Genomic DNA, 55423 nt, shown 5'->3' on the forward strand with positions numbered 1-55423 from the left:
GTGGCGTGGGCATCACCATCTCGCAGGAGCAGGCCGACTTCGCCCGCAAGCTGTGCGCTGGCCTGCCGATCGAGATCCGGCTGCAGGACTATCGCGAACTTGACGAACCTTTCGATGCGATCTTCTCGATCGGCATGTTCGAACACGTGGGCGACAAGAACTACCGCAGCTTTTTCGACGTGGCCCGGCGCTGCCTCTCGCCGCGGGGACTGCTGCTGTTGCATACCATCGGCAGCAACATTTCGCGTCACCGCACCGATCCGTGGATCGCCCGCTACATCTTTCCCAATTCGATGCTGCCGTCGGCGGTGCAGATCAGCCGGGCGTTCGAAGGGCGCTTCGTGCTGGAGGACTGGCACAACTTCGGTACCGACTACGACCTGACGCTGCAAGCCTGGCGGCGCAACGTGGAAGCGGCGTGGCCGCGGCTGGACGCGCGCTATGACGAACATTTCCGGCGCATGTGGCGTTTCTATCTGGCCGGATCGATGGCCAGCTTCCGCTGCCGGCATGCGCAGCTGTGGCAGCTGGTGCTGTCGCCGGAGGGCGTGCCCGGGGGATATGTAGCGCCGCGGTGATCGCCGGCGGAGGCGCGCAACCGCAGCAGCCCGCCGTCTTGCCGGGCTGCTGCGGCATCACCCTTGCGTCAGTTGGCGACGGTGTAGACGTATCCCAACGACGTGTTGGCCGTGTCGGTTCGGGCTCTGACCTTGAAGTGCATCGGCGGCAGATTGCGTCCGCTCATGCGGCATTCCTCGAGCTCATCGACCTTGCAGGTGAACTGCGTTTCGGTGGGTTCAAAGCCCATGCCAATGTAGATGTCCAGGTCGGGATTGGCGCGCAGCTTGGTCGTCGTGTACCGGTTTGCCTTGGGCTTGACGACGCCGGAAATGCTCTCGCCCTCCATCAGCGTCACATTGATGCCGGCCGTGCGGGATCCGCCCGGAGCGGTCTGCAGGTTCCACGACAGACAGACCGCATCTGCCGGATCGTTGCAGGCAACCTCCTGCGTGTCGTAGGCACGTCCTGCAGCCATGGCCTGGGATGCAGAAAAGGTTGCGATGCCAGCCAGCACGCTGGCACACAGCAAGGGAGCTTTGAAGCGCATTTTCATGTTTTTTCACAACGGGAAGTCAGGACGATTGACTGGCGTTCGCACCTCCTGTGCTCGCCTCCCTCCGTGGTCGGTCGGGGCCGAGTGGGCCACAAGCGGCACCGCGCGTTCTGGGGCCACTGTCAAATTTCGTCGTGGAATGATCTTCTCCTGACAACTTCATTTGATTTGCGACAAGCGGTGTCGCGAACTGCTGTATCGGGCTGAATGACGGGTATATGACGCGGCCATCTTCTTGCACCTACGTCATGGCAAGAGGCGAATGCGACAGCGGGTAAAAGGCCAGCATCGGCAATGCGCCAGGTCCGCCCCGGCGAAAAAAAAACCGCCCGGTCTCCCGGGCGGTTTTCGTTTCACGCTATGCGGTGCCGGCGATCAGTTGCCGGTGCCGGTCAGGCCACGCTTTTCCAGCAGCGGTTCGATCTGCGGCTCGTGGCCGGCAAAATCGCGGAACAGCTGCATCGCATCCACGCTGCCACCCTTGGACAGCAGGGTCGCGCGGAAGTGGTCGCCGTTCTTGCGGCTCAGGCCGCCGTTGTCGCGGAACCACTTCTGGGTGTTGGCGTCGAGCACTTCCGACCAGATGTAGGCGTAGTAGCCGGCCGAGTAGCCGCCCATGATGTGGCTGAAATACGGGGTCCTGTAGCGCGGCGGAACCGGCGCATAGTAGATGCCGTCCTTCTCCAGCGCGGCGCGCTCGAAGGCCATCACGTCCTTGGCGGCCGGGACCTGGTCCGGGCCGATCTGGTGCCAGCGCTGGTCGAGCATGGCGGCGCCCAGGTACTCGGTGGTGGCAAAGCCCTGGTTGAACTTGGCCGCGGCCAGCACCTTGTCCAGCAGTGCCTGCGGCATTGCCGAGCCGTTCTGGTAGTGCTTGGCGTAGTTCTTCAGGATGGCCGGATTGTCGGCCCACATCTCGTTGACCTGCGAGGGGAACTCGACGAAGTCGCGCGGCACCGCTGTGCCCGAGAAGTACGGATACTTCACATTCGAGAACATGCCGTGCAGGGCGTGGCCGAACTCGTGGAAGGTGGTGCTCACTTCATCCCAGGTCAGCAGGGTCGGCTGGCCGGCCGGCGGCTTGGGAATGTTCAGGTGGTTGGCCACCACCGGCTTGAAGCCGGTCAGCTTGGACTGCGAGACGTACGAGTTCATCCATGCACCGCCGCGCTTGGAGGCACGTGCGTACGGGTCGAAGATGAAGATCGCCAGCTGGCTGCCGTCGGCATCGAACACGTCATAGACGGTGACGTCATCGTGGTAGACCGGCAGGTCGGTGCGCTGCTTGAAGGTCAGGCCGAATTCCTGGTTGGCGGCGAAGAACACGCCGTTCTCCAGCACGTTCTTCATCTCGAAGTACGGCTTCAGCTGCGATTCGTCGAAGTTGTACTTGGCCTGGCGCACCTTCTCGCTGTAGAAGGCCCAGTCCCACGGCTCCAGCTTGAAGGTCGGCTTGCCGGCGGCCTTCTGTTCCTGGTCGATCATTGCCTGCAGGTCGGCGGCTTCGCGCTTGGCGTTGGCCACCGCTGCCGGGGCCAGCTTGCCGAGCATCGCATTGACCGCTTCAGGGGTCTTGGCGGTCTGGTTGGTCAGGTTGTAGGCGGCGAAGTTGGCAAAGCCCATCAGCTTGGCCTTGTCGGCGCGCAGCTGCATGATGCGCGCGACCAGCGCGGTGTTGTCGAACTCACCGCCGCGGCTGCCGCGGGTGGTGGACGCTTCGTAGATCTTCTGGCGCAGGGCACGGTTGGCCAGGTTGGTCAGCGGCGGCTGGCCGGTGGTGTTGAGCAGGGTGATCACGTACTTGCCGTCCAGGCCACGGGCCTTGGCGGCTTCGGCGGCAGCGGCGATCTGCTCCTTGGACAGGCCGTCCAGTTCCTTGACGTCGTTGACGGTGATCGCCGAAGCGTTCACTTCCGACTGCACGTTCTGGCTGAACTTGGTGCCGAGGTTGGCCAGCTCGGCGTTCATTTCCTTCAGCTTGGTCTTGTCGGCCTCGGACAGCTTGGCGCCGGCGCGCACGTAATTGTCGTAGTACTTCTCGACCAGGCGCACGCCTTCAGCGTCCAGGCCCAGGGTGGTGCGGCTGTCATACAGCGCCTGGATGCGTGCGAACAGCTTGCCGTTCAGCGCGATCGCATCGCTGTGCGCGGCGAACTTCGCCGAATAGTCGGCCTGCAGCTTCTTGCGGGTGTCGTTGGTGTCGGCGCCGACCAGGCTGAAGAACACGGTGGTCGCGCGGTCCAGGGTGTCACCGCTCTTTTCCAGGGCGATGATGGTGTTGTCGAAGGTCGGCTTGGCCTTGGTGTTGGCGATCGCCTCCACTTCCTTCAGCTGCTGCGCCATGCCGGCGTCGAAGGCCGGGGCGAAGTCGCTGTCCTTGATCTTGTCGAACTGCGGGAAATGCAGCGGCAGCGGGCTGTCGGCGAAGAACGGATTGGCCTGCTGGGCATTGGCAGCGGCGGCCGGGGCGGCGGCGCTGGCCGAATAGGCGGGCAGGGCAAGGCCGAGGGTCATGGCCACGGCAAGGGCAAGGCGGGTGGTCAAGGTCGATACTCCGGTAAGGCAAACAAGGGCCCGAGGGTAACCCGGCCCGGCGCGCCCGCACTTGTGTCAAAAGGCATGTTGGCAAAGCCGCCCCGCAGCAGGGCCACCCCCTGGGTGGCTGCCCGGGTACCATGCAATCACCGCCCACGGCCATCCGCCATGACCACTGCCTACGATTTCAGCTTCCGCGACCTTGAAGGCCAGCCGCAGGCGTTGGCACAGTACCAGGGCCGTCCGCTGCTGCTGGTCAACGTGGCCAGCCGCTGTGGCTTTACCCCGCAGTACACCGGGTTGGAACAGCTGTGGCAGGACTATCGTGATCGCGGCCTGGTGGTGATCGGATTTCCCTGCAACCAGTTCGGCGCGCAGGAGCCGGGCGATGCCGCGCAGATCCGCCAGTTCTGTTCGATCGATTACCCGGTCAGCTTCCCGCTGTCGCAGAAGATCGAGGTCAATGGCGAGGGTGCCGACCCGCTGTGGGCATGGCTGTCTCATGAGAAGCGCGGGTTGCTGGGTATCGCCCGCATCAAGTGGAACTTCAGCAAGTTCCTGGTCGATCGCCAGGGCCAGGTGGTGGATCGCTATGCGCCGACCACCAAGCCGGAGCAGTTGCGCGGCGGCATCGAGGCGGTGTTGTGACCGGTAGCGCCGGGCCATGCCCGGCGACCGATATCCGCCGGGCATGGCCCGACGCTACCGAGGCAGCTTATTTCTCGACGAACGCGCGCTCGAACACGTAGTGCCCGGGCGTACCGATGCGCGGCGAAGTCTGGAAGCCACGGCTGTCCAGCACGGTGCGCAGGTCGGCCAGCATCTGCGGGCTGCCGCAGATCATCGCGCGGTCGTTTTCCGGGCTCAGCTCGGGCAGGCCGAGCGTGCGCTGCATCTCGCCGCTTTCCATCAGCGAGGTCAGGCGGCCCTGGTTCGGGAACGGCTCGCGGGTCACCGCCGGGTAGTACAGCAGCTTGTCGCCGACCATTTCGCCCAGGAACTCATGCTCACGCAGTTCCTTCTCGAAATAATCGCGGTAGGCCAGGTCCTTTTCGTAGCGCACACCGTGGCACAGGATCACCTTGTCGAAGCGCTCGTAGGTCTCCGGGTCCTTGATCACCGACAGCCACGGCGCCAGGCCGGTGCCGGTGCCCAGCAGGTACAGGTGCTTGCCCGGGTGCAGGTCGCTGATCAGCAGGGTGCCGGTGGGCTTCTTGCCGACCAGTACCTTGTCGCCTGGCTTGATGTGCTGCAGGCGCGAGGTCAGCGGACCGTCCTGCACCTTGATGCTGAAAAATTCCAGCTGTTCTTCCCAGTTGGCGCTGGCGATGGAGTACGCGCGCAGCAGCGGCCGCGCATCGGTCTCCAGGCCGATCATCACGAACTGGCCGTTCTCGAAGCGGAAACCGCTGTCACGGGTGAGGGTGAAGCTGAAGTAGGCGTCGGTCCAGTGGCGGACCTCAAGCACCGTTTCGGCGCCGAAAGCGGAGGACATGGGCGTATCTATCGGAAGTCGTCGGGTCAATTCTATCTCAAATGAGACAGGTTCTCATTAGGCGGAACGAGAGGCGTTCTCAGCGATAACCGGCCGCCTGCAGTTCGAACAGTTCGGCATAGCGGCCGCCCTGGGCCATCAGCTGCTCGTGCGTGCCGCTGGCTTCGATCCGGCCATCGGCCAGCACCAGGATGCGGTCGGCCATGCGTACTGAAGAGAAGCGGTGGGAAATCAGCACTGCCGTACGATTATCCGCCAATTCCCTGAACCGCTGGAACACCTCGAACTCGGCGCGGGCGTCCAGTGCCGCGGTGGGCTCGTCCAGGATCATCACCTGTGCATCGCGCATCCACGCACGGGCAATGGCGATCTTCTGCCACTGCCCACCGGACAGGTCCACGCCCTGCTGGAAGCGGCGGCCGATCTGCTGGTCGTAGCCGCCGGGCAGGGCAGCGATCACTTCCTCGGCCATGCCGCGGCGGGCGGCATCGGAGATCCGCGCGCGGTCGTCCATCGCTTCGACCTGGCCGACACCGATGTTCTCGCCGGCACTGAGGTTGTAGCGCACGAAATCCTGGAAGATCACGCCCAGATTGGCGCGCAGGTCGTCCAGGTCGTAGTCGCGCAGGTCGCGCCCATCCAGCAGGATGCGGCCTTCGTCCGGTTCGTACAGGCGTGCCAGCAGCTTGACCAGGGTGGTCTTGCCCGCGCCGTTCTCGCCGACCAGCGCCAGTACTTCGCCCGCGTGCAGGTGGAAATCCAGGTGGCGCACGGCCCATTGCTCGGCATCGGGGTAGCGGAAGCCCACGTCCTCGAACATGAAGCCCTCGCGGATCGGCTGCGGCACGCGCACCGCGTCCTGGCGCGAGTGGATTTCCGGTTCAATCTGGAAGAACGAATACAGGTCGTCCAGGTACAGCGCCTGGCTGGCCACCTGCGAGAACCCGATCAGCAGGCCTTCCAGCAACTGGCGCAGGCGCAGGAAGCTGCCGGCGAGAAAGGTCAGGTCACCGATCGAGAAATCGCCACGCACCGTGCGCCAGGCGATATAGGCATACGCGGTGTAGTAGCCCAGCGTGCCCAGCGCGGCCAGCAGCGTGCCCCAGAACGCCCGCCGCCGGGCAAGCGCGCGGTTGGCCAGGAACAGTGCCGCCGACAGGCTGCGGTAGCGGTCGACCAGGAACCGGTGCAGGTTGAAGATCTTTACTTCCTTGGCCGTCTCCACGCTGGCACCGAGCTGGCGCAGGTAGTCCAGCTGGCGGCGCTCCGGCGTCCACAGGAAGTTGAGGCTGTAGCCGGCCGCATTGAAGTGCGACTCGCCGATGAAGGCCGGCACCAGCGCCAGCGCCAGCAGCAGGATCAGCCACGGTGCGTAGACCAGCAGGCCGACGGCCAGGCTGGCAACGGTGATCGCATCCTGCACCTGGCCGAACAGCTGGCTCATCAGGTTCATCCGGCCCATGGTCTGGCGCCGTGCGCGGTCCAGCTTGTCCTGCAGGTCCGGGTCCTCGAAATCCTCCAGGTCCAGGGTCGCCGCATGTTCCATCAGGCGCACGCTGGTGGCGTTGGCGAACAGCTCCGACAACAGCGCATCTGCGTAGCTGACCAGCCGACCGAGCAGGTCCGAGGCGATCGCCAGGCCGAATTCCAGTGCCAGCAGGCCGAGCAGTGGATTGAGCAGGCCGCTGGACAGCGCCTCGCCCATCGGCGGAAAACCGGCTCCGTGCTGGCTCAGGTGCAGGGCGGTATCGATGATCAGCTTGCCGACGTACAACATCGCCACCGGCAGCAGCGCACGGATCAGGCGCAGGCCGAGGCTGGCCAGGGTCAGTGCGCGGCTGGTCTGCCACACCTGGCGCAGGAACGGCGGCAGGTTGCGCATCGCCTTGAAGCGTTGGCGCAGGCTGGGTTTCTTGGCGCCGGCAGCGCCGGCAATGGGAGAGGCGGGCATGCCGCCATTGTGCGCGCCTGATACGTGCAGGTGGGGTCAGGGCAGCCGTGTGGCCGCACGGGGTCGGATCCCTTTGCTGTGCAAAGGGCTCTGACCCCATCGGCCCGAATCGGGTCAGAGCCCTTCGCAATGCGAAGGGCTGGACCCACCCGCATCCACGCATGGCGTGGATCTACCGAGGCCAGCGCGAGACTGGCCCCGCCGAGAATCACGGCAGCGGTGGCAGCAGCCCAGCCCCCAGCCGGTTCCAGGCATTGATCACTGCAATGCCCATGCTCAGGTCACTGATGCCTTTTTCATCAAAGTGAGGTGCCAGCGCATCGAACGCCGCCTGCGACGGTGCGCCATCGGTCAACCGGGTCAGCGCCTCGGCCCAGCCCAGCGCCGCGCGCTCGCGGTCGTCGAAGAAGCGGCTTTCGTGCCAAGCGGGCAGCGTATCCAGCTTGCGCGGTTCGATGCCGCCCTTGCGCAGCGCCGTGCCGTGCATGTCCATGCAGTAGCCACAGCCATTGAGCTGCGACACGCGCAGGAACACCAGTTCCATCAACGTCGGATCGATCGAACTGTCATGCACCGCCTTGCTGGTGGCCAGCAGGCCCTTGAAGGCATCGGCGGCCAGGCGGGTGTAGGGAACGCGGGGCGAGGCGTGGTCGGACATTTTCGGCTCCACGGCGGCCACGGTGGCCGCCTTTCATTACAAGGACGCCGCAGCATCGCCGCGCGTGACAACCGACGGCAATTTGTTCGGATTGAGCACGCTGTAGAGATTGGCGATGCGGCCATCGACCACCTCGATGGTGGTGATCGAGTGCAGGTGGTCGCCTTCGAAACGCAGGATCGCCGGTTCGCCATTGACGTAGCCGAGCTGTGCCGGATGCGCCGCGCCGCGACGGGCGATGGCCCAGTACAGGCGGCCGATACGCTCGGCACCCCGCAGTGGTCGCACCGCTGCGGTGACCACGCCACCGCCATCGGAAACCAGCAGCGCGTTGGCATGCAGCAGCGCCTGGATGGCCTCGCTGTCGCCACGCTGGGAAGCGTCCATGAAGCGCGCCAGCAGTTGCCGGTGCTGGCTGGCATCGGCATTGAAGCGCGGCCGCCCAGACTGCAGGCGCTGCCGGGCCCGGTGCACCAGCTGGCGGCAATTGGCCTCGCTGTGGCCGATCAGCTCGGCAATCTCGCGGTAGTCGTGGTCGAAGGCTTCCTTCAGCAGGAAGGCAGCGCGCTCCTCCGGTCCGAGCTGTTCGAGCAGGGTCAGGAAGGCCACGGAGACGTCGTCGGCCAGCGCGTGCAGCTGCGCGGGGCCGGGCGCCGGGTCGGGTTCGAGGGTGATCGCCAGCGGTTCGGCCAGCCACGGGCCGACATAGTGGATGCGTTCACGCTTGGCTGCCCGCAGCCGGTCCAGCCCCAGCCGGGTGGTGGTGGTCACCAGCCAGGCCTCGGGGTCGACGATGGCGGCCGCATCGCTGCCGGCCCAGCGCAGCCAGGCGTCCTGGACCACGTCCTCGGCGTCGCTGCGGCTGCCAAGAAGGCGGTAGGCCAGCGCCATCAGGCGTGGGCGGTGGGTCTGGAAGGCGGTTTCGGCGTTCATGTGGGCAAGGACGCGCCAGCGGGGCGCAGCGTGACAGAGGGCAGGGTCGGATCTTGCCGGCCAGCGGCCGGCACCACCACCCCACGGTCGAGGGAGGGGGTAAAATGGGCGGATTACCCCCGCCAGCCTTCAGCAAGCGAGCAATCCGTGACATCGATCAAGCAGGAAGACCTCATCCAGTCCGTCGCCGACGCGCTGCAGTACATCTCGTACTACCACCCGGTCGACTACATCAAGAACCTTGCCGCCGCCTATGAGCGCGAGGAGTCGCCGGCAGCGAAGGAGGCGATCGCGCAGATCCTGATCAACTCGCGGATGTGCGCCGAAGGCCATCGGCCGATCTGCCAGGACACCGGCATCGTCACCGTGTTCCTGGAAATCGGCATGGACGTGCGCTGGGATGACGCCACCATGGGCGTGGAGGACATGGCCAACGAAGGCATCCGCCGCGCCTACCTGTACCCGGACAACAAGCTGCGCGCTTCGGTGCTGGCCGATCCGGCCGGCAAGCGCATCAATACCAAGGACAACACCCCTGGCGTGGTCAACGTCAAGGTGGTGCCGGGCAACACCGTGGAGGTGATCGTTGCCGCCAAGGGCGGTGGCTCGGAAGCCAAGACCAAGTTCGCCATGCTCAACCCGTCCGACTCGATCGTCGACTGGGTGCTGAAGACCGTGCCGACCATGGGCGCGGGCTGGTGCCCGCCGGGCATGCTCGGCATCGGCATCGGCGGCACTGCCGAGAAGGCGATGCTGCTGGCCAAGGAAGCGCTGATGGAGCCGATCGACATCACCGAGCTGCAGGCCCGTGGTGCGTCCAACCGCATCGAGGAACTGCGTCTGGAGCTGTACGAGAAGGTCAACGCACTGGGTATCGGTGCGCAGGGCCTGGGTGGCCTGACCACCGTGCTCGACATCAAGATCAACGACTACCCGACCCACGCGGCCAACCTGCCGGTGGCGATGATCCCGAACTGCGCCGCCACCCGCCATGCGCACTTCACCCTGGATGGCAGCGGCCCGGTGATGCTGGATCCGCCGTCGCTGGAAGACTGGCCGAAGCTGACCTACGACGCGTCCAAGGGCACCCGCGTGGACCTGGACACGATCACCCCGGAAGACGTGGCCAGCTGGAAGCCGGGCCAGACCCTGCTGCTCAACGGCAAGCTGCTGACCGGCCGCGACGCCGCGCACAAGCGCATGGTCGACATGCTCAACAAGGGCGAGGAACTGCCGGTCGATCTGAAGGGGCGCTTCATCTACTACGTCGGCCCGGTCGATCCGGTGCGCGACGAAGTGGTAGGCCCGGCCGGTCCGACCACCGCCACCCGCATGGACAAGTTCACCGAGCAGGTGCTGGCACAGACCGGCCTGCTGGGCATGGTCGGCAAGGCCGAGCGCGGTCCGGCCGCGATCGAGGCCATCAAGAAGCACAAGTCGGCCTACCTGATGGCCGTCGGTGGTTCGGCCTATCTGGTGTCCAAGGCGATCAAGGCGGCCAAGGTCGTCGGCTTTGCGGACCTGGGCATGGAAGCGATCTACGAGTTCACCGTGGAAGACATGCCGGTGACCGTGGCCGTCGATTCCACCGGCGAGTCGGTGCACAAGACCGGCCCGCGCGAGTGGCAGGCCCGCATCGGCAAGATTCCTGTCGTGGTGGAGTGATCGGCGCGGCGTCGACCACGCCCGTCCGATTGCAGAACGGCGCCCGGGTGGCGCCGTTCTTCGTTTAACGACTGCAACCGTGCGGCTTTGCTAGGGTGTGCGCGTTGCCAGGCAAGGGAAGCTGTTTGTGCGTCAAGGAATACGCAATGTTTTCGCCGCAGTCGCCCTTGCCTTGATGGTGGGCTGCGCGCCGCAGTATTACGTCGAGCAACCCACCAGCGAGGCCGGCCGTGTGTGTGCGGCGGGGTGTGCGCAGCGGCACATGCAGTGCGCGGATCAGGCACGGTCGATGGCCGAGATGGCGCAGCAGAGCTGTCAGTCGGACAAGGAGCGCGTCATCGACAGATGCAGTGACATCGCTGACGAGAAGATGCGGCATCGTTGCGAGGGTGCACGTGGCGCCGGCGCGTACTGCGCCACCGCAGCCAATACGCGCGCCTGCGATGCGACCCGGGCGCAGTGCGTACTCGACTGCGGTGGATCGGTGAGCGAAATCCGTTCTTCCGGCAGTCTTCCGGTCTATTGAACAAGGAGCGTCCTGTGAACCTGTTGCGTAGCCTCTCCCTTGTCACCCTGCTGGTCATGGCCGGCTGCAGTACGTCATCTTCGTCGTATGGCGGTGGGGGCGGCTTCAGCGCCGGTGCCCAGTGCCAGATGCAGTGCCAGGCCAGCTATCGCAGCTGCATGGCCGAAGGCCAGGGGATCGGCAGCCGCCAGTCCAGCTGCGAACAGCAGGTGGCACCGACGCCGGACCAGCGCTGCAAGGACATCGAGCATCCGGAACTGCGCCGTTCCTGCGAGTTGAAGGCGCACGACTGCACGCTGCGCGCACCGATGATGGGCTGCGGCGAGCGTCGTGATACCTGCATGAGCACCTGCGGCTGACCACGCCGGGGACAGCGCGCATAATCAGCCGTTCCCCGCCCAGGACAGGTCCTATGCGCACCACCTTGTATGGTTCCACCAGCACCGCCTCGCTGGTGGTGCATTGGCTGCTGATCGAGCTCGGCATCGAGCACGAACTGGTGCTGCTCGATTTCGAAACGCGCGAGCACAAATCAGCTGGCTACCTGGCGCTCAATCCGGCGGGCAGGGTGCCGACCCTGTTGATCGACGACCAGGTACTGACCGAGGCGGCCGCGATCGCGCTGTATCTGGCAGACCGTCATCCGCAGGCAGGGTTGTTGCCTGCCGTCGGCACACCGGAACGCGGCGAGGCCTATCGCTGGATGTTCTGGTGCGCCAACACCGTGCAGCCGGCATACCGCGCCTGGTTCTATCCGCATGAAGCAGCGGGTGGCGAGTGCATCGAGGCGGTGCGTACGATGGCACGGCAGCAGCTGGAGGCAGCGTGGCAGCACGTTGCCACACACCTGCAGGACGGCGATCCCTACCTGCTCGGCGATGCGCCGGGCGTGGTCGATTTCATGCTGGTGATGTTGATGCGCTGGTCACGCAACATGCCCACGCCCAGCGACCACTGGCCGGTATTGAAGGCGTATGCGGATCGCTTGAAGGCGCGCCCGGCGTTCGCCGAGGTCTATCGCCGCGAAGGCATCACCGACTGGCGGTAACCCGTTCTGTAGAGCCGGGCCATGCCCGGCTGCATTCACGGGTGGCACGCGAACCGCAGCCGAGCATGGCTCGGCTCTACCAAAGCGGGGCGGGTTACAGGATCTCCAGCACCGTTTCCGGGGGGCGGCACAGGCGGGTACCCTTCGCGGTGCGTACCACCGGGCGGTTGATCAGCCGTGGGTGGGTGGCCATCGCGGCCAGCAGGGCGTCGTCATCGCTTCCCTGCAGACCCAGTGCGGCAAACTCGGGTTCCTTGCTGCGCACCAGCCCGGTCGCGGCCAGGCCGGATTCGGCCAGTACCTGGCGCAGCGTGGCCACGTCGGGCGGGCTGCCGAGATAGTCGATCACCACCGGTTCGAAGCCGGCGTCGCGGATCAGCTGGAGCGCCCCGCGCGAGTTGCTGCACGCGGGGTTGTGCCAGATCGTCACATCCATCAGAACCACTCCAGCAGGGACACGCCCACGCCGACGTAGGTCGCCTTGTGGTTGTAATCGATCAGGCTCTCGCCATAGCCGTCGAAGATCTGCACATGGCCGCGCAGCAGGTTGCTGATCGGGAAGCCGTAGTCCAGCTGCAGCGCGCCGTGCGAGCGGTCACCGGTGCGCAGCGAATGACGTGCCATCAACGAGACCTCGTGACCTTTGTGGTTCCAGGTCAGGGTCGCGTCGCCGCGGCCCATGTAGTCCTCGATGTCCGGGTTGTTGTCGTCGCTGCGGGTCTCGGGAATGCGGTACCAGGGGCGCAGCACCAGTGCCCAGTTCTCGCGGTCGAGGCCGACGTTGAGGATCACCCGGTTCCAGCTGCGCGACAGCGGATCGGCACGGCCGTTGGACTGGTGGTTGAGGCTGATGCCGGTCATCCGCCCACGCCAGCCACCGATCGAGTAGCCGTTGCGGAACACCATCATCACTTCCGGCTCGTAGTTGGTCTCGCGGAACGGGCGCGAGTCCTCGCCGTTGTAGGCCTGCCAGCGCGAACTCTGGGTATAGCCCGCCCAGATATCGCCGTTGTCGCCGAACAGGTTCTCGGCGATCTTGGTCTTGAAGCTGATCTGGAACTTCAGCTCAGCGCTGTCCAGCACCTGCGGGGTGGTCACGCTGTTGGCCGGGTTCGGCGAGTGCGGCATGGTGTTGCGGTCGCTGGTCCAGAATGCCGGCAGCAGGTACACAGGCTTGTACGCGCGCAGCTGGAACGGGCCCAGCTTGGAGTCCTCGGCCAGTTCCCAGCGGCTGTCCAGCAGCGAACCGCGGCCGGCATTGGCAAGTGCGCTGTCCGGCGCTTCGGACCGGAACAGATCGCTGACACGCTCGCGCAGCTTCTCCTCGCCCTGGCTCACCCGCGTGGTGTCGCGCTGCTCGCGACGTGCCTGTGCGGCGGCTTCGGCGGCCGCATCAGCTTCGGCGGTGGCCTGAGGCGTGCGCCCGAACTGGCGGTCGTAGCAGGCCAGACGGGCAGCATCGGTCGTGATGGCTGCGCAGGCGGCCGGCGAGGCCTCGGCGCTGGGCGCGAATTCCTGCGCTGCCAGTGGCGCGCTGGCCAGGGCCAACGCCAGCGGTGCAAGACGGGGAAACAACGGAGAGAGGGTCATTGCAGCAGGCCCTTCGGAATGAATGCGGAAAGAGGGACAGTGTGGCGGCTGCATCCGGTAACGGCCAGCCCCACGGGTTTATGCCCGGCGTGTGCGTGCGCGCTGCGTGAAGGCCGCATGCCTCACAGGAACCAGGCGAAGGCGAACAGGCCCAGCATCGCGATCACCAGCGCCAGCTTCAGCGCCAGGCCCAGCAGGATGCCCAGCCACGTGGCCAGCCCGACCTTGGTCGAGCGGCCGAGTTCGCGGGTATGCCAGTACTCGCCCAGCAGCGCGCCCAGCAACGGCCCTGCGAACAATCCGATCGGCATGAAGAACAGGCCGACGATGCTGCCGATGAAGGTGCCCCAGAGCGCTTTGCGGCTGGCGCCCACGCGCTTGGCGCCAACTACGGTCGCCAGCACGTCGACCAGCAGCGACAGCGCGGTCAGCACGCCGAGGATCAGCAGGGTGGGCCAGCCGACATGGACGAAGCCGTCTGCCCAGGCCGCCAGCACCAGCCCGATGAAGACCAGCGGGATGCCCGGCAGGGCCGGCAGGACGATGCCGGCGATGCCGATGAGGACAAAAATGACCGCTAGCAGATACAAGATGAATGAGAGGTCCATGCTGTCCAGTATGGTTGTCTTTTTGGGGTTGACAGTGAAAGGTTTTTGCCAGTTGCTTTTTCGTTTTGGTCGGGTTAAGTTGCAGTCGCTGAGCTTGGCAAGGTCACCGTGGATCGTGGCCTGATGAAGCAAGATCGTTCCGATCCGCTGCATCGATGCACCTCGCTTCCCCCTTGCTTGTCAGCCGCCCAACAGGCGTATCCAACAACAAGTAGAGAGTCAAAGGGAGTTAGTGAGATGGCTGATCGCGAGAACGGTACCGTGAAGTGGTTCAATGATGCCAAGGGCTTCGGCTTCATCAGCCGGCAGAATGGCGAGGACGTGTTCGTGCACTTCCGTGCCATCGAGACCCAGGGCTTCAAGAGCCTCAAGGAAGGCCAGGCTGTGAGCTTTGAAGTGGTGCAGGGCCAGAAGGGCCTGCAGGCTGACAAGGTACAGCCGGCGTAATACCTGCCGCTTGCCGGCATGAAAAAGGCCCGCGCAAGCGGGCCTTTTTTTGTTGCTCCGGTTCTGATCGGCCGGAGCCCGCTGCGGTTCAGCGCAGGATGACCTTGCCGTTGACCACGCGGACATAGGTGTTTTCGCGGATGCCGCCGAGGTCGCGCTGGTTGACCACGATGGTGCGGCCGTCATCCATGCGCACGCTGATGTCATACGTATCGCTGGTGACGTTCTTCTGGATCTGGTTGCCGGCCAATGCGCCACCCACGGCGCCAGCGGCGGCGGCGATGTTCTTGTTGCCCCGGCTGCCGCCGGTGTGGTCGGAGATCTCATGGCCGGCAACCGCGCCGACGATGCCGCCGAGGATCGCGCCGGTGGCGGAGGGCGCGGTACGGCCGGACTGCACGGCATTGATGCGGGTGACGATGCCGCAGTCGGCGCAGCGGCCCTGGTTGTAACCGGAGTTGTTGCCGTAGCCGCCGTTGTTGTAGCCGCTGTTGTTGTAACCACCACCGCCATAGCCCGGCGAGGTGGCACAGCCGGCCAGGCCGACGGTTGCGATGACACTGGCGGCGATGAGCTGGATCTTCATGGGGCATCTCCTGGCCGTGAAGGCGGGTGCGTTGGGTGGTACTGCGTCATGCAGCAGGGTGAGCGAATCCTCCTCTTTCCAACGTGAACAAGGCGCCAACCACCTCGGCCTTCGCCCACTCGAAGATGAATCAGCGGAAGTCCTGATGACAGGCCCGGCAACCGTCCTGCAGTGCCTGGACCTGCTGCGCCAACGCGTTGCAGTCGATCGGCGGGCTGGCCAATGCCGCATTGAGATCGGCCCGGTACTGGCTGGCGTGCTGCTGGAACTGCCGGCTGTCCTTCAATCCGGGGAAGGCCTGGTCCAGATCGTTGGACAGCAGGCGCAGCACCTGCAGGCGCGGGACGCTGTCGGCCAGGCTGCAGCGGTTCTGCTGCTGAGCCTGCTGCAGCAGATCCGCCTGCCGCTGCATTACCTGCATCAGGCTGTCCGGGAACGGATCGCGGCGTGCCTGCAGTGCGCGGCCGACCATCACCGTGGCAATCAGGCCGATCAGCAGGCCCAGGCCGAGCACGAACAGATAGCGGTAGGCGGTGGACGGGCTGCGGGGTGGGCTGGCACTCATGGCGGGCGCTCCGGGCGTGCAACGGTGGGTTCGGCGTCGTCGTGCTGTAGTCAGGGGACCTGCACGTTAAAATAGCTGGATGAACGAACAGGTCAAACAACGCTTCGCCGGTATTGAACGGCTGTATGGCGTCGGCGCGCTCGAGCGCCTGCAGGGCAGCCGTGTTGCCGTGGTCGGCATGGGCGGCGTCGGCTCGTGGGTGGTGGAGGCGCTGGCGCGCTCGGCGGTGGGCCATCTGGCCCTGATCGATGCCGATGACATCTGCGTATCCAATACCAACCGCCAGCTGCCGGCGCTGGAAGGCAACTACGGCCGCAACAAGGCCGAGGCCATGGCCGAGCGCTGCCGGGCGATCAATCCGCAGATCGAGGTCGACGCCGTGCAGGCGTTCCTGACCCCGGCCAACATGGCCGAACTGCTGGACCGCGGTTTCGACCTGGTGATCGATGCCTGCGACAGCTTCCGGGTGAAGGTGGAAACCATCGCCTGGTGCCGCCGCCGCAAGCTGCCGTTGCTGACCGTCGGCGCGGCCGGCGGCCGTACCGATCCCACCCTGGTTCGCATCCGCGATGTCTCGCGCACCGAGCATGACGCGATGCTGGCGCTGATCCGCAAGAAGCTGCGCAGCGAATTCAACTTCCCGAAGAATGCCAAGCGCTATTTCGGCGTGCCGGCGGTGTATTCGCTGGAAAACGTGAAATATCCGCAGGCCGACGGCAGCGTCTGTGGCCTGCGGCCGAACCTGGGCGCGGATGCGGCCCTGAAGCTCGATTGCGGCGCCGGCCTGGGCGCGGCCACCCACATCACCGGCGCGTTTGCGTTCGCGGCCGTGGGCAAGGCGCTGGAGATGCTGCTGGAGCCGAAGAAGGTGAAGGCCGAAGTGGCCGAGGATCACGCCGACGCGTGATCGGTAGAGCCGGGCCAGGCCCAGCGAGCGCACAGCGCGACCAACATAATGCCGCCGGGCAGGGCCCGGCGCTACCGGTCAGGTGGGCAGGTTGAACAGCCGCCGGGCGTTGTCCGTGGTGGCCTGCGCCACTGCATCCAGTTCCATCCCGCGCAGTGCGGCGATGTGCCGGGCGATGACCGCCAGCCGCGCCGGCTCGTTGCGCTGGCCACGGATACCCGCGTCGGGCTGGTCCGGCGCATCGGTCTCCAGCAGCAACTGTTCCAGCGGTATCTCGCGGACAAGCCGCTGCAGGCGCTGCGCACGCTCGTAGGTCAACGGTCCGCCCAGGCCAAGCAGGAATCCCAGCTTGTGCAATTGTGCGGCCTGTTCCGGGCTGCCGGAAAAACTGTGCACCACCCCGCGCAGGCCACCGATGCGGCGGATCGCGGTGATCACCGCATCCACTGCGCGGCGGGCATGCACGATCACCGGCAGGTCAAACTCGCGCGCCAGCGTCAGCTGGCCGAGGAAATACTCATGCTGGACCTCGGCATCCAGGCCCTCGACGAAGAAGTCCAGCCCGCATTCGCCGATCGCGCAGGGCCGCTCCTGTTCGATCCATTCACGCAGCTGTGGCAGGTGTTCGGGCCGGTGCTGGTCCAGGAACATCGGGTGCAGGCCATAGGCGGGGTAGAGCCCCGTCGCCTGCTGGCAGACCTCGCGCAGCTTTGGCCAGCTGGCCGCAGTGACCGCCGGAACCACCTGCCACTGCACGCCGGCAGCGCGCGCGCGGTCGATGACCGCCGCGCGGTCGCCATCGAATTCGCTGGCATCCAGATGGCAGTGGCTGTCGACCAGCAGGTTCAACGCTGCTCCAGGGGCGGTGGCGTGGTCGCGCTGCGGTTCTTCCAGTTGGCCAGCAGCAGGGTGCCCAAGCCCAGCATCAGTTCGTCGACGAACGGAATCGGGTCGGGGATGAACAGGGTCAGCGCGAACAGGCCGGCGGTCAGCTTGAACAGGGTGGGGTAGCGCAGCCGGCGCGCCCATTGCAGGACCGGCAGCAGCATCGGGTTGGCCATGGCGGAGGTCCTCCTGGGGAATGTGCAAACGCTACCACGGGCCCAGCATTTCCAGATGCTGAATGGGTTACGGCGGTGAGCAGGAAATGTGGAGATTCCGTTCAGGCACCGCATGCTGCAATCTGGCCTGAGAACGTTGCGGACGGTCCGCAAGGAGCAGGTCATGAAAAGCACAACTACAACTGTCCTGGTCGCAGCGGGCGCGCTGCTGGTCGGTGGTATCGCCACCGCCGCCTTCATGAAGAGCGGCGACAGGTCGCCGGAGCAGCTGAGCGCCGGAAACCCGAGTGAATCGCGCCTGGTCGATGGCAATGCCACCGACGATGGCGCACGTGGCGACGCAGTGGACGCCAGTGCGCCGCGTGGCCTGGAATACGCCGATGTGCTGAAGGTCGATCCGATCACCGAGAAGCAGAAGGCCTATGCCACCGTGATCGGCACCGATCCGGTACGCGAGACGTCCACCACCCAGACCCCGCATGAGGTCTGCCAGGACGTGGTGGTGCAGGAACGCCTGCCCGAGCGTGATGGCAACGTCGGTGGCACCGTGGTCGGTGCCGTGGTCGGTGGCCTGCTGGGCAACCAGGTGGGTGGCGGCAATGGCAAGAAGGCCGCGACCGCTGCCGGTGCCGTGGCCGGTGGCTTCATCGGCAACCAGGTCGACAAGCGCCATGTGGGTGGCCGTGTGGTCAACCGCACCGAGCGCCAGTGCCACACCGAAACGGCGACCTCCGAGTCGAGCCGCGTCACCGGCTACAACGTGACCTACCGCAATGAAGACGGCACCACCGGCACGATGCGCATGGGCAGCAAGCCGGGCAACCGCATTGCCATGGGCACCAGCGACGTGGTCAAGGGCTACAACGTGACCTACCGCTACGACGGCGCAGAGAAGACCGTGCGTATGGACAACAAGCCGGCCAGCGATCGCCTGCCGGTGGTGGATGGGCAGCTGGTCACCCAGACGGCTGCAGCCGGCGACGCGACCGCGAACCGTCAGTAATTCTCCGGCAACATCGGTAACGAACAGGCCAGCCGCTGCTGGCCTGTTTTTTTATGGGTGGGGTTCATCCACGCGTGGTGTGGCTCTACCATGACGCCATGAGCATCTTCGACCTGCGCATTGAAACCGAACGCCTGATCCTGCGTCCGCCGCAGCGGCAGGACTACGCCCCCTATCTGGCGTTCTGCGCTGATGAGGAGGTGATGCGCACGCTGGGCGGTGTGCAGGCACCCTCGGTGGCATGGCGCAGCTTCTGCAGCCTGGCCGGCGCATGGCAGCTGTTCGGCTTCTCGATGTTCAGCGTGATCGAGAAATCCAGCGGTGAATGGATCGGTCGCATGGGGCCGTGGCAGCCGCAGGACTGGCCCGGTACCGAGGTCGGCTGGAGCATCCGCCGTGCCAGCTGGGGCAAGGGTTACGCACCGGAGGCGGCGATCGCGGCCATCGACTGGGCGTTCGATACGCTGGGCTGGGACGAGGTGATCCACACCATCGCCGAAGACAACGAGAACTCGAAGGTGGTTGCACGCAAGCTCGGCAGTACGCTGCTGCGCATGGGGCAGTTGCCACCGCCCTATGAAGGCAAGCCGCTGGAAATCTGGGGGCAATCGCGCGGGCAGTGGCAGCAGCGCCCACGCTGAGCGCTGCCCGGCAGTGTCGGCCGCTGGCCGGCAATCGCACGAATCCAGCTGCATCAAGGTTGCCGGCCAGCGGCCGGCACGACCGAATCGCCATGCTGCACCCGCGCTTGGCAATCGCCAAGCTGCTTGCCAGACTGCGGACAGCCGGCTGCAGGCCGGGACCTCCCTGGAGCAGGCAATGGTGGAAGAACGCATTGCGTTGACGGTGCATGGCATGTCGGTCTCGGGCAATTGCCACAAGGTGCGCCTGCTGCTGGAACAGCTTGGCAGCCGCTACCGCTGGGTGGAGGTGGACAGTGCCCACGGCCAGACCCATACCGCGGAATTTCTCGCTCTCAACCCCAATGCCAAGGTGCCGTTGATCGTGCGCGACGATGGCCGCGTGCTGACCGAGTCCAATGCGATCCTGTTCTGGCTGGCCGAGGGGACGCCGTATCTTCCCGCCGACGGTTGGCAGCGTGCGCAGGCATTGAGCTGGATGTTCTTCGAGCAGTACACGCATGAACCCTGCGTGGCGGTGGCACGCTTCATCCGCGGTTGGACACCCGCCGACTCGCCACGCCGTGCTGAACTGCCGCGCCTGCATGAGCGCGCTGCCAGCGCGCTGGCGGTGATGGAGCAACATCTGCGCCAGGCGCAGTGGTTCACCGGCGATGACTACGGTATCGCCGATATCGCCTTGTTTGCCTATTCCGATGTCGCCGCCGACGGTGGCATCGCACTGGATCCATTCCCGCAGGTGCGGGCCTGGTTGCAGCGGGTGCGAGCGCAGCCTCGCTTCGTGCCCATGCCTGCGGTGACCGCCGAGGTGCGCGCGCGGTTCAACGCACCGGATTGATTCCCCTGCAGCGTCGGGCGTGCTCGACCAGCGGAAGGGTCGGGCAGCCTTGGCGTTACGGTCTGCAACAACGACACGGAGGGTGTTCGATGTTCGCTGTGGTTCCTGATCCCATTCCCGCACGCATGCGCGGTCTCAATCGCGCCGAGGTCTGTGACGTCAATTTCCTCGAGGCCGTACGCGCCTGGAGCGGCATCCCGCGGCCGCGCCCGGCGCCGGATGCGCCGATCCTGCCGGGCAGTACCCTCACCGCCGCCGCCTTCGGCGAACTGTTCGAATCGCAGCTGCTCAGTCGCCAGCTGGACCTGATGGCGCGCGTGCTGCGCGTGCAGAACAAGGTCTTCTACACCATCGGCTCGTCCGGTCATGAAGGCAACGCGCTGCTTGCGCGCGCCTGCCGCCATACCGACCCCGCCTTCCTGCACTACCGTTCCGGCGCGTTCATGGCCGAGCGTGCGCGGCTGGTGCCCGGCATGGATCCGGTGCGCGACGCCGCGCTGTCCTTCGCCGCCAGTGCCGATGATCCGGCCAGCGGCGGCCGTCACAAAGTGTGGGGCAGCAAGCCGCTGTGGGTGCTGCCGCAGACCTCGACCATCGCCTCGCACCTGCCCAAGGCGGTGGGTACCGCGCTGGCGATTGAGAGTGGCAGGCGCCTGAGCCAGCCGCTGCCGATTCCCGCCGACAGCATCGTGATGTGCTCCTTCGGCGACGCTTCGGCCAACCATGCCACCGCGCAGACTGCGTTCAATACCGCGATGTGGTCGGCCTACCAGAAGCTGCCGGTGCCGATCCTGTTCGTCTGCGAGGACAATGGCCTGGGTATTTCGGTGAAGACCCCTGAAGGATGGATCGCAGAGCGCTTCAGCCGGCAACCGGGCCTGGACTATTTCTTTGCCGATGGCCTGGACCTGGCGGCCGGACACGCGCAGGTGCATGCGGCGGTCGAGCATTGCCGGCGCATGCGTCGGCCCACCTTCCTGCACCTGCGCACCACGCGGTTGATGGGCCACGCCGGTACCGACTTCGAAGTGGAATGGCGCGCATTGGCCGAGCTGTGTGCGGCCGAGGCGCAGGACCCGCTGCTGCGCTCGGCGCAGATCGCGCTGGAATCGGGCTGGATGGATGCGGCGGGCGTCGAGGCCGCCTATGAAACCCTGCGCGCGCGCTGCATGGCCGCCGCCATCGATGCCGATTCGCGGCCGAAGCTGCAGACATTGCAGGAAGTGATCACGCCGTTGGCACCCTATACGCCCGCAGCGGTGCAGGCCGAGGCCGAGCGCGTGGCGCCCATCGAGGCCCGGCAGGCACTGTACGGCGGCGCCGATGCGCTGCCCGAACGGCAACCGCCGCGGCATCTGGCGATACAGATCAACCATGCGCTGCAGGAGCTGCTGGGCAAGTACCCGCAGGCGCTGTTGTTTGGCGAGGACGTGGCGCAGAAAGGCGGCGTCTACACGGTGACGCGCGACCTGCTGCGCCGTTTCGGCCCGCGCCGGGTGTTCAACACGCTGCTGGACGAGACCATGATCCTGGGCATGGCCCAGGGGCTGGCCAACATGGGCATGCTGCCGATCCCGGAAATCCAGTACCTGGCCTACCTGCACAACGCCATCGACCAGGTACGTGGCGAGGCCTGCTCGCTGCAGTTCTTCTCCAACGACCAGTTCCGCAACCCGATGCTGGTACGGGTGGCCGGGCTGGGCTACCAGAAGGGGTTCGGCGGCCATTTCCACAACGACAATTCGATCACGGCGCTGCGTGACATCCCGGGGCTGGTGGTGGGCTGTCCGTCGCGTGGCGATGATGCGGTGATGATGCTGCGCACATTGGCGGCATTGGCCCGCGTGGATGGTCGGGTAGCGGTGTTCCTTGAACCGATCGCCCTCTACATGACCAAGGATCTGCACGCGGCCGGCGACGGCCAGTGGTTGTTCGACTACCCCGCACCCGGGCAGGCGCTGGTGCTGGGCGAGGGCAGGGTGTATGCGCCGGATGCCGGCGATCTGGTGATCTTCACCTACGGCAACGGTGTGCCGATGGCGCTGCGCGCAGCAGTCGCCATCGAGCAGCAGCTGGGCTGGCAGGTGCGTGTGGTCGACCTGCGCTGGCTGGTGCCGTTGAATGCGGCCTTCATCGGCGCCCAGGCTGCCACCGCGCAACGGGTGCTGGTGCTGGATGAAGGGCGCCGGAGCGGGGGCGTAGGCGAGGGCGTGATCACCGCGCTGGTCGAGGCCGGCCATGGTCACCTGCCCGTGCGCCGGGTCTGCGGTGCCGATACCTATACGCCGCTGGCGGGGGCAGCAATGTTCGGGCTTCCAAGCGACAATGCGGTGATTGGCGCCGCCCTCGACCTGGCGCAGGAACCCTGATGCATGTGTGGATTGGCAGGTATGTTGTTGCCGGCGGTACAGACGCCGGCCGAGGTCCTGCAGGCGCAGGCGCGTGCCATGGGCCAAGCACTGCACCATCGCGGGCCGGATGACGGCGGTACCTGGGTCGATGCGGCCGCTGGCATTGCCCTGGCCCACCGGCGCCTGAGCATCCTCGATCTTTCACCGCTGGGCCACCAGCCGATGGCCTCGGCCGACGGCCGCTATGTGATGGCCTACAACGGCGAGGTCTACAACTTCGCCACGCTGCGCGCCGAACTGGAGCCGCTGGGGCATGCGTTCCGTGGCCATTCCGATACCGAGGTGCTGTTGGCCGCGATCCTGCAGTGGGGCGTCGAGGACACCCTGCAGCGCGCCAACGGCATGTTCGCCATCGCCCTGTGGGACCGCCAGGAGCAGTGCCTGTGGCTGGCCCGCGACCGGGTCGGCAAGAAGCCGCTGTACTACGGATGGGCCGGTGATGCCCTGGTGTTCGGCTCGGAGCTGAAGGCGCTGTGGCAGCACCCGGATTTCGACAACGATATCGACCGCGATGCACTGACGCTGCTGCTGCGGCTGGATTACATCCCGGCACCGCACAGCATCCACCAACGCTGCTACAAGCTGATGCCCGGGCGCGTGCTGCGGCTGGATGCGGCGGCGGTTGCGGCTGGAGCCAGCGCCCATCGGCCCGAGCAGGCGCAGCGTCCGTACTGGGACGCGCGCGCGCGCATGCAGGCGGCACTGGCCGCACCGTTCCAGGGCCGCATCGAGGAGGCCGAGGAACAGCTGGATGGCCTGCTGCGCGATGCCGTGGCGCTGCGCATGGTCGCCGATGTGCCGGTAGGCGTGTTCCTGTCCGGCGGCACCGATTCGTCGCTGGTGGCGGCGCTGATGCAGGCGCAGAGCGGGCAGCCGGTGCACAGCTTCAGCATCGGCTTCAGCGGCTCGCACCACGACGAGGCACCGTTGGCCAGGGAACTGGCTACCCACCTTGGCTGTGATCACACCGAGCTGTATGTCAGTGGCGCCGATGCGCTGGCGGTGGTGCCGCAGCTGCCGGCGATGTTCGACGAACCCTTTGCCGATGCCTCGCAGGTGCCGACCGCGCTGGTCGCCCGCCTCGCCCGCCAGGGCGTGACCGTCGCACTGTCCGGCGATGGCGGCGATGAGCTGTTCTTCGGCTATACCCGCTATGTGCGTGCGCTGCGCAACTGGCAGATGCTGGGACGGGTGCCCGCGCCGCTGCGGCGCTGGATGGGCGCGCGTGCGCACCAGCAGGGCGAGGCGTCGCGCACCGGCGGGCTGGCCGCGTTGCTGGCTGAAACCGGCGCACGTGGCATCGGCGATGTGTATCGCAACCGCATCTCGCGCTGGCGCGATCCGGCGGCCGCGGTGATCGGTGCACGCGAGGCGGGCAGCTTCTACGATCTGGCCGATCCGCTGCATGGTGCCGGTACGCCGGCCGACGCGATGATGCTGGCCGACTTCGTCAGCTATCTGCCCGACGATCTGCTGTGCAAGGTCGACCGCACCTCGATGGCGGTCAGCCTGGAGGCACGTGCGCCCTTGCTGGACTGGCGCGTGGCCGAGTTCGCCTGGTCGCTGCCGCTGGGCTTCAAGCGCAGTGAGTCGACCAGCAAGGTGCTGCTCAAGCGCGTGCTGGGGCGGTACGTGCCGCAGTCGATGGTGCACCGGCCCAAGCGTGGATTCGGCGCACCGGTCAGTGATTGGCTGAAGGGCGATCTGAAGCCCTGGGCGGACGAACTGTTGCAGCCGGCGCGACTGGAACGCGAAGGCGTGCTGTCGGCCGCCGCCGTGCAGCCACTGTGGCAGCAGTTCCTGGGCGGCCAGCGCAAGTGGCACACGCACCTGTGGAACGTGCTGATGTTCCAGGCCTGGCAGGACCATTGGCGGCAGGTGCGTGCAGGCGTGAAGCGCGATTGATCTTCACCGGTGGGGAAGGGGGCGGGGGCTAGGCTGGCTCTCCCGCACCGTGAGGAGTATGTCCTGATGTCCGTCCCCACCATTGCTGTATTCGTCGGCAGCCTGCGCAAGGACTCATGCAACCGCAAGCTGGCCCGCGCGCTGGAGAAACTTGCGGGCGACAAGGCGCGCTTCCAGTATGTGCAGATCGGCGACCTGCCGCTGTACGACCAGGATTTCGACGCCAGCTACCCGGCGCAGGGCACGCGCCTGAAGGACCAGGTACGTGCCGCCGACGCCGTGCTGTTCGTGACCCCCGAGTACAACCGTTCCGTGCCGGGCGTGTTGAAGAATGCCATCGACATCGGCTCGCGCCCCTACGGCGACAGCGCTTTTGCGGGCAAGCCAGCGGCGGTGATCGGCGCTTCCATCGGCCAGATCGGCACGGCGGTGGCCCAGCAGCACCTGCGCAACAGCCTGGCCTTCCTGGACATGCACGTGCTTGGCCAGCCCGAGGCGTTCATCCACTTCAAGGATGGCCTGATCGATGCCGACGGCACGATCCACAACGAGGGCACGCAGACGTTCCTGCAGGGCTATGTGGACCGGTTCCTGGCCCTGATCGCGGTACATGCCAAGGGCGATTGACGCCAGCAGCGGCGGTTCCCATCTGCGATAATGGTCCGCTTCGGGCGTCGCAACGACGCCCGTCGCAGGCAATGCGACGCCCTCGCGCCAGTCTGGACAGGCTCAGGCGGATATCCCCCGTTCTTCCACGGCTTATCCACAGGTTTGTCCATGGCCGCCGGGCTCGGCGCATGCCTACACTCGTCTGGCCCCTTTTGCAGGAAACACCGCAGCATGTCCGCCCGTTCCGGCTTCCGTTCCAACCGCAGAGAGCGCGGCGATGGCTTCGATCGCGATCGCGATGAATCGCGTATCGACCAGTTGCGCGTGCCGCCGCACTCGGTGGAGGCTGAACAGGCGGTGCTGGGTGGCCTGATGCTGGCACCGGAGGCCTACGATCGGGTCAACGACCAGTTGACCGAGGGCGACTTCTACCGCCGCGACCACCAGATGATCTACCGGGCGATCCGCGAGCTGTCCGAGCGCGAGCGCCCCTTCGATGCGGTGACCCTGGGCGAGTGGTTCGAATCACAGGGCAAGATGGAGCTGGTGGGCGATGGCGCCTATCTGATCGAACTGGCCAGCACCACGCCGTCGGCGGCCAACATCGTGGCCTATGCCGAGATCGTGCGCGACAAGGCGGTGCTGCGGCAGCTGATCCAGGTCGGCACCGACATCGTCAACGATGGTTTCCAGCCCGAGGGTCGCGACAGCAGCGAGCTTCTGTCCGCTGCGGAAAAGAGCGTGTTTGCCATTGCCGAACAGGGCGCGCGCGGCCGTACCGACTTCGTGGCCATGCCCGGTGCGTTGAAGGACGCGTTCGAAGAGCTGCGCAACCGCTTCGAGAATGGCGGCAACATCACCGGCCTGCCGACCGGCTATACCGATTTCGATGCGATGACCGCCGGCCTGCAGCCGACCGATCTGATCATCCTTGCTGCGCGTCCTGCGATGGGCAAGACCACCTTCGCCCTGAACATCGCCGAGTACGCGGCGATCAAGTCGAAGAAGGGCGTGGCGGTGTTCTCGATGGAAATGTCCGCATCGCAGCTGGCGATGCGCCTGATCTCGTCCAATGGCCGCATCAACGCGCAGCGCCTGCGTACCGGCCAGCTGGAGGACGAGGACTGGAGCCGGGTGACCGGTGCGATCAAGATGTTGAAGGAAACCAAGATCTTCATCGACGATACGCCGGGCGTGTCGCCGGAGATCCTGCGTTCCAAGTGCCGCCGCCTCAAGCGCGAGCACGACCTGGGCCTGATCGTGATCGACTACCTGCAGCTGATGAGCGTGCCGGGCAACAGCGAGAACCGCGCGACCGAAATTTCCGAGATCTCGCGTTCGCTGAAGGGCCTGGCCAAGGAACTGCACGTGCCGGTCATTGCACTGTCCCAGCTCAACCGCTCGCTGGAAACACGTACCGACAAGCGCCCGGTAATGGCCGACCTTCGCGAATCGGGCGCAATCGAGCAGGATGCGGACATGATCGTCTTCATCTACCGCGACGATTACTACAACAAGGAAAATTCGCCGGACAAGGGCCTGGCCGAGATCATCATCGGCAAGCACCGCGGTGGCCCCACCGGCTCGTGCAAGCTGAAGTTCTTCGGCGAATACACCCGTTTCGACAACCTGGCCCACGACTCGGTCGGTTCGTTCGAATAGCGCCGACGGCGTTACGGTAGCGCCGGGCCATGCCCGGCGGATCTGCTCCCCAGCGGCAGGTTTCATCGCCCCCCAACCGGGTTTCGTCGCAAACCGTTTGCGGGCGACAGGGCGGGGCAGCAACGTGGTTGCAGGCGGCGGGGTGCCGCCGAGGGAGCCTCTGATGAAGACCTTGTTTGCGCTTGGTGTCTGGTGCCTGCTGTTCGTGCTGTGCTGGCCGTTGGCGATCCTGGCGCTGGTCGCCTGGCCGTTCGTGTGGCTGCTGAGCCTGCCGTTCCGCCTGCTCGGCATCACCTTCTCGGCACTGTTCGCCTTCCTGCGCGCGCTGTTCATGCTGCCGGCACGCCTGCTGGGCGGCGGCCCGGTGACCGCATGAGGCCGCTCGTCATTGCGATGGTGGCGCTGCTGGTGGCGGCGCCCGCGTCCGCCAAGGAGCCGCCGTCGGCCTACCTGGAGCGCGGGCATGATCCTGCTTTGGCCGCCACCGCCGCGACTGCAGAGGATGCGCCCAAGGAATCCTGCCGGGTGGTGAAGGAGTGGAAGGCAGGGGACACGGTCGTCCAGCATCGCATCTGTGACGATCCGCCGAAGAGGGCTGCCGCCAAGCCGGCGCCGCGGCCGGTGCAGCGCTGATCCGCCATCTACCGGTACGGTGGCGGCTTCAGGATGAAGGTGCCGCGGCGGCTGGCGGTGCCGGGAACACCTGTTCCCGCAGATCGCGGTAGACCATGATGATGCGGCCACGCGGGCGCACTACGAATTCAACCTGCAGCGGCGCCCCAGCGGTGGCTGCCGCCGGATGGGTCACCGTGCAGGGCTGCTTGATCCCACAGCGCCGCAGGGATACTTCCAGGCTGCCATCGCTGGCCGTGCGCACATCCGCGCCGGGTGAGTGGAAGAGCGTCTCGGCAGGTACGTGGTAGCGGATCAGCACGTCGCCATCGCGTTGCGGCATCACTTCGACCGGCTGCACCTCGGCTGCGCGGTAGTCGGTTCTGGCTGGGGTGGCAGTGCACCCGGCCAAGGCGAAGCCGAGCAGCAATGGCAGGCGGCAGAAGCGGGACAGGTGCATGATCGTACGACTCCATGGAAATCGGCGGCGGCCACAGCATTCCCTGGCCGGTTGCATTGGGCCGGGTTGCAGGCGGGCGGTCAAGCGGCCAACAAAAAACCCCGCCGAGGCGGGGTTTTTCGTATCCAGCAACGCTGGCCAGTGGCCGGCACTACCCGATGGCTCAGTTCGCCTTGTGGATCGCGCGCTTGCTCACGGCCATCGCCGCGTCGTGCACCACTTCCGACAGCGACGGGTGAGCGTGGCAGATCCGCGCCAGGTCGTCGGCCGAACCGCTGAACTCCATGGTCAGCACGCCTTCGTGCACCAGCTCGGACACGTTGGCGCCGACCAGGTGCATGCCCAGGATGCGATCGGTTTCGGCGTGGGCCAGAACCTTCACGAAGCCTGCCGGCTCGATCATCGCCACGGCACGGCCGTTGGCGGCGAACGGGAAGCTGCCGGCCTTGTACGGGATGCCCTCGGCCTTCAGCTGCTGCTCGGTCTTGCCGACCCAGGCCAGCTCCGGCTCGGTGTAGATGACCCACGGAATAGTGTCGAAGTTGACGTGGCCCGGCAGGCCGGCGATCAGTTCGGCAACCGCGATGCCTTCCTCGAAGCCCTTGTGCGCCAGCATCGGGCCGCGCACGCAGTCACCGACCGCCCAGACGCCATTGACGCCGGTGTGGCAGTGCGCGTCGACTTCGATCTGGCCACGCTCGTTGATCTTGACGCCGGTACCTTCGGCCAGCAGGCCCTTGGTGGCGGCGCGACGGCCAACGGCCACCAGCAGCTTGTCCACCACCAGCGACTTCTCGCCTTCGGCGTCGGTGTAGGTCAGGGCGACTTCCTTCTTCTTGCCCTTGCCGGTCACTTCGGCCTTGGAGACCTTGGCACCCAGGCGGATGTCCAGGCCCTGCTTCTTGAATTCCTTGGCGGCGGTCTTGGCCACTTCGGTATCGGCCGCAGCCAGGAAGTCCGGCAGCGCTTCCAGGATGGTCACTTCCGAACCCAGGCGCTTCCACACGCTGCCCAGTTCCAGGCCGATCACACCGGCGCCGATCACGGCCAAGCGCGCCGGCACTTCGGTGAAGTCCAGGCCGCCGACGTTGTCGACGATGGTTTCGCCGTCGAACTTGGCGAACGGCAGTTCGATCGAATCCGAACCGGCGGCGATGATGACGTTGGTGCCCTTCAGCTCGACGACCGAGCCGTCATGCTGGGTGACCTTGACCACGTTGCCCGGCTGCAGTTCGCCGAAGCCGTAATAGGCGGCGACCTTGTTGGCCTTGAACAGCATGGCGATGCCGCCGGTGAACTGCTTGACGATCTTGTCCTTGCGGCCAACCATCGCTTCGACGTCCATCTTGGCATCCTTGAAGCTGATGCCGTGGTCGCCAAAGATGTGGCCCATGTTCCAGAACTGGCGCGAGGAATCCAGCAGCGCCTTGGACGGGATGCAGCCCACGCGCAGGCAGGTGCCACCCAGGGCCGGCTTGCCGTCCTTGCCCAGCGCTGCGTCGATGCAGGCGGTCTTCAGGCCAAGCTGGGCCGCGCGGATGGCAGCGTGGTAACCGGCCGGGCCGGCACCGATGACGACGACGTCGAATTGTTCAGCCATTGAAATAGTCCTTGTTGCATTACCAGAACCCCTCCGCGCAGGCGCGGAGGGGCGGGAGGTCTCTTACAGGCCGAACAGCATGCGGCCCGGGTTTTCCAGCTGGTTCTTGATGTCCACCAGGAACTGCACCGAGTCCTTGCCGTCGATGATGCGGTGATCGTAGGACAGCGCCAGGTACATCATCGGCGCGATCACGACCTGGCCGTTCTGGGCGATCGGGCGCTCCTTGATGGCGTGCATGCCGAGGATGGCGCTCTGCGGCGGGTTGATGATCGGGGTCGACAGCAGCGAACCGAAGGTGCCGCCGTTGGTCACGGTGAAGGTGCCGCCCTGCAGTTCTTCCAGGCTCAGCTTGCCGTCACGGGCCTTCTTGGCGTAGTCGGCGATGGTCTTTTCGATGTCGGCGAACGACATGCGCTCGACGTTGCGCAGCACCGGCGTGACCAGGCCCTTCTCGGTCGACACGGCGATCGAGATGTCCGAGTAGCCGTGGTAGATAATGTCGTCGCCGTCGATGGAGGCATTGACCAGCGGGAAGCGCTGCAGCGCGTTGGCGGCGGCCTTCACGAAGAAGCTCATGAAGCCGAGCTTGATGCCGTGTGCCTTGACGAACTCGTCCTGCAGTTCCTTGCGCGCCGCCGACACCTTGGACAGGTCGACTTCGTTGAAGGTGGTCAGCATGGCGGTGGAGTTCTTCGACTCCATCAGGCGCTCGGCGATGCGCTTGCGGATGCGGGTCATCGGCACGCGTTCTTCCGGACGTGCGCCACCGGCCTTGCCGGCGCCGCCGTTGCGGGCGAAGTTGACGATGTCTTCCTTGGTGACGGCGCCACGACGGCCGGTGCCGTCGACGTCGGCCGGGTTCACGCCTTCGGTGATGGCGGTGAAGCGGGCGCCCGGCGGCAGCGCGTCGGCAGCCGACTTGGCAGCCGGGGCCGGGGCAGCGGCGGCGGCCGGAGCAGCAGCGGCCGGAGCGGCCTCAGCCTTCTTCTCTTCGGCAGCCGGGGCCGGTGCAGCAGCCACGGCGCCTTCTTCGATGATCGCCACGACCTGGCTGGAAGTGACGGTGTCGCCTTCCTTGAACTTGATTTCCTTGATCACGCCATCGACCGGCGACGGCACTTCCAGGACGACCTTGTCGGTTTCCAGGTCAAGCAGGTTTTCGTCGCGCTTGACGGCGTCGCCCACCTTCTTGTGCCAGGTGGCGATGGTGCCGTCGGCGACGGATTCGGGCAGTACCGGGGCTTTGACTTCGGTGGCCATGCGGGAGCTTCCTGGTTTGTCTTCTAAATAGGGGGAGAGTTATTCAGCGAACGAGTCGTTGAACGGGTTGACCAGTGCATCGGCGACCAGCTGCTGCTGTTCGCGGACGTGGTCAGCCATGTGACCGGCAGCCGGCGAAGCCGAACGTGCGCGACCGGCGTAGTGCAGGCTCTGGCCATCGGCCAGGCAGAACTGCAGGTGGTGGCGGATCTGGTACCACGCGCCCTGGTTCTGCGGTTCTTCCTGCGTCCACACCACGTCGGTGGCCTTGCCGTACTTCTTCAGTTCGGCAGCCAGCAGCGCACGCGGGAACGGATACAGCTGCTCCACGCGGATGATCGCCACATCGTCCTGGCCACGCTTGGTCTGGTCTTCCAGCAGGTCGTAGTAGACCTTGCCCGAGCACAGCACCACGCGCTTGACCTTCTTGGCATCTGCATTGGCATCGCCGATCAGGTGCTGGAACTCGCCATTGGCCAGCTCGTCCAGGGTCGACACGGCCAGCTTGTGGCGCAGCAGCGACTTGGGCGACATCACCACCAGCGGCTTGCGGGTGGTCAGGTGCTGCTGGCGACGCAGCATGTGGAAGGCCTGCGCCGGGGTCGACGGCACCACCACCAGCATGTTCTCCAGCGCGCACAGCTGCAGGAAGCGCTCCAGGCGCGCCGAGCTGTGTTCCGGGCCCTGGCCTTCATAGCCATGCGGCAGCAGCAGGGTCAGGCCAGAGATGCGGCCCCACTTTGCTTCGCCGGCGGCGATGAACTGGTCGATCACCACCTGGGCGCCGTTGGCGAAGTCGCCGAACTGGCCTTCCCAGATGCACAGGGTGTTCGGATCGGTGGTCGAGAAACCGTACTCGTAGGCCATCACTGCTTCTTCGCTGAGCAGCGAATCGATGACGGTGGCCTTCTCCGGCGAATCCACCAGCTGCCGCAGCGGCAGGTAGTAGTTGTCGGTCTTCTGGTCGTGCAGGATCGCGTGGCGGTGGGTGAACGTGCCGCGGCCGACGTCCTGGCCGACCAGGCGCAGCGCACTGCCTTCATCCAGCAGGGTGGCGTAGGCCAGGTTCTCGGCAAAGCCCCAGTCGCCCGGGATCTCGCCGGCAGCCATCTTGCGGCGGTCGTCGTACACCTTTGAGACGCGCGAGTGCAGCTGCACTTCTTCGGGCACGGTGTTGATCAGCTTGGCCAGCGCGACCAGCTTGTCCTTGTCGACCTTCGTCGACACCGGATCGGACAGCTTGCCTTCCAGCAGCTTCGGCCAATCAACGAACAGCGGGCTGGTCGGCGGGGTCTTTTCGACCTTGGCCAGCTCGGTGGTCACTTCACCGGCATCGAGCTTCTCGCGGTACGCATCGACCATCGCCTTGCCGGCGCCAGCGGCGATCACGCCTGCCTTTTCCAGTTGCTCGGCGTACATCTCGCGGGTGGTGGCGTGCTTGCGGATCACCTGGTACATCAGCGGCTGGGTGATCGCCGGCTCGTCGGCCTCGTTGTGGCCCCAACGGCGGTAGCACATCAGGTCGATGACCACGTCCTTGGCGAACTTCTGGCGGAACTCGAACGCCAGCTGCGCGGCGAACACCACCGCTTCGGGATCATCGCCGTTCACGTGCAGCACCGGGGCGGCAATCATCTTCGCCACGTCGGTGGCATAGCGCGTGGAGCGCGTGTCCTGCGGATTGGAGGTGGTGAAGCCGACCTGGTTGTTGACCACGATGTGCACGGTGCCGCCAACGGCGAAGCCGCGGGCCTGCGACATCTGGAACAGCTCCATGACCACGCCCTGGCCGGAGAAGGCCGCGTCGCCGTGGATCAGGATCGGCATCACCTGCTTGCGTGCGGTGTCCTTGCGGCGTTCCTGGCGCGAACGCACCGAGCCGGCAACCACCGGGTCGGCGATTTCCAGGTGCGACGGGTTGAACGCCAGGGCCAGATGCACCGGGCCACCCTCGGTGGCCACGTCGGCGGAGAAGCCCATGTGGTATTTCACATCGCCGGCCGAAGCGTGCTCGTCGTGCTCGAACTTGCCTTCGAATTCGTCGAACAGCTTGCGCGGGTTCTTGCCGAGGGTGTTGACCAGCACGTTCAGGCGGCCGCGGTGGGCCATGCCGATCACCACGTCCTTGACGCCATCCTTGCCGGCGCTGCGGATGATGGTGTCCATCATCGGGATCAGCGAGTCGCCGCCTTCCAGCGAGAAGCGCTTCTGGCCGACGTACTTGGTGTGCAGGTAGCGCTCGAGGCCTTCGGCGGCGGTCAGGCGCTCCAGCGTGCGGCGCTGGGTGTCAGCGTCCAGCTGGTAGTTGCCACCGGCCAGTTCCAGCTTCTTGTAGATCCACTGGCGCTGCTCGACCTCGGAGATGTGCATGAACTCCGCACCGATCGAACCGGTGTAGGTCGCCTTCAGGCGCGCCAGCAGGTCACGCAGCTTCATGCGCGGCTGGCCACCCACGCCGCCGGTGCTGAACTCGCTGTTGAGGTCAGCATCGGACAGGTTGTGGAAGGGCAGGCCGAGGTCCGGGGTGTTGACCGGAGAGGCCAGGCCCAGCGGGTCCAGGCGGGCGTCCAGATGACCACGCGAACGGTAGGCGGTGATCAGACGACCGACATTGCGCTCGCGCTCATCGCCTGCACCGGTGCCGGTGCCTGCTTTCAGCGCATCCTTGGCCGCGTCCGCGATGTGGGAAATGACGGCCGAGTGCGGAATGTCGCCCGCTTCGCGGCCCTTGAAGCCGTCGAAGTAGGTTTTCCATTTGGGATCGACACTATCCGGGGAGACCAGGTACTGCTCGTACAGGTCCTCGACATAGGAGGCGTTGCCGCCGGCGAGTTGCGAAGATTGCGCAAACTGCTTCAGTTGATTGTCCACGATGGAGGGTGCTGATTCGCTTTGTGGGGTATGGCTTCAGAAGGACCCGGCACGAAGATGAATAGCCATGCACGGGCGCGTTCAAACGGCCAAATTGTACCCCCATCCGGACACGAAGGGGCAGCGACGAGGGCATCGGGCGTCCCCCGGTGTCGGTCCCAGACAGGTTGAGCGCACCGGTCGCGGTCAGATGCCGAGTGCGCGCAATTCGCTGCATTCGCGCGAACGGTCCCAGACACGCTGCAATTGCTGCTCGAACGGCTGCGAACGTGCCGGCAGCGCGATTGCCGATTCGCCGTCGAGGCGATGGCCGATGAGACGAAAGTAGAAGTCGCCTGCATCGTTGAGCAGGCAGGCCGAGGCCAGGGCGCGATCGATCGGATCGGCGACCTCGCGGAACTGGATCACACTGGGAAGGCGCTGGAACAGCGCCAGCAGCGGCGCACCGGCGCTGGCGATGGCTGCGGCGTCATGCACGATCACCCGCAGCTGCTTGTCGTGGCGGGCGGTGACGAAGCGGCGCAGGGCTGCCTGTACCGGTGGCGCGTCCAGCAGGCCGGGGTCCAGCTGCCGGCTGTGCAGCCACAATCGACGGCGGGCGCGGTGGATGATCGCCGTGGTGATCGCCACCGCTTCAGCGCGGCTGTCGATGGCGGAAACGGCCTGCAGGCGGCGCCGCATCTGCTGGTGGCCAATGCCGGCTTCTTCGAATTCGGGGCCCTCCGGAAGGAAGCCCTGGCGGGCGTAGAAGTCGCGTGCCGGCAGCTGCGCATGCAGGTGCAGCTCGGCCAGGCCGAGCTGGCGCCCGGCCTGCACCAGTGCCTCAAGCAGGGCCTCGCCAATGCCGTGGCCGCGATACGCCGCCAGCACCGCCATGCGGCCGATACGGCCATCGGGCGCCAGCCGCCCGGTGCCGACCGGATGCCCGTCGGCATCCAGCGCCAGCACGTGGGCACAGACCGGGTCCAGGGCATCGCGCTCCAGGGCGGCGTCGATGCCCTGTTCCTGCACGAACACCCGCTGGCGCACGTCGTGGATGGCGACGTGGGCCTCGGCGTGACTGACCTGCTGGACCCGCAGCGGGCTCATGGCTCAGCCGCGGCCGGCGTCGCTGTCGTCTTCGTCGTGGTCATCGAAGTTGACGATCACTTCAATACCGTCGTCGTGCACGGTCACCAGATGGACGTCATCGGACATCGAGTCAGCCTCGATCACCTCGACCTGCTCGTGGCCCTCGATCACTTCACCCAGCACCTCTTCCTCCTCGTCGGCGTACACCTCGTTCGGATCGATCAGCTGGAACACGCCGCCGACCAGCAACTGCTGGACCACCGCACGGCCCTTGTCGTACAGACCGCGGTAGGCGGCGGCGTCGAGCTGCTCGGCACCTGCCAGGCGCTGCGCGTCCTTGACCGGCAGGGCGAAGTCCTGGCCACTGACATACAGGCTGGCACCGCGCTTGGCCCGGCGCCAGGCCAGGCGCGCCCACGGGTGGCGCTGCAGCAGCAGGCCCGACTGCAGGGCCTCGAGCACTTCTTCCTGCGGCGGCGCGGCCTGATGGGCCATCACCTCGCCGGCGGCGCGGTAGGTGGTGATGAAGCGGCCGAACCAGTCACCCAGCTTGTCCGGATCGTTCATGCGGATGGCGTTGAGCGCGGTGATCACCCGCGCCATCGCCACGGTGTCGATCTCGTTCGGGTCGGCCGGCGCCTTCAGGTCGGCGTCCTGGTAGCGGATGTTCTCGTCGGCGTCGGCGATCAACGTGTCCAGGTAGTCACTGATCAGCTCGGCCGAAGACGGTGCGCGCATGCCGAACGAGAACGTCAGGCACGGGTCTTCGGCAACGCCGTGATGCGGAACGTTCGGCGGCAGGTACAGCATGTCGCCCGGCGCCAGCACCCAGTCATGGGTCGGCTTGAACACTTCCAGCAGCTTCAGTTCCACGTCGGGGCGGAAGCCCAGCGGCGGGCGCTTGCCCTTGATCGATTCACTGGCATCGATCTGCCAGCGGCGGTGGCCGTGGGCCTGCAGCAGGAACACGTCGTACTGGTCGACATGGGCACCGACCGAGCCACCGGTAGCAGCGAAGCTGATCATCACATCGTCCATGCGCCAGCGCGGCAGGAAGCTGAAGTGTTCGATCAGGGCGCGCACGTCCTTGTCCCATTTGTCCACGTCCTGCACCAGCAGGGTCCAGTCGTGGTCGGGCAGGGCGGGGAAGATGTCTTCCTGGAACGGGCCGCTGCGCACGCGCCAGCTGTCCTGGGCCTTGTCGTGCTCGATCAGGCGGGCCAGCACGCCCTCTTCGCAGGCCAGGCCGGCCAGGTCTTCCGGCTGTACCGGGGTCTGGAAATCCGGGAAGGCATTGCGGATCAGCAGCGGGCGTTTCTGCCAGAAGTCACGCAGGAAGGTGGCCGGTGCCATGCCCAGCGGCTGGCCGCGGCGGGCGGTGACTTCGATCAGGGGGGAGGAGGACTTGCGGGCGGCCATGGGGGAGTTCCTTGCAGCGGAAAGCGGGAGGGGCGGCGTGGCGGGCCGCCAAGGGCTCCATTGTCCGACGTTCGATGGGATTGCGCACGTGTGCTGGTTTGTCGCGGGGTCCGGCCAACGGCTGAGCCCCTCGTGGCGGGGGTCGAAAGCAAAAGCTGGGATTGGCCGGGCGGGTGGGCTGCGCGGGGGACGCTGCAAGTCCCCCTCCGGGGCCCGGCCCAGCCGCTGGCGGCTGGGCGTTCGGTCGCTCGCGAAGCATTGCTTCGCAAGCAAAGCGCCCTCACCCCTGTAAGCTCGATGGCGCCATCCATGGCGCCAACGCCCCTGCATGGCCCACCCGCCCGGCCCCTGACAGTTTCCTGCGTGGCCCGCCACGGAATGGAAGAAGAAAATCAAAAGCAACAGTGGGTCGCGCGCTTCGCTTGCTCTATCTGCCTTCGCCATAAATAAAGAGGGACGCGGCGAAGCCGCGTCCCTCTCTCAAATTCCGTCCGACAACCCAATGCTCTTCGAACCGTCACCGAAAAACTGTCAGAGGTGGGGCGGGATGGGCCAGCGGGACCGTTGGCGCCATGGATGGCGCCATCGAGCCCCCATGGATGGGTTCACGGCGTGTCCCGCTGGCCCATCCCGACCCGCCCAGCTAGCAGTAATCCAGAGCCGCTTTTGACGTTGCTGCTGCCGTTGCTGTTGCCTGCCGCAGGCAGCGCCCGCGGCCGCCGCCGCAAGGAAAACCCTTAAATCTTCTTCGCCAGCGACTCGGCCAGGCCGGTGTAGCTGCCCGGGGTCATTTCCAGCAGACGCTGCTTGGCATCGGCCGGCAGCTCCAGCCCCTGCACGAAGGTGCGCATCGACTCGGCCGTGATGCCCTGGCCACGGGTGAGCGCCTTCAGCTGCTCGTACGGGTTCGGCAGCCCGTGGCGGCGCATCACCGTCTGCACGGCCTCGGCCAGCACTTCCCACGCCGCATCCAGATCGGCGTCCAGGCGCTGCGGGTTCACTTCCAGCTTGCCCAGGCCCTTGGCCAGCGAATCCAGCGCCACCTGGCTGTGGCCGAACGCGGTGCCCAGCGCGCGCAGCACGGTGGAATCGGTCAGGTCACGCTGCCAGCGGCTGATCGGCAGCTTCGCGCTGAAATGCTCGAACAGCGCGTTGGCGATGCCGAAGTTGCCTTCGGCGTTCTCGAAATCGATCGGGTTGACCTTGTGCGGCATCGTCGACGAACCGACTTCGCCTTCCTTCAGGCGCTGCTTGAAATAGCCCAGCGAGACGTAGCCCCAGATGTCGCGGGCCAGGTCGATCAGGATGATGTTGGCGCGGCGGGCGGCATCACCGATCTCGGCGATGTTGTCGTGCGGCTCGATCTGGGTGGTGTACGGGTTGAACACCAGCCCCAGCCCGGTCACGAAGCGCTCGGCGAAGGCCGGCCAGTCCACATCCGGGTAGCTGGCGATGTGCGCGTTGTAGTTGCCGACGGCGCCGTTGATCTTGCCGGTCAGTTCAACCGCGGCGATCTGCCGGCGCTGGCGCTCCAGGCGGGCGACCACGTTGGCCAGCTCCTTGCCCAGCGTGGTCGGCGAGGCGGTCTGGCCGTGGGTGCGCGACAGCATCGGCTGGCCGGCCTGGGCATGGGCCAGCGTGCGCAGTGCAGTGGCGATGCCGTCCAGGGTCGGCAGCAGCACCTCGCGACGGGCCTGTTCCAGCATCAGGCCGTAGCTGAGGTTGTTGATGTCTTCGCTGGTGCAGGCGAAATGCACGAACTCCAGCGCCGGCGCCAGCTCGGCATCGTCCTTCAGCTGTTCCTTGATGAAGTACTCCACCGCCTTGACGTCATGGTTGGTGGTGCGCTCGATCTCCTTCACGCGCGCGGCCTGGGCCGGGCTGAAGCCGTTGGCCAGTGCACGCAGGCGGACGATGGCAGCGTCGGAGAACGCGGCCAGCTCGACGATGCCCGGCTCGGCGGCCAAGGCCAACAGCCACTCCACTTCGACCGTGACACGGGCCTTGATCAGGCCGTACTCGGAGAAGATCGGGCGCAGGGCGTCGACCTTGCCGGCATAGCGGCCATCGAGCGGGGACAGGGCGAGCAGGGCGGATTCGGACATGTCGGCAGGGCTGGGACGAGCGGCGGGGCCGATATTCTACGACGCGTGGCCTTCGCATGCTCGGTAGCGCCGGGCCATGCCCGGCCGATGGTGGCCGCGCTTCGCGCTCGCCGGGCGCGGCCCGGCGCTACCCGTTCAATCGGCCCTGCGGATGAAACGATCTGGCCCGTCCTCGCCATCCCACGCTGCGGACAAGGGAGTATCGTTGTCGCAGCCGCCAGCCCGGGAAGCGACACCCTGCCAGCCGCCGCTTTCCTTTCCCCAACTGAAGAAGTGCGGAGTTGATGCAATGAGCAAAGCTGCAAGCAAGAGTGCCCCCAAGGGATTCCGGATCGAGCACGACAGCATGGGTGAGCTGCAGGTGCCTGCCGACGCGCTGTGGGGCGCGCAGACCCAGCGCGCTGTACAGAATTTCCCGGTGTCGGGCCAGCGCATGCCGCGCGGTTTCATCCGTGCGCTGGGCCTGGTCAAGGGCGCTGCCGCCGGCGTCAATGCCGAGCTGGGCCATCTGCCGAAGACCGTGGCCAAGGCTATCCAGTCTGCCGCGGCTGAAGTGGCGGACGGCACGTGGGACGCGCAGTTCCCGATCGACGTCTACCAGACCGGCTCGGGTACGTCCTCGAACATGAATGCCAACGAGGTCATCGCCACCCTGGCCAATCGCGCCGGCAAGGCCGGCAAGACCACGGTGCACCCGAACGATCACGTCAACCAGGGGCAGAGCTCAAACGATGTGATTCCCACGGCGCTGCGCGTGTCGGCCGTGCTGGCCACCCATGAGCAGCTGCTGCCGGCGCTGGTGCACCTGCGCCGGACGCTGGACAAGAAGGGCCGCAGCCTGCGCAAGGTGGTCAAGACCGGCCGCACCCATCTGATGGATGCGATGCCGCTGACCTTCGAACAGGAATTCGGTGCATGGTCGGCGCAGTTGGCCTCGGCCCAGGAGCGCATCGAGGACAGCCTCAAGCGCGTGCGCCGCCTGCCGCTGGGCGGTACCGCCATCGGCACCGGCATCAATGCCGACCCGCGCTTTGGTGCACAGGTTGCCAAGGCGCTGAAGCAGCAGACCGGCTTCAAGTTCGACAGCGCCGAGAACAAGTTCGAAGGCCTGGCCGCGCAGGACGATGCGGTGGAGCTGTCGGGCCAGCTCAATGCGCTGGCGGTGGCCCTGATCAAGATCGCCAACGACCTGCGCTGGATGAACGCCGGCCCGCTGGCGGGCCTGGGCGAGATCGAACTGCCGGCACTGCAGCCGGGGTCCTCGATCATGCCGGGCAAGGTCAATCCGGTGATCCCGGAGGCGACGGTGATGGCCTGCGCGCAGGTGATCGGCCACCACACGGCGATCACCGTGGCCGGCCAGACCGGCAACTTCCAGCTCAACGTCACGCTGCCGCTGATCGCGGTGAACCTGCTCGATGGCATCGGCCTGCTGGCCAATGTGTCGACCCTGCTGGCCGACAGCGCCATTGCCGGCCTGAAGGTGCGCGAGGACCGTGTGGCCGAGGCGCTGGCGCGCAATCCGATCCTGGTGACCGCGCTGAACCCGATCATCGGTTACGAGAAGGCCGCAGCGATCGCCAAGCGTGCCTACAAGGAGCAGCGCCCGGTGCTGGACGTGGCGCTGGAAGACAGTGGCCTGGCCGAAGCCGAGCTGCGCCGCCTGCTGGATCCGGCCGCGTTGACGGCCGGTGGCATCCAGGCCGGTGGCGGAGGTGCCGGCGGCTGATCGAGCTGTGTGCGGGCCGAGGTCCGCACCCACTACAGGCGAGAAGGAAGAACGCCGCCCGGGAGGGCGGCGTTGTTCGTTTCAGCGACGGTCGGCGACGATGTTGCCGAAGGTCTCGGTGTAATCCTTGAACTCGGGAATGGTCTGCACCAGGTCCGGCGGAATCACCTGCATGCCCTCCGGCGGCACGATCTTCACCGGCTGCATGTTGGGGTCGGCCGGTGCGGCCACCAGCGTGTTCTGGCGCAGCACCTGCAGCTTGCCGAACATCGTCTGCAGCATCTGCTTCTGTTCGGCGTTGAGCGGGATCAGGATCTCGTCGATCTTCATCTGCCCGTCGGGCAGGATGATGATGTTCGGTGCCGGCTGGCGGCGAACGGTCACGATGCTCTCGCTGACCGAGATCTTGGGTTTGCCACGCTCGGCGCGGTGGTTGCGGTAGTCCTGGTCACAGCCGACCAGGCCCAGGCAGAGCAGGGCGGCCAGCAGCAGAAACAGCTTTTTCATGGCGGTTCGATGAAGTGCATCCGGGGCTGCCATTGTAAGCCCGCCGGGGCGCAGCGGCCGGCAACGCAGGTGCGCGGCCGGCCGGGTGCGCTGATCTGTCACAGGGGTCAGCGGTTGACCACGGTGTCCTTGCCGCAGTCGTCCACATCGCTCTGGTCCATCGTGGCGTAGGGCTTGAACGCCGGCAGCGAGGCAGCCAGGGCCTGCTGGCTGGCCAGCATGGCCGGCATGCGGTCGCAGATGCGCTTGGCCTGCGCTTCGATCTTGGCGGCCTCGGCGTTGATCCGTTTCTCGATGCCTTCGCTGTCACCGCTGAAGATGCCCTTCAGTGCTTCACCGGCGGCGTTGGCGCCGAGCTTGGCACCTGCCAGGCCGACGTCCATGCCGTCCATCGCCACCGCCACCACGTGGCCACGGTAATCAAGCAGCTGGCGACGCTGGCCATCGTCCAGCGCCACCGGCTTGCCACCGATCAGCAGCTGTCCCTGCGGGGTGATCTCCGCGCGTGGCTGGTTGTCGGCCGAGATCTTGATGTTGCCTTCGGCAATTTCCCTGCGGGCGTCATCCATCGCCTCCTTGACGGTCTGGCCGACGCCGCCCGCGGTCTCGGCCACCGCCTTGCCGGCGGTCTTGTCGGGGCTGGACGTGTCGCCACAGGCGATCAGCGGCAGGCACAGCAGGGCAGCAGGCAGCAGGCGCAGCAGACTCATGGCATTCCCCTCGGATCGGATGGTTGGACGTTACTTGCCGCGCGGCAGGGTGATGGTGCCGGACACGTTGCGATGCTGGACATCGCCGCTGCCGCTGTGCTCGACGGTGAGGTTGCCGCGCACGCCGTCGACATCGATGTCGCCCGAGCCGTGGCTGCGCACGCGGACGTTGCCGCCGACCTGCTCGATATCGACGTTGCCGGAGCCGACCACGCCGACCTCGACGTTGCCCTGCACCTGCTTGAAGCCGATGTCGCCCGAACCGACGGTATCCAGCCGCGCGTTGCCACGCACGTCGGTCACTTTCAGGTCACCGGAACCGACCGTGCCGACGCTGGCATCACCGCCGATGTTGCGGGCGTTGACGTCGCCCGAACCCAGCGAGAGCAGGTTGAACGATGCGGCGCCATCAACGTCCAGGTCGCCCGAACCCACGGCGGCATGCACGCTGCCACGGGTGCCGCGGGCGATGCCATCACCGGAGCCCACGTCCATGCTCAGCGACTGCGCGTTCTCGATGCTGCCATCGCCCGAGCCGATCTTGAACTGCAGCGGCAGGTTGTCCGGCACGCTGCCACGGATGTCCAGCCAGGCGTAGCTGTTACCCATCGACAGCGCGTCGCGGCTGTCGCGGCGCAGGCTTACCACCAGCTTGTCGCCCACGCGGCGCTGGTCCAGCACCAGCTGGTCCAGCCAGTCCTTGTTGGACGCGCACGCGCGGCCTTCGAGCTGGCCGCCACCGGCGCTGGCGACCACTTTCAGGTCATGCTGGTTGATCTCGAACACCACCGCTTTGGCACCGGTCGCGTCGATCTTCAACGCGCGCGGCGCGGAGAACTTGCAGTTCGGTGCATCGGCGGCCAGCGCCGACAGCGGCAACAGCAACAGTGCAGTACAGGCAATCAAGGAACGCATGGGTGGTGCCTCCAGGTTGACGATCAGATTTCGCCAGCGCGCTTGCGCAGGCGGATGGCGATGAAGATGAAGGCCACGCCGAAGGCCGCGCCGATCCACAGGTCGGGCATCGCCAGCGACTTGAGCTGGGCAGAGGGCGCCATCAGCGCCACGATCGAGTCCAGATCCTGCCTGGATTCACCGCCACCGGCGCGGTACAGCAGATCCATTCCCGGCATCGCACCCAGCAGCAGACGGCCGACGATGTGTTGCCAGAACCAGCCGGTGGTCAGGTCGAACAGGTGCATCAGCTTGGTGGTGCTGACGATGATGCCGGCGAACAGCGGCAGCATCACTGCCCAAAGGAACGGCTTGCTCCGTGCCCAGGCCGAGCACAGCAGCAGCCAGCCCGCAGTGGGCAGCGCCCACAGGGCGTACACCGGGATGGACACGAACATGCCCATGACCAGGCTCATCGGATTGGCAGGTCCCACGATCAACTGCATCGCATCGCCGCCGTGGGAGACCACCACCAGGCACAGTATCAGCATGAAAACGAGCAGGGTCAGGCTGGAAGCGATGATGGCGATGAGCGGTGCGACGATCAGTGCACTGAGCACCTTGGACAGTACGGTCTGGGTGTCCGACAGCGGCAGCGACTTCCAGAACAGGATGCTGCGGTCGCGGCGATCGTCATACAGGGCGCCCAGGCAATAGAAGAACACCACAAAGGCAAGCACGATCAGTGGCCAGGACGAGGTCAATACCATCGCCAGGTCCAGGCCGTTGCCCAGGTCGGCCATGTCCTTGGCGCTGATGTCGCGGGTCAGCACGGCCAGATCCAGGCCGTTGATGTTCACGCTCTCGCCGTCGATGTGCAGGCCGCCGTCGCGGGCGGCACGATGCAGGGCGAACAGGCCCAGGCCGATGCCGATGCCGCTCATCAGCAGCGAGACGATGCCGGCGATCACCGGGGCGTACAGGAAACCACCGCGGTTTTCCCAGTATTCGCGCTTGAGCAGCCAGCGCAGGGTGCCTGCGGGACTGACAGGATGGTTGACGGCATTCATGCGTAGGTCCCCTTCATGACAGCGACGAACAGATCGGCAAGGCCGGCGTTACGGGTTTCACCCAGGCTGGCCAGCTGGCTGCGTGGCACCCCGTCGAACAGCAGGACGGTCTTGCCGAAGGCCTGGCTGCGCTCGTCGATGGGCTTCAGTGCGCGGGCGGTTTCGAGCTGGTCGGCACCGACCAGCAGTTCGGTATAGCGGTCGCCGACTTCGTCCATTTCCGCATTGAGGACGATGCGACCATCGCGGATGAACATCACGTCGGTGAGGATGTGTTCGATCTCTTCCACCTGGTGGGTGGTGACGATGATCGTCTTCTGCTCGTCGAAGTAGTCTTCCAGCAGGCGCTGGTAGAACTCCTTGCGGTACAGGATGTCCAGGCCGAGCGTGGGTTCGTCCAGCACCAGCACCTTGGCGTCGATGGCCATCACCAGTGCCAGGTGCAGCTGCACGATCATGCCCTTGGACAGTTCACGCACGCGCTGCTTCGGCTGCAGCTTGGTGTTGGCCAGGAAGCGTTCGCAACGGGCGCGATCGAAGCGGGGGTGCACGCCGGCGACGAAGTTGATCGCCTCACGCACCTTCAGCCAGCGCGGCAGCACGGCGACATCGGCGATGAAGCAGATGTCGTTCATCAGATCGTCGCGGTGCACGCGCGGGTCGCGGCCGAGCACGCTCAGCTCGCCTTCCACCGAGGTCAGGCCGAGCACCGCCTTCAGCGCGGTGGTCTTGCCGGCACCATTGGGGCCGATCAGGCCGATGATGCGGCCTGCCGGAATGGAGAAGCTGGCGTTGTCGAGCGCGAGCGTGTTCTTGTAAGCCTTGCGAAGGCCACGGGCGGTAATGACAGCGTCGCTTGGCACAGCGGTAGTGGGACTGGCATTCATCAGAATTTCCCCTGGGGCAACAATTCGTCGAGACTCAGGCCCAGTCGCTGGATGCGCTCCAGTACGGCCGGCCATTCTTCATTGAGGAAGCGTTCGCGCTCGCTGCTGCGCAGCTGCGTGGCCGCCTGTTCGGTCATGAACATGCCCAGCCCGCGGCGCTTCTCGACCAGGCCTTCATCGGCCAGCTCCTGGTAGGCGCGCGAAACGGTGATGGGGTTGAGCTGGTAATCGGCGGCCACCTGGCGCACCGAAGGAAGGGCATCGCCCGGCTTGAGGATTCCGTCAAGCATCATGGCGATCACGCGTTCCTTCAGCTGGCGGTAGATGGGAGCGCCGTCGCTCCACTGGATGTCGCTCATATTCAGCTCCGTGGGGTCAGCGGCTGTGCGAACGAGAAATACGGCATGGACAGGGAGCTGTGCAGCCGACGCGGGGGGGAGGGGGAGGGAGCGGCATTCCCTGCCGTGGGTGCTGCTGCGTCCTGCGTACTGTCTTCGGAGAGGGTGGGGGAGGACGCGGCCGGCGGTGCCGGCATGGCCAGCCAGACCAGTACGAACAGGGTTGATACCGCGGTGACCGCGGGGGCGGCAAGGCTGCGACGCATCCGGCTGTTCATGGTTCCCCTGCCTCAGGTGACTGGTGTTGTATGCAACTATAACACCGGCACGCCTGTGTGCAAGTCCTGCCCCCACCCAACTGATGGCAGGGGTGGTCACGGCACCGCAATATTCGTTCAACCGCTTGATATGCATCGAAAAAGAGAAACTGCGGAGGCGCGTTTTCAGTCGGCCTCCCATTCAGCCATGTCCATGCTATGTCATCAGCAGCGGGCTGGGACGCGCGGCAGACTGCTTCCGCCACGCCGTGCAAAGCGCGACAACGCATGCGCTCCAGAGACGTGCAGACCCCGGTGCTATAGTTCGGCCGATTCCCGGCCGGTCACGGCCGGACCCCTGGAATGGCTACCGCGGACCGTCTCCCATGCCTTTGTCGACTGCCTCCTCGCGCCGCCTTCGCGGCCTGTCCCTGTTGACCCTGCTGGCCGCAGGCCTGGCCATGTCGGCCGCCGCTTCGGCCGCCGATCTGCTGGATCTGTCGTACCGGCCGCTGGCGGGCAAGCAGCAGGTCAACCTGCAGCAGCGTTACCACGGGCAGGTGCTGCTGGTGGTCAATACGGCAAGCAAGTGCGGCTATACCCCGCAGTACGAGGGTCTGGAAGCGCTGCAGAAGCAGTACGCCGGCAAGGGGTTTGCCGTGCTCGGCTTCCCGTCCAACGATTTCAAGGGGCAGGAGCCGGGTGATGAAAAGCAGATCCAGGATTTCTGCACGCTTACCTATGGTGTGAAGTTCCCGATGTTCGAAAAGGTGCACGTGACCGGCGCGCAGGCCACGCCGCTGTATCAGCGCTTGACCGCCGCCACCGGCGTGGCGCCGGCCTGGAATTTCCACAAGTATCTGGTCGGACGCGATGGCACGGTCATTGCCCAGTTCGCCAGCAAGGTCACCCCGGATGATCCGCAGCTGAAAGCGGCCATCGACAAGGCGCTGGCGGCACCGGCCGCACATTGAATGCCGGCACGGATGCCTCGACATCGACGGCATGCGTGCGACAATACGTGTTTTCGCGCCGACGTCGGCGTCCAGTCACTTCCAGGAATGCAGCGAATGAAAATGGGAATGCGCGGCGCCGCGGCGTCGGTTCTGATTCTGGCGATGGGCACCTCCGGTGTCGCCCTGTCGCAACAACCGGCCGCTCCTTCGGCCGCCAAGGAGACCGCACCCTTGAATTCCCCCAAGCAGAAGCTCGGCTACGCCATTGGTCTGGATGTGGCCAAGTCGTTCGCGCCGATCGCCGATGAAATCGATGCAGCCGCGCTGCGCACTGCCGTGGAGCGTTCCTTCGAAGGCCTGCAGCCGCAGATCACCCAGGAACAGGCCAAGGCGACCGATGCCGCCCTGCGCCAGGTGGTGATGGCCCGCAGCGGCCAGCAGGTGCCGGGCGTCGCGCCGGGCTCGCAGCCGGCGAAGGTCGATCGGGTCAAGGTCGCGCAGATGATCGGTGCTTATTCGGTGGGTCCGTCGCTGGCACAGCTGAAGGACGATATCGATACCGCTTCGCTGTTTGACGCGATCAACACTGGCCTGAGCAAGGGCCAGCCGAAGATGAGCGAAGCCGATGCCACTGCCACCATCCAGTCGTTCATGGGTGCCAAGCAGGCCGAGATGCAGGCCAAGGCCGCACAGGCAGCGCAGACCAACCGTCAGGAAGGCAACGCGTTCCTGGCCAAGAACAAGACCCAGCCGGGCGTGGTGACCACCCCGTCGGGCCTGCAGTACCAGGTGATCCGTCCGGGCAGTGGCGAGCGTCCGCTGCCCTCCAGCAAGGTGCGCGTGAACTACGAAGGCAAGCTGCTCAACGGCACGGTGTTCGACAGTTCTGCGGGCCGTGGCCCGGCCGAATTCGGTCTGGACCAGGTCATCAAGGGCTGGACCGAGGGCGTGGCCCTGATGCCGGTCGGCTCGAAGTACCGCTTCTGGATCCCGGGTGAACTGGCATACGGCGAGAACGGCACCCCGGGTGGTCCGATCGGTCCGAACTCCACCCTGACCTTCGACGTCGAGCTGCTGGGCGTTCTGCCGTAAGCCAACACGGAGTCAGCACGGATATGCGCGTTGCGATTTTTGGTACCGGCTACGTAGGTCTGGTGACCGGCACCTGCCTGGCCGACGTTGGCCACCAGGTGGTCTGCGTCGATATCGACCAGGCCAAGGTGGATGGCCTCAACCGGGGCATCATCCCGATCTACGAGCCCGGCCTGGAGCCGATGGTGAAGGCCAACCACGCCGCGTCGCGGTTGGTGTTCACCACCGACGCGGCGACCGCCATCGGCCACGGCCAGGTGGTGTTCATCGCCGTGGGCACGCCGCCGGACGAGGATGGCAGCGCCGATCTGCAGTACGTGCTGGCCGTGGCCCGCACCATCGGTCGGTACATTTCGGTGCCGACCGTGGTGGTCAACAAGTCGACGGTGCCGGTAGGCACCGCCGACAAGGTGCGTGCGGCCATTGCCGAGGAGCTGGCGGCGCGTGGGGCGGATATCGCCTTCGATGTGGTGTCCAACCCCGAATTCCTGAAGGAAGGCGACGCCGTTGCCGACTGCATGCGGCCTGACCGCATCATCATCGGTGCGACCAGCGCCGAGTCGGTCGCCGTGATGCGTCGCCTGTACGCACCCTTCAATCGCAACCACGATCGCGTGGTGGAGATGGACGTGCGTTCGGCCGAGCTGACCAAGTACGCCGCCAATGCAATGCTGGCAACCAAGATTTCGTTCATGAATGAAATCGCCAACATCGCCGAGCGCGTGGGCGCCGACGTCGAGCAGGTCCGCCAGGGCATCGGTTCGGATCCGCGTATTGGCTGGCACTTCATCTATCCGGGTGCCGGTTATGGCGGTTCGTGTTTCCCCAAGGACGTGCAGGCACTGGCGCGCACCGCGCAGCAGGCCGGCCTGGAGCCGAAGCTGCTGAACGCGGTGGAGGCGGTCAATGAATCGCAGAAGGGGCACCTGTTTGCCCTGATCCAGCGCCACTACGACAAGGGCGAAGACGAAGGCGTGCGCGGCAGGACGTTCGCCGTGTGGGGCCTGGCGTTCAAGCCGAACACCGATGACATGCGCGAGGCCTCCAGCCGCCGCCTGCTGGCCCAGTTGTGGGAAGGCGGTGCGACAGTGCGCGCCTACGATCCGGAGGCGATGCATGAATCGCGGCGGATCTTCGGCGAGCGCGACGATCTGGTGTTCTGTGACAGTGCCGACGATGCGCTGCAGGGCGCCGATGCACTGGTCGTGGTGACCGAGTGGAAGCAGTTCCGCAGCCCCGATTTCCAGATGCTGCGCGAGCGGCTGAAGGATGCGGTGGTGTTCGACGGCCGCAATCTGTACGAGCCGGCTGAAGTCGAGGCCGCCGGCCTCGCGTATTACGGCATTGGCCGGGGACGTTCGCTGCATGTCTGAAGTACCGACCGAACGTGAGCAGGCGCTGGAAGCGCGCCTGGTCGAGCTGGAGATGCGCGTGTCCTTCCAGGAACACGCGCTGGCCGAACTGAGCGATGCACTTGCAGACGCGCGCATGGAAGGCAGCCGCAATGCCGGCATCCTGCGCGTGCTGCTGGAAGACCTGGGCAAGGTCCGCAATGCATTGAATTCTTCTGATCCGGCGAGCGAACCGCCGCCGCCGCACTACTGATCCATATCCTATGAGCGATACCCTCCGCGACCAGCTGATGGGCCTGGGCTTCAAGCCCGCGCCCAAGCCCGAGCGCAAGAATGATGCCCCCCGCCGTGATGGCCGCCCGCAGGGCAAGGGTGGCGCTGGCAATGGAAAGCCGCAGCACGCTGGCAAGGGCGAACACAAACCCGGCGAGCGGCGGGCGCATGGCAATGGCGGCCCGGGCAAGCCTGGCCAGCAGCGTGGCCAGGGCCACGGGCAGGGGCCGCGCAAGCCGCGTACCGCCGAGGAAATGGATCTGGCCAAGGCTTACGCGATCCGTGCGCAGCGGGAGAAGGAAGAGCGCATCGAGACCGAGCGCCTGAAGCAGGAAGAAGCCCGCCAGCGCCGCGAGGCCAAGGTGAAGCTGGAAGAACTGCTGAAGGACAAGAGCCTGAATGCCGAAGCGGCCGATATCGCGCGCCACTTCCCGTACGGCGGCAAGATCAAGCGCATCTACGTCACCGCCGAGCAGCTCAAGGCACTCAATGCCGGTGAACTGGGCGTGGTCCAGCTCAACGGTCGCTACCTGCTGGTGACGGCTGAAGTCCTGGCCCAGTCTGAGGCGGTGTTCGCCGCTTCGGTGGCGTTGAAGGTCGACCCGAATGCACCGGCCGAGGACGATCCCTACGCCGACCCGCAGTACCAGGTGCCCGACGACCTGGTCTGGTAAGCACAGGATGGCCGCGGCGGGCCCAGTGTCATCGCGGCCGCGAGGGAAGGGATGACCGTTGATCCAAGCCGCGGCTACGTGCCGCACATCGACGGCCTGCGTGCGATTGCCGTGCTGGCCGTCATCGTGTTCCACCTGGACCCGGCCTGGCTGCCGGGCGGGTTCACCGGCGTTGACGTGTTCTTCGTCATCTCCGGTTTCGTGGTCAGTGCCTCTGTACATCGGTTGCCGGCGCTTTCGCTGGGGCAGTCGATGCTGCGCTTCTATGCGCGCCGCATCCGCCGCATCGCACCGGCACTGCTGACCTGCCTGCTGGCGACTGCCGTGGCAAGCGTTCTGTTCATCCCCGAATCCTGGCTCAGCGAGGCCAGCGACAAGACCGGATTGATGGCCTTCTTCGGTTTCAGCAACTGGGTGCTGGCGGCCATCGGCAACGACTATTTCGCGCCCAGGGCCGAGTTCAATCCGTATACCCATACCTGGTCGCTGGGCGTGGAAGAGCAGTTCTACCTGTTGTTCCCGCTGCTGTTCCTGGCTTGGGCGCGCGGCCGGCACGGGCGCTGGATCAGCCTGGGCCTGTTCGCGCTGGTCAGCGTGGCGTCGCTCTCGCATGCCGCCGCGCTGGGCACGCGCGAGGCGCCGCCGCCGTGGGCGTTCTATGCCACCAGTACCCGTCTGTGGCAGCTGGGCGTGGGCGTGCTGCTGTTCCAACTGCTTCATGTGCGCGAACCGCACATTGCGTTGACCGGTCTGCCCGCGAAACGCAGTGCGCCATTGTTCTCGCTGCTGGCCATGTTGTCGCTGGCGCTGCTGGGGTGGGCCCTGTGGTCCGCGCGCGCGGGGCACTCGCCGTGGCCCGACGGTCTGCTGCCGGCTTTCGCCACCGCCGGCCTGCTGTGGTCCCTCCATCATCACCCGCAGGCGTGGATCGGCCGTCTTCTGGCTAGTTCGCCGATGCGCCGCATCGGCCTGCTTTCCTATTCGCTGTACCTGTGGCATTGGCCGGTGTTCGTGCTGATGCGCTGGACCGTCGGCTTGCAGACGCCTGCGCAGATGGCTGCCGCCGTCGGACTGGTGGTGGTGTTGTCCTGGCTGTCCTGGCGCTGGGTGGAACGCCCCTTCCGTGGACCACTCGCGCAGCACCTGACGTCCGCACGCTGGGTAGTCACCGGTGGGGTGGTGCTGCTGCTGGCAGGGGGCATGCAGATGCTGCTGTACGCGCAGGCGCCGCTGCTGTCGTTGAGTACGGTGAGTCGACATCCGGCCGATTGGTACCCCAATGGCAAGAGCGTGGCCCGCGACTACCCGGACTGCGCGCTGGACGTCGGCAAGCGCCGTTTCGAAGGAGGCAGTGCACGCACCTTCGCCCGTGGCCAATGCAGCCGTCCGGTGGTCGCAGGCGCGCCGGCGCAGGTATTCGTTGCCGGTGATTCACACGCCATGGCCTATATCGAACTGCTGCAGCGCCTGGCCCTGGATACCGGGACGCAGGTATCGCTGTATGGACGTGGCGGTTGCCCGCAGATCAGCCTGCAGAAGTGGCGAGGCGCCGGCGCTGGCTGTGCTGCGTTCGATGCGGCCGTGCTGGCCGACATCACGCAGCGGGCGCAGCCCGGTGATGTGGTGGTGCTGGTGTCATTGCGGATCCCGCGCCTGTCCGACCAGTTTGTATTGTTCGATGCGCAGGCGCAGCTGGCCGGTGAACTGACGCCGGAAGCCGCCGCCGGACGCGAGGCGGAAGTGGCTGAGTCGATCACGCAGTGGACGCCGTTGGCCGAGCGCGGTGTGCGGATCGTGCTGGAAGCACCCAAGCCAGTCCTGCCGGCGCCACCCTATCGCTGCTCGGACCGCTTCAATGCCCGCAACGAGGTCTGCCGCAACGGCATGGACAGCACCCGCGTGGCCATGGATACCCTGCGTGCCCCCATGCTGGGCAGCCTGCGGCAGGTGGTCGATGGCCTGCCCGGTGCGGTGCTGTGGGACCCATTGCCGGTGCTGTGCGATGCCGCCAAGTGCCCGGCGCAGCGGGAGGGCAGGCCGCTGTACTTCGATGGCGACCACCTCAGCGCATACGGCAATCGCATGTTGTTGCCGTCGCTGCAGCAGGTGCTTCTGCAACCGTGAAACCGGGCATGACCCTGCCTTCCTGAGCAATCGCGGGCAGGGCTGGCGCCGGGCCAACCCTGTCGGCGGATCATTCCGGATCGTAATCCAGGTTCGAGGCCAGCCAGCGTTCGGCCTGGGCACGGTCCACGCCCTTGCGGCGTGCGTAGTCGGTGACCTGCTCGCGACCGAGGCGGCCGACCACGAAATACTGGCTCTGCGGGTGGCTGAAGTAGTAGCCCGACACCGCCGCGGTCGGCAGCATCGCGAAGCTCTCGGTCAGTTGCATGCCGGCGTTGGTTTCCGCGCCCAGCAGGTCGAACAACCGGCGTTTTTCGCTGTGCTCGGGGCAGGCGGGGTAACCGGGCGCGGGGCGGATGCCGCGATACTTTTCGTCGATCAGCGCTTCGTTGTCGAGCGTTTCGGCGTGGTCGTACCCCCAGAATCCGGTGCGTACGCGCTGGTGCAGGCGTTCGGCCAGGGCTTCGGCAAAGCGGTCGGCGAGCGCCTTCAGCAGGATTGCGTTGTAGTCGTCGTGGTCGGCCTCGAAGCGGGCCACGTGCGCGTCGATGCCGATCCCGGCGGTGACTGCGAAGGCGCCGATCCAGTCCTGCTTGCCGCTGTCGGCCGGGGCGATGAAATCGGCCAGGCAGAAATCCGGGCGTTCGGCGGGCTTGTCCACCTGTTGCCGCAGGAAGTGCAGGGTGGCCTCGCCATCGGGATGCTGCACGCGTACGTCGTCACCGATGCTGTTGGCAGGCCACAGGCCGAACACGGCCTTGGCCCGCAGCCACTTCTCGTTGACGATGCGGTCGAGCATCGCGCGCGCGTCCTGGTACAGCTCGCTGGCCTGGGTGCCAACGATCTCATCGGTGAGGATCGCCGGATATTTGCCGGCCAGCTCCCACGCCTGGAAGAACGGCGTCCAGTCGATGTAGGGCACCAGCTCGGCCAGTGGGTAGTCATCGAATACATGCAGGCCCGGCTGCTTCGGTGCGGGTGGCGTGTACGCCTGCCAGTCGCACTGGAACTTCTGGCCACGTGCATGCTCCAGCGACACCAGGCGCTTGGCGTCACCGCGGTTGCGGTGGCGGGTGCGGATCTCGGCGTAGTCCGCCTCGTTGGCGGCGACGAACGCATCCCGCAGCTCGCGCGAGATCAGCGACTGCGCCACGCCCACGGCGCGCGAGGCGTCCTTCACCCAGACCGTCGGGGCTTTGTAGTGCGGGTCGATCTTCAGCGCGGTGTGCGCACGCGAGGTGGTCGCGCCGCCGATCATCAGTGGCAGGTCAAAGCCCTGCCGCTGCATTTCACGGGCGACATGGCTCATTTCTTCCAGTGACGGCGTGATCAGGCCGGACAGGCCGATGATGTCGGCCTGGTGCTCGCGGGCGGCATCGAGGATCTTCTGCGCCGGCACCATCACGCCCAGATCGATCACCTCGAAGTTGTTGCAGGCCAGGACCACGCCGACGATGTTCTTGCCGATGTCGTGCACATCGCCCTTCACCGTGGCCATGATGATCTTGCCGTTGCTCTTGGCGGTGTCGCCGCTGCGGGCCTTTTCGGCTTCGATGTAGGGCAGCAGGTAGGCCACCGCCTTCTTCATCACACGTGCCGATTTCACCACCTGCGGCAGGAACATCTTGCCGGCACCGAACAGGTCGCCGACCACGTTCATGCCGGCCATCAGCGGGCCTTCAATGACGTCCAGCGGGCGGCTGGAACGTTGCCGGGCTTCTTCGGTATCGGCGTCGACCCAGGCATCCAGGCCATGCACCAGCGCATGCGCCAACCGTGCGTCCACCGGCTCCTCGCGCCAGGCCAGGTCTTCGGTCTTCGCCGCGCCCTTGCTGCCCTTGTAGCGCTCGGCGATTTCAAGCAGGCGCTCGGTGGCATCAGAGCGGCGGTTGAGGATCACGTCCTCCACGCGCTCGCGCAGTTCCGGCTCCAGCTCGTCGTAGATCGGCATGGCGCCGGCGTTGACGATGCCCATGCCCATGCCTGCGGCGATCGCGTGGTACAGGAACACCGAGTGGATCGCCTGGCGCACGGTCTCGTTGCCACGGAACGAGAACGAAACGTTGGACACGCCGCCGGACACATGGCAGTGCGGCAGTGTCTGCTTGATGATGCGGGTGGCTTCGATGAAGTCGACCGCGTAGTTGTCATGCTCTTCAATGCCGGTGGCGACGGCGAAGATGTTCGGGTCGAAGATGATGTCCTGTGGCGGGAAGCCGATTTCATCGACCAGCAGGCGATAGGCGCGGGTGCAGATTTCAACCTTGCGTGCGCAGGTGTCGGCCTGCCCGCTCTCATCGAAGGCCATCACCACTGCGGCCGCGCCGTAGCGCAGTACCTTGCGCGCATGCTCGCGGAACAGGTCCTCGCCTTCCTTCAGCGAAATCGAATTGACCACGCTCTTGCCCTGCAGGCACTTCAGGCCAGCCTCGATCACGCTCCACTTGGAGGAATCGACCATTACCGGGATGCGGGCGATGTCCGGCTCGGACATGATCAGGTTGAGGTAGCGGGTCATCGCCGCTTCCGAATCGATCAGGCCCTCGTCCATGTTGACGTCGAGGATCTGTGCGCCGCTGGCCACCTGCTGCCGGGCGACGTCCACCGCTTCTTCGTAACGGCCTTCCTTGATCAGCTTGCGGAACTGCGCGCTGCCGGTGACGTTGGTGCGTTCGCCGACATTGACGAACAGCAGATCCGGGGTGATGACCAGCGGTTCCAGGCCGGACAGGCGGGTAGGGCGGACAGGCGTCATGATCGGCGGCAACTCAGCGGCAACAGGGGGACGTGCGGGAGGGGGTGCAGGTGTTCATGCCGCCTGCACCTGGGCGGCAGGCAGGGCGCGCGGCGGCAGCCCGGCCACCGCCAGCGCGATCGCGCGGATGTGGTCCGGGGTGGAGCCACAGCAGCCGCCGACCAGATTGAGCAGGCCATCTTCGGCAAAGCCACGCAGGGTGGCGGCCATTTCCTCGGGTGTTTCGTCGTACTCACCGAATGCATTGGGCAGGCCGGCGTTGGGATGGGCACTGACGTAGCAGTCCGACACCTGCGACAGCGTTTCCACGTGCGGACGCATGGCATCGGCGCCGAGTGCGCAGTTCAGGCCGATCGACAACGGCCGTGCATGCGCGAGTGACGCCTGGAACGCCTCGGCGGTCTGTCCGGACAGGGTGCGCCCGGAAGCATCGGTGATGGTGCCGGAAATCATGATCGGCAGCCGCGCGCCACGTGCATCGAAGGCCTCCTCGATGGCGTACAGCGCAGCCTTGGCGTTGAGCGTATCGAAGATGGTCTCGACCATGATCGTGTCGGCGCCACCATCGATCAGGCCATCGATGGCTTCGCGGTAGGTGCCGCGCAGCTCATCGAAACTGGTGTTGCGGAAGCCGGGATCATTGACGTCCGGACTGATCGAAGCGGTGCGGCTGGTCGGGCCGAGCACGCCGATGACGAAGCGCGGCTTGTCCGGTGTGGTGGCCGCCACCGCATCGCAGCAAGCACGTGCGACGGCCGCACCCGCCTTGTTCAGCTCGTACACCAGGTGTTCGAGGTGGTAGTCGGCCTGGCTGACGGAGGTGGCGTTGAAGGTGTTGGTTTCCACCAGGTCCGCGCCCGCTTCCAGGTAGGCGGTGTGGATGCCGGCGATGACCTCCGGCCGGGTCAGCAGCAACAGGTCGTTGTTGCCCTTCAGGTCGTGGCCTTCGGGTGTGCCGCCGTGGTCGCAGCCGGGCCCATGGGCGTGGTCGTAACCGCCGGCGAAGCGCTCGCCCCGGTAATCCTCTTCCTGCAGGCCGTGGCGCTGGATCATCGTGCCCATCGCGCCGTCGATGATCAGGATCCGATCACGCAGGGCAGCGAGCAGCGATTCCACGCGTTCCGGGTGCAGCCAGGGCAATGCGGGCATGTCGACCTCAGGGTTTGTTGGCGATCAGCGAGATCACTTCGAAATGCGGCGGGCGCTTTTCGCGGGTGACCGTTTCCAGGTTGGAGACCTGCAGGCCGGCCTTGTCGACGAACTTCTTCAGCTCCTTGTCGCTGAAGCCGAGGTTGACATGGCCATAAGCATCGACCGCGGCCTTGTGCTCGTGGCGGGCCAGGCTGCACAGCAGCAGGCGACCGCCCGGGCGCAGTACGCGCGCGGCTTCGGTGACCGCCTGCGCCGGCTTGCTGGCGTAGGTCAGGGCGTGCATCAGCACCACAAGGTCGAAGCTGCGGTCCTTGAAGGGCAGGGCATGCATGTCGCCCTCGCGGACTTCCACGTTCGGCAGGCGGCGCAGGCGTTCGCTGGCGGCGGCCACCACGCGCGCACTGGTATCGATGCAGACGTAACGCCTGGCGTGCGGGGCGACCAGTTCGGCCAGCACACCGTCGCCGGAGGCGATATCCAGCACGTCGCCGGTT

53 protein-coding genes (2 of these 53 running past the window's edge) are annotated in these 55423 nt (G+C 66.0%); 24 read left to right on the top strand and 29 right to left on the bottom strand.

The window, feature by feature from the left end; all coding sequences use genetic code 11:
- A protein-coding gene (cfa, locus tag AC3WTC_RS07530) for a cyclopropane fatty acyl phospholipid synthase (RefSeq protein WP_312401445.1) crosses the window boundary here: on the top strand, positions 1 to 578 show its 3' portion. The gene continues 538 nt to the left of window position 1, outside the view; 578 of the gene's 1116 nt are visible here — the last part of the coding sequence; its start codon lies beyond the left edge, outside the window; it ends in the stop codon at positions 576 to 578.
- Positions 579 to 646: 68 nt separating this feature from the next.
- Here cfa and AC3WTC_RS07535 read toward each other — a convergent pair whose 3' ends face one another.
- Both AC3WTC_RS07535 and AC3WTC_RS07540 read right to left on the bottom strand, forming a co-directional pair.
- Complete coding sequence (locus tag AC3WTC_RS07535) at positions 647 to 1114, bottom strand: hypothetical protein (protein WP_140227398.1); 468 nt, start codon at positions 1112 to 1114, stop codon at positions 647 to 649.
- A gap of 375 nt (positions 1115 to 1489) precedes the next feature.
- Entirely contained in the window at positions 1490 to 3658 is a 2169-nt protein-coding gene (locus AC3WTC_RS07540; protein ID WP_032978818.1) for a M3 family metallopeptidase, read from the bottom strand.
- A gap of 159 nt (positions 3659 to 3817) precedes the next feature.
- On the opposite strand from AC3WTC_RS07540, the gene AC3WTC_RS07545 reads away from it, so the two are divergent.
- On the top strand, positions 3818 to 4297 hold the full coding sequence (locus AC3WTC_RS07545; protein ID WP_140225774.1) for a glutathione peroxidase: 480 nt from the start codon (positions 3818 to 3820) through the stop codon (positions 4295 to 4297).
- A 67-nt stretch (positions 4298 to 4364) separates the two neighbouring features.
- Here AC3WTC_RS07545 and AC3WTC_RS07550 read toward each other — a convergent pair whose 3' ends face one another.
- The 4 genes from AC3WTC_RS07550 to sigJ form a co-directional block, all read right to left on the bottom strand.
- Positions 4365 to 5144 (bottom strand): ferredoxin--NADP reductase, encoded by a 780-nt coding sequence (locus AC3WTC_RS07550; RefSeq protein ID WP_049466610.1) that lies wholly within the window; start codon positions 5142 to 5144, stop codon positions 4365 to 4367.
- A 79-nt stretch (positions 5145 to 5223) separates the two neighbouring features.
- A complete protein-coding gene (locus AC3WTC_RS07555; RefSeq protein WP_059064636.1) occupies positions 5224 to 7095 on the bottom strand; it encodes an ABC transporter ATP-binding protein in 1872 nt (623 codons plus the stop codon).
- Between the two features lie 208 nt (positions 7096 to 7303).
- Positions 7304 to 7753 (bottom strand): carboxymuconolactone decarboxylase family protein, encoded by a 450-nt coding sequence (locus AC3WTC_RS07560; protein WP_025876752.1) that lies wholly within the window; start codon positions 7751 to 7753, stop codon positions 7304 to 7306.
- Between the two features lie 36 nt (positions 7754 to 7789).
- Positions 7790 to 8686 carry an RNA polymerase sigma factor SigJ gene (gene sigJ / locus AC3WTC_RS07565; protein WP_492711237.1) on the bottom strand — a complete coding sequence of 299 codons (897 nt, stop codon included), beginning with the start codon at positions 8684 to 8686 and terminating at the stop codon, positions 7790 to 7792.
- Positions 8687 to 8833: 147 nt separating this feature from the next.
- Between sigJ and AC3WTC_RS07570 the strand changes: the two genes are divergently transcribed.
- The 4 genes from AC3WTC_RS07570 (at position 8834) to AC3WTC_RS07585 (ending at position 11925) form a co-directional block, all read left to right on the top strand.
- Complete coding sequence (locus AC3WTC_RS07570) at positions 8834 to 10351, top strand: fumarate hydratase (protein ID WP_025876754.1); 1518 nt, start codon at positions 8834 to 8836, stop codon at positions 10349 to 10351.
- Between the two features lie 289 nt (positions 10352 to 10640).
- Positions 10641 to 10877 (top strand): hypothetical protein, encoded by a 237-nt coding sequence (locus tag AC3WTC_RS07575; protein ID WP_229655617.1) that lies wholly within the window; start codon positions 10641 to 10643, stop codon positions 10875 to 10877.
- Positions 10878 to 10933: 56 nt separating this feature from the next.
- Positions 10934 to 11236 (top strand): hypothetical protein, encoded by a 303-nt coding sequence (locus tag AC3WTC_RS07580; protein ID WP_080148872.1) that lies wholly within the window; start codon positions 10934 to 10936, stop codon positions 11234 to 11236.
- A 53-nt stretch (positions 11237 to 11289) separates the two neighbouring features.
- Positions 11290 to 11925: a glutathione S-transferase family protein gene (locus tag AC3WTC_RS07585; RefSeq protein WP_223482869.1), complete on the top strand. Its 636-nt coding sequence runs from the start codon at positions 11290 to 11292 to the stop codon at positions 11923 to 11925.
- A 94-nt stretch (positions 11926 to 12019) separates the two neighbouring features.
- Here the strand turns inward: AC3WTC_RS07585 and arsC are convergent, their stop codons facing one another.
- From arsC to AC3WTC_RS07600, 3 genes are all read right to left on the bottom strand, one after another.
- Positions 12020 to 12361 (bottom strand): arsenate reductase (glutaredoxin), encoded by a 342-nt coding sequence (arsC, locus tag AC3WTC_RS07590; protein ID WP_032978833.1) that lies wholly within the window; start codon positions 12359 to 12361, stop codon positions 12020 to 12022.
- Positions 12361 to 13515, bottom strand: coding sequence for a phospholipase A (locus AC3WTC_RS07595; protein ID WP_032978835.1), 1155 nt, complete (start codon positions 13513 to 13515; stop codon positions 12361 to 12363). Before AC3WTC_RS07595 ends, arsC begins: the two co-directional genes overlap by 1 nt.
- Before the next feature lie 122 nt (positions 13516 to 13637).
- Positions 13638 to 14123: a DUF456 domain-containing protein gene (locus tag AC3WTC_RS07600; RefSeq protein WP_033831531.1), complete on the bottom strand. Its 486-nt coding sequence runs from the start codon at positions 14121 to 14123 to the stop codon at positions 13638 to 13640.
- 237 nt (positions 14124 to 14360) lie between these two features.
- On the opposite strand from AC3WTC_RS07600, the gene AC3WTC_RS07605 reads away from it, so the two are divergent.
- Positions 14361 to 14570: a cold-shock protein gene (locus tag AC3WTC_RS07605; protein WP_025876765.1), complete on the top strand. Its 210-nt coding sequence runs from the start codon at positions 14361 to 14363 to the stop codon at positions 14568 to 14570.
- An 88-nt stretch (positions 14571 to 14658) separates the two neighbouring features.
- Here the strand turns inward: AC3WTC_RS07605 and AC3WTC_RS07610 are convergent, their stop codons facing one another.
- Positions 14659 to 15156 carry a glycine zipper 2TM domain-containing protein gene (locus AC3WTC_RS07610; RefSeq protein WP_025876767.1) on the bottom strand — a complete coding sequence of 166 codons (498 nt, stop codon included), beginning with the start codon at positions 15154 to 15156 and terminating at the stop codon, positions 14659 to 14661.
- Between the two features lie 130 nt (positions 15157 to 15286).
- Complete coding sequence (locus tag AC3WTC_RS07615; protein ID WP_492711238.1) at positions 15287 to 15721, bottom strand: hypothetical protein; 435 nt, start codon at positions 15719 to 15721, stop codon at positions 15287 to 15289.
- Between the two features lie 79 nt (positions 15722 to 15800).
- Here AC3WTC_RS07615 and AC3WTC_RS07620 point away from each other — a divergent pair, with 79 nt between their 5' ends.
- Positions 15801 to 16628, top strand: coding sequence for a tRNA threonylcarbamoyladenosine dehydratase (locus AC3WTC_RS07620; RefSeq protein WP_025876770.1), 828 nt, complete (start codon positions 15801 to 15803; stop codon positions 16626 to 16628).
- A gap of 78 nt (positions 16629 to 16706) precedes the next feature.
- On the opposite strand, the gene AC3WTC_RS07625 is transcribed toward AC3WTC_RS07620, so the two are convergent.
- Positions 16707 to 17477: a TatD family hydrolase gene (locus AC3WTC_RS07625; protein ID WP_492711239.1), complete on the bottom strand. Its 771-nt coding sequence runs from the start codon at positions 17475 to 17477 to the stop codon at positions 16707 to 16709.
- Positions 17474 to 17689, bottom strand: a complete 216-nt coding sequence (locus AC3WTC_RS07630; RefSeq protein ID WP_080148438.1) for a DUF6116 family protein — start codon at positions 17687 to 17689, stop codon at positions 17474 to 17476. The genes AC3WTC_RS07625 and AC3WTC_RS07630 overlap by 4 nt, the downstream gene beginning before the upstream one ends.
- Positions 17690 to 17852: 163 nt before the next feature.
- Between AC3WTC_RS07630 and AC3WTC_RS07635 the strand changes: the two genes are divergently transcribed.
- The 9 genes from AC3WTC_RS07635 (at position 17853) to AC3WTC_RS07675 (ending at position 27391) form a co-directional block, all read left to right on the top strand.
- On the top strand, positions 17853 to 18692 hold the full coding sequence (locus AC3WTC_RS07635) for a glycine zipper 2TM domain-containing protein (protein ID WP_492711240.1): 840 nt from the start codon (positions 17853 to 17855) through the stop codon (positions 18690 to 18692).
- Between the two features lie 98 nt (positions 18693 to 18790).
- On the top strand, positions 18791 to 19333 hold the full coding sequence (locus AC3WTC_RS07640; RefSeq protein WP_080148439.1) for a GNAT family N-acetyltransferase: 543 nt from the start codon (positions 18791 to 18793) through the stop codon (positions 19331 to 19333).
- A 178-nt stretch (positions 19334 to 19511) separates the two neighbouring features.
- A complete protein-coding gene (locus AC3WTC_RS07645) occupies positions 19512 to 20171 on the top strand; it encodes a glutathione S-transferase family protein (protein WP_025876778.1) in 660 nt (219 codons plus the stop codon).
- An 89-nt stretch (positions 20172 to 20260) separates the two neighbouring features.
- Positions 20261 to 22540 (top strand): thiamine pyrophosphate-dependent enzyme, encoded by a 2280-nt coding sequence (locus AC3WTC_RS07650; RefSeq protein ID WP_492711241.1) that lies wholly within the window; start codon positions 20261 to 20263, stop codon positions 22538 to 22540.
- Positions 22541 to 22543: 3 nt separating this feature from the next.
- Complete coding sequence (asnB, locus tag AC3WTC_RS07655) at positions 22544 to 24487, top strand: asparagine synthase (glutamine-hydrolyzing) (protein WP_492711242.1); 1944 nt, start codon at positions 22544 to 22546, stop codon at positions 24485 to 24487.
- A gap of 66 nt (positions 24488 to 24553) precedes the next feature.
- Positions 24554 to 25114, top strand: coding sequence for an NADPH-dependent FMN reductase (locus AC3WTC_RS07660; protein WP_033831525.1), 561 nt, complete (start codon positions 24554 to 24556; stop codon positions 25112 to 25114).
- Positions 25115 to 25327: 213 nt separating this feature from the next.
- Positions 25328 to 26758 (top strand): replicative DNA helicase, encoded by a 1431-nt coding sequence (locus AC3WTC_RS07665; protein ID WP_025876786.1) that lies wholly within the window; start codon positions 25328 to 25330, stop codon positions 26756 to 26758.
- 163 nt (positions 26759 to 26921) lie between these two features.
- Positions 26922 to 27134: a hypothetical protein gene (locus tag AC3WTC_RS07670; protein WP_025876788.1), complete on the top strand. Its 213-nt coding sequence runs from the start codon at positions 26922 to 26924 to the stop codon at positions 27132 to 27134.
- Positions 27131 to 27391, top strand: a complete 261-nt coding sequence (locus tag AC3WTC_RS07675; RefSeq protein WP_492711243.1) for a hypothetical protein — start codon at positions 27131 to 27133, stop codon at positions 27389 to 27391. The genes AC3WTC_RS07670 and AC3WTC_RS07675 overlap by 4 nt, the downstream gene beginning before the upstream one ends.
- Positions 27392 to 27419: 28 nt before the next feature.
- Here AC3WTC_RS07675 and AC3WTC_RS07680 read toward each other — a convergent pair whose 3' ends face one another.
- The 7 genes from AC3WTC_RS07680 to purB form a co-directional block, all read right to left on the bottom strand.
- The gene (locus AC3WTC_RS07680) at positions 27420 to 27830 is read right to left on the bottom strand and encodes a hypothetical protein (protein WP_051585183.1); all 411 of its coding nucleotides are present in this window, start codon (positions 27828 to 27830) and stop codon (positions 27420 to 27422) included.
- 163 nt (positions 27831 to 27993) lie between these two features.
- Complete coding sequence (gene lpdA, locus AC3WTC_RS07685) at positions 27994 to 29430, bottom strand: dihydrolipoyl dehydrogenase (RefSeq protein WP_032951934.1); 1437 nt, start codon at positions 29428 to 29430, stop codon at positions 27994 to 27996.
- A 63-nt stretch (positions 29431 to 29493) separates the two neighbouring features.
- Positions 29494 to 30693: a dihydrolipoyllysine-residue succinyltransferase gene (gene sucB / locus AC3WTC_RS07690; RefSeq protein ID WP_025876796.1), complete on the bottom strand. Its 1200-nt coding sequence runs from the start codon at positions 30691 to 30693 to the stop codon at positions 29494 to 29496.
- A 39-nt stretch (positions 30694 to 30732) separates the two neighbouring features.
- Complete coding sequence (locus tag AC3WTC_RS07695; RefSeq protein WP_032978870.1) at positions 30733 to 33564, bottom strand: 2-oxoglutarate dehydrogenase E1 component; 2832 nt, start codon at positions 33562 to 33564, stop codon at positions 30733 to 30735.
- A 186-nt stretch (positions 33565 to 33750) separates the two neighbouring features.
- Positions 33751 to 34653, bottom strand: a complete 903-nt coding sequence (locus AC3WTC_RS07700; RefSeq protein WP_032978874.1) for a GNAT family N-acetyltransferase — start codon at positions 34651 to 34653, stop codon at positions 33751 to 33753.
- Positions 34654 to 34656: 3 nt separating this feature from the next.
- Positions 34657 to 36054, bottom strand: a complete 1398-nt coding sequence (locus AC3WTC_RS07705; protein WP_492711244.1) for a ribosomal protein uL16 3-hydroxylase — start codon at positions 36052 to 36054, stop codon at positions 34657 to 34659.
- 737 nt (positions 36055 to 36791) lie between these two features.
- Entirely contained in the window at positions 36792 to 38159 is a 1368-nt protein-coding gene (gene purB, locus AC3WTC_RS07710; protein WP_033831519.1) for an adenylosuccinate lyase, read from the bottom strand.
- A 289-nt stretch (positions 38160 to 38448) separates the two neighbouring features.
- Between purB and AC3WTC_RS07715 the strand changes: the two genes are divergently transcribed.
- A complete protein-coding gene (locus tag AC3WTC_RS07715) occupies positions 38449 to 39888 on the top strand; it encodes a class II fumarate hydratase (protein WP_080148444.1) in 1440 nt (479 codons plus the stop codon).
- 81 nt (positions 39889 to 39969) lie between these two features.
- Here AC3WTC_RS07715 and AC3WTC_RS07720 read toward each other — a convergent pair whose 3' ends face one another.
- The 6 genes from AC3WTC_RS07720 to AC3WTC_RS07745 form a co-directional block, all read right to left on the bottom strand.
- A complete protein-coding gene (locus tag AC3WTC_RS07720; protein WP_032951937.1) occupies positions 39970 to 40395 on the bottom strand; it encodes a hypothetical protein in 426 nt (141 codons plus the stop codon).
- 107 nt (positions 40396 to 40502) lie between these two features.
- Positions 40503 to 41105 (bottom strand): DUF2884 family protein, encoded by a 603-nt coding sequence (locus AC3WTC_RS07725; protein ID WP_059064617.1) that lies wholly within the window; start codon positions 41103 to 41105, stop codon positions 40503 to 40505.
- Positions 41106 to 41135: 30 nt separating this feature from the next.
- Positions 41136 to 42020: a GIN domain-containing protein gene (locus AC3WTC_RS07730; protein WP_492711245.1), complete on the bottom strand. Its 885-nt coding sequence runs from the start codon at positions 42018 to 42020 to the stop codon at positions 41136 to 41138.
- 23 nt (positions 42021 to 42043) lie between these two features.
- A complete protein-coding gene (locus AC3WTC_RS07735; RefSeq protein WP_025876815.1) occupies positions 42044 to 43069 on the bottom strand; it encodes a hypothetical protein in 1026 nt (341 codons plus the stop codon).
- Positions 43066 to 43956, bottom strand: a complete 891-nt coding sequence (locus AC3WTC_RS07740; protein ID WP_492711246.1) for an ABC transporter ATP-binding protein — start codon at positions 43954 to 43956, stop codon at positions 43066 to 43068. Before AC3WTC_RS07740 ends, AC3WTC_RS07735 begins: the two co-directional genes overlap by 4 nt.
- Complete coding sequence (locus AC3WTC_RS07745; RefSeq protein WP_012511573.1) at positions 43956 to 44315, bottom strand: GntR family transcriptional regulator; 360 nt, start codon at positions 44313 to 44315, stop codon at positions 43956 to 43958. Before AC3WTC_RS07745 ends, AC3WTC_RS07740 begins: the two co-directional genes overlap by 1 nt.
- 622 nt (positions 44316 to 44937) lie before the next feature.
- Between AC3WTC_RS07745 and AC3WTC_RS07750 the strand changes: the two genes are divergently transcribed.
- The 6 genes from AC3WTC_RS07750 to AC3WTC_RS07775 all read left to right on the top strand — a co-directional run bounded on the left by AC3WTC_RS07750 (position 44938) and on the right by AC3WTC_RS07775 (position 51022).
- Positions 44938 to 45525, top strand: a complete 588-nt coding sequence (locus AC3WTC_RS07750; protein ID WP_492711247.1) for a glutathione peroxidase — start codon at positions 44938 to 44940, stop codon at positions 45523 to 45525.
- 96 nt (positions 45526 to 45621) lie between these two features.
- The gene (locus AC3WTC_RS07755) at positions 45622 to 46599 is read left to right on the top strand and encodes an FKBP-type peptidyl-prolyl cis-trans isomerase (protein ID WP_025876825.1); all 978 of its coding nucleotides are present in this window, start codon (positions 45622 to 45624) and stop codon (positions 46597 to 46599) included.
- A 23-nt stretch (positions 46600 to 46622) separates the two neighbouring features.
- Entirely contained in the window at positions 46623 to 47972 is a 1350-nt protein-coding gene (locus AC3WTC_RS07760; protein ID WP_134832806.1) for a UDP-glucose dehydrogenase family protein, read from the top strand.
- Positions 47965 to 48204: a SlyX family protein gene (locus AC3WTC_RS07765; RefSeq protein ID WP_025876828.1), complete on the top strand. Its 240-nt coding sequence runs from the start codon at positions 47965 to 47967 to the stop codon at positions 48202 to 48204. The genes AC3WTC_RS07760 and AC3WTC_RS07765 overlap by 8 nt, the downstream gene beginning before the upstream one ends.
- Before the next feature lie 10 nt (positions 48205 to 48214).
- Positions 48215 to 48898, top strand: coding sequence for a DUF2058 domain-containing protein (locus AC3WTC_RS07770; protein ID WP_032976315.1), 684 nt, complete (start codon positions 48215 to 48217; stop codon positions 48896 to 48898).
- A 51-nt stretch (positions 48899 to 48949) separates the two neighbouring features.
- Positions 48950 to 51022, top strand: coding sequence for an acyltransferase family protein (locus AC3WTC_RS07775; protein ID WP_134832805.1), 2073 nt, complete (start codon positions 48950 to 48952; stop codon positions 51020 to 51022).
- A gap of 70 nt (positions 51023 to 51092) precedes the next feature.
- Here AC3WTC_RS07775 and metH read toward each other — a convergent pair whose 3' ends face one another.
- The 3 genes in view from metH to AC3WTC_RS07790 are tightly spaced (at most 54 nt apart) and all read right to left on the bottom strand, a layout consistent with a single transcriptional unit that may run on beyond the window.
- The gene (gene metH, locus AC3WTC_RS07780; RefSeq protein WP_492711248.1) at positions 51093 to 53777 is read right to left on the bottom strand and encodes a methionine synthase; all 2685 of its coding nucleotides are present in this window, start codon (positions 53775 to 53777) and stop codon (positions 51093 to 51095) included.
- A 54-nt stretch (positions 53778 to 53831) separates the two neighbouring features.
- On the bottom strand, positions 53832 to 54926 hold the full coding sequence (locus AC3WTC_RS07785; RefSeq protein WP_059064614.1) for a homocysteine S-methyltransferase family protein: 1095 nt from the start codon (positions 54924 to 54926) through the stop codon (positions 53832 to 53834).
- A 7-nt stretch (positions 54927 to 54933) separates the two neighbouring features.
- A protein-coding gene (locus tag AC3WTC_RS07790) for an ArsR/SmtB family transcription factor (RefSeq protein WP_025876836.1) crosses the window boundary here: on the bottom strand, positions 54934 to 55423 show its 3' portion. 440 nt of this gene lie beyond the right edge of the window; 490 of the gene's 930 nt are visible here — the last part of the coding sequence; the start codon falls outside the window, past its right edge; its stop codon occupies positions 54934 to 54936.

This window comes from Stenotrophomonas sp. FW305-C-20-S1, from assembly GCF_058783335.1.

What these genes read in the sequence shown, in the direction of transcription:
- AC3WTC_RS07535 (WP_140227398.1), bottom strand. Translation starts at nt 1,114, where the DNA reads ATGAAAATGCGCTTCAAAGCTCCCTTGCTGTGTGCCAGCGTGCTGGCT.
- AC3WTC_RS07545 (WP_140225774.1), top strand. Translation starts at nt 3,818, where the DNA reads ATGACCACTGCCTACGATTTCAGCTTCCGCGACCTTGAAGGCCAGCCG.
- AC3WTC_RS07550 (WP_049466610.1), bottom strand. Translation starts at nt 5,144, where the DNA reads ATGTCCTCCGCTTTCGGCGCCGAAACGGTGCTTGAGGTCCGCCACTGG.
- AC3WTC_RS07555 (WP_059064636.1), bottom strand. Translation starts at nt 7,095, where the DNA reads ATGCCCGCCTCTCCCATTGCCGGCGCTGCCGGCGCCAAGAAACCCAGC.
- AC3WTC_RS07560 (WP_025876752.1), bottom strand. Translation starts at nt 7,753, where the DNA reads ATGTCCGACCACGCCTCGCCCCGCGTTCCCTACACCCGCCTGGCCGCC.
- sigJ (WP_492711237.1), bottom strand. Translation starts at nt 8,686, where the DNA reads ATGAACGCCGAAACCGCCTTCCAGACCCACCGCCCACGCCTGATGGCG.
- AC3WTC_RS07575 (WP_229655617.1), top strand. Translation starts at nt 10,641, where the DNA reads ATGGCCGAGATGGCGCAGCAGAGCTGTCAGTCGGACAAGGAGCGCGTC.
- AC3WTC_RS07580 (WP_080148872.1), top strand. Translation starts at nt 10,934, where the DNA reads ATGGCCGGCTGCAGTACGTCATCTTCGTCGTATGGCGGTGGGGGCGGC.
- AC3WTC_RS07585 (WP_223482869.1), top strand. Translation starts at nt 11,290, where the DNA reads ATGCGCACCACCTTGTATGGTTCCACCAGCACCGCCTCGCTGGTGGTG.
- arsC (WP_032978833.1), bottom strand. Translation starts at nt 12,361, where the DNA reads ATGGATGTGACGATCTGGCACAACCCCGCGTGCAGCAACTCGCGCGGG.
- AC3WTC_RS07595 (WP_032978835.1), bottom strand. Translation starts at nt 13,515, where the DNA reads ATGACCCTCTCTCCGTTGTTTCCCCGTCTTGCACCGCTGGCGTTGGCC.
- AC3WTC_RS07600 (WP_033831531.1), bottom strand. Translation starts at nt 14,123, where the DNA reads ATGGACCTCTCATTCATCTTGTATCTGCTAGCGGTCATTTTTGTCCTC.
- AC3WTC_RS07605 (WP_025876765.1), top strand. Translation starts at nt 14,361, where the DNA reads ATGGCTGATCGCGAGAACGGTACCGTGAAGTGGTTCAATGATGCCAAG.
- AC3WTC_RS07610 (WP_025876767.1), bottom strand. Translation starts at nt 15,156, where the DNA reads ATGAAGATCCAGCTCATCGCCGCCAGTGTCATCGCAACCGTCGGCCTG.
- AC3WTC_RS07615 (WP_492711238.1), bottom strand. Translation starts at nt 15,721, where the DNA reads ATGAGTGCCAGCCCACCCCGCAGCCCGTCCACCGCCTACCGCTATCTG.
- AC3WTC_RS07620 (WP_025876770.1), top strand. Translation starts at nt 15,801, where the DNA reads ATGAACGAACAGGTCAAACAACGCTTCGCCGGTATTGAACGGCTGTAT.
- AC3WTC_RS07630 (WP_080148438.1), bottom strand. Translation starts at nt 17,689, where the DNA reads ATGGCCAACCCGATGCTGCTGCCGGTCCTGCAATGGGCGCGCCGGCTG.
- AC3WTC_RS07635 (WP_492711240.1), top strand. Translation starts at nt 17,853, where the DNA reads ATGAAAAGCACAACTACAACTGTCCTGGTCGCAGCGGGCGCGCTGCTG.
- AC3WTC_RS07640 (WP_080148439.1), top strand. Translation starts at nt 18,791, where the DNA reads ATGAGCATCTTCGACCTGCGCATTGAAACCGAACGCCTGATCCTGCGT.
- AC3WTC_RS07645 (WP_025876778.1), top strand. Translation starts at nt 19,512, where the DNA reads ATGGTGGAAGAACGCATTGCGTTGACGGTGCATGGCATGTCGGTCTCG.
- AC3WTC_RS07650 (WP_492711241.1), top strand. Translation starts at nt 20,261, where the DNA reads ATGTTCGCTGTGGTTCCTGATCCCATTCCCGCACGCATGCGCGGTCTC.
- asnB (WP_492711242.1), top strand. Translation starts at nt 22,544, where the DNA reads ATGTGTGGATTGGCAGGTATGTTGTTGCCGGCGGTACAGACGCCGGCC.
- AC3WTC_RS07660 (WP_033831525.1), top strand. Translation starts at nt 24,554, where the DNA reads ATGTCCGTCCCCACCATTGCTGTATTCGTCGGCAGCCTGCGCAAGGAC.
- AC3WTC_RS07665 (WP_025876786.1), top strand. Translation starts at nt 25,328, where the DNA reads ATGTCCGCCCGTTCCGGCTTCCGTTCCAACCGCAGAGAGCGCGGCGAT.
- AC3WTC_RS07670 (WP_025876788.1), top strand. Translation starts at nt 26,922, where the DNA reads ATGAAGACCTTGTTTGCGCTTGGTGTCTGGTGCCTGCTGTTCGTGCTG.
- AC3WTC_RS07675 (WP_492711243.1), top strand. Translation starts at nt 27,131, where the DNA reads ATGAGGCCGCTCGTCATTGCGATGGTGGCGCTGCTGGTGGCGGCGCCC.
- AC3WTC_RS07680 (WP_051585183.1), bottom strand. Translation starts at nt 27,830, where the DNA reads ATGCACCTGTCCCGCTTCTGCCGCCTGCCATTGCTGCTCGGCTTCGCC.
- lpdA (WP_032951934.1), bottom strand. Translation starts at nt 29,430, where the DNA reads ATGGCTGAACAATTCGACGTCGTCGTCATCGGTGCCGGCCCGGCCGGT.
- sucB (WP_025876796.1), bottom strand. Translation starts at nt 30,693, where the DNA reads ATGGCCACCGAAGTCAAAGCCCCGGTACTGCCCGAATCCGTCGCCGAC.
- AC3WTC_RS07700 (WP_032978874.1), bottom strand. Translation starts at nt 34,653, where the DNA reads ATGAGCCCGCTGCGGGTCCAGCAGGTCAGTCACGCCGAGGCCCACGTC.
- AC3WTC_RS07705 (WP_492711244.1), bottom strand. Translation starts at nt 36,054, where the DNA reads ATGGCCGCCCGCAAGTCCTCCTCCCCCCTGATCGAAGTCACCGCCCGC.
- purB (WP_033831519.1), bottom strand. Translation starts at nt 38,159, where the DNA reads ATGTCCGAATCCGCCCTGCTCGCCCTGTCCCCGCTCGATGGCCGCTAT.
- AC3WTC_RS07715 (WP_080148444.1), top strand. Translation starts at nt 38,449, where the DNA reads ATGAGCAAAGCTGCAAGCAAGAGTGCCCCCAAGGGATTCCGGATCGAG.
- AC3WTC_RS07720 (WP_032951937.1), bottom strand. Translation starts at nt 40,395, where the DNA reads ATGAAAAAGCTGTTTCTGCTGCTGGCCGCCCTGCTCTGCCTGGGCCTG.
- AC3WTC_RS07725 (WP_059064617.1), bottom strand. Translation starts at nt 41,105, where the DNA reads ATGAGTCTGCTGCGCCTGCTGCCTGCTGCCCTGCTGTGCCTGCCGCTG.
- AC3WTC_RS07730 (WP_492711245.1), bottom strand. Translation starts at nt 42,020, where the DNA reads ATGCGTTCCTTGATTGCCTGTACTGCACTGTTGCTGTTGCCGCTGTCG.
- AC3WTC_RS07735 (WP_025876815.1), bottom strand. Translation starts at nt 43,069, where the DNA reads ATGAATGCCGTCAACCATCCTGTCAGTCCCGCAGGCACCCTGCGCTGG.
- AC3WTC_RS07740 (WP_492711246.1), bottom strand. Translation starts at nt 43,956, where the DNA reads ATGAATGCCAGTCCCACTACCGCTGTGCCAAGCGACGCTGTCATTACC.
- AC3WTC_RS07745 (WP_012511573.1), bottom strand. Translation starts at nt 44,315, where the DNA reads ATGAGCGACATCCAGTGGAGCGACGGCGCTCCCATCTACCGCCAGCTG.
- AC3WTC_RS07750 (WP_492711247.1), top strand. Translation starts at nt 44,938, where the DNA reads ATGCCTTTGTCGACTGCCTCCTCGCGCCGCCTTCGCGGCCTGTCCCTG.
- AC3WTC_RS07755 (WP_025876825.1), top strand. Translation starts at nt 45,622, where the DNA reads ATGAAAATGGGAATGCGCGGCGCCGCGGCGTCGGTTCTGATTCTGGCG.
- AC3WTC_RS07760 (WP_134832806.1), top strand. Translation starts at nt 46,623, where the DNA reads ATGCGCGTTGCGATTTTTGGTACCGGCTACGTAGGTCTGGTGACCGGC.
- AC3WTC_RS07765 (WP_025876828.1), top strand. Translation starts at nt 47,965, where the DNA reads ATGTCTGAAGTACCGACCGAACGTGAGCAGGCGCTGGAAGCGCGCCTG.
- AC3WTC_RS07770 (WP_032976315.1), top strand. Translation starts at nt 48,215, where the DNA reads ATGAGCGATACCCTCCGCGACCAGCTGATGGGCCTGGGCTTCAAGCCC.
- AC3WTC_RS07775 (WP_134832805.1), top strand. Translation starts at nt 48,950, where the DNA reads ATGACCGTTGATCCAAGCCGCGGCTACGTGCCGCACATCGACGGCCTG.
- metH (WP_492711248.1), bottom strand. Translation starts at nt 53,777, where the DNA reads ATGACGCCTGTCCGCCCTACCCGCCTGTCCGGCCTGGAACCGCTGGTC.
- AC3WTC_RS07785 (WP_059064614.1), bottom strand. Translation starts at nt 54,926, where the DNA reads ATGCCCGCATTGCCCTGGCTGCACCCGGAACGCGTGGAATCGCTGCTC.